The organism is Leifsonia sp. NPDC058230, assembly GCF_042882245.1.
In the GTDB taxonomy this organism is placed as follows: domain Bacteria; phylum Actinomycetota; class Actinomycetes; order Actinomycetales; family Microbacteriaceae; genus Leifsonia.
This window is the reverse complement of record NZ_JBHVWM010000001.1, coordinates 166362-218949: the sequence shown is the minus strand read 5'-3', so window position 1 is coordinate 218949 and position 52588 is coordinate 166362. Positions and strand designations below refer to the sequence as shown.

Annotated in this window: 66 protein-coding genes (2 of these 66 only partly in view); 42 read left to right on the top strand and 24 right to left on the bottom strand. The window is 69.0% G+C overall.

The annotated features are described in order from the left end of the window. The 4 genes in view from ACFVV0_RS01165 to flgN are tightly spaced (at most 14 nt apart) and all read right to left on the bottom strand, a layout consistent with a single transcriptional unit that may run on beyond the window. Positions 1–225, bottom strand: partial view of a flagellar assembly protein FliW gene (locus tag ACFVV0_RS01165; protein ID WP_387057230.1) — the 5' portion only. 156 nt of this gene lie to the left of the window's left edge; only the first 225 of its 381 coding nucleotides appear in the window; it begins with the start codon at positions 223–225; its stop codon lies beyond the left edge, outside the window. Next, the gene (gene flgL, locus ACFVV0_RS01160) at positions 222–1094 is read right to left on the bottom strand and encodes a flagellar hook-associated protein FlgL (RefSeq protein ID WP_387057228.1); all 873 of its coding nucleotides are present in this window, start codon (positions 1092–1094) and stop codon (positions 222–224) included. Before flgL ends, ACFVV0_RS01165 begins: the two co-directional genes overlap by 4 nt. A 14-nt stretch (positions 1095–1108) precedes the next feature. After that, positions 1109–2533, bottom strand: coding sequence for a flagellar hook-associated protein FlgK (gene flgK, locus ACFVV0_RS01155; protein ID WP_387057226.1), 1425 nt, complete (start codon positions 2531–2533; stop codon positions 1109–1111). A gap of 10 nt (positions 2534–2543) precedes the next feature. Beyond that, complete coding sequence (gene flgN, locus ACFVV0_RS01150) at positions 2544–3035, bottom strand: flagellar export chaperone FlgN (RefSeq protein WP_387059404.1); 492 nt, start codon at positions 3033–3035, stop codon at positions 2544–2546. A gap of 392 nt (positions 3036–3427) precedes the next feature. Here flgN and ACFVV0_RS01145 point away from each other — a divergent pair, with 392 nt between their 5' ends. From ACFVV0_RS01145 to ACFVV0_RS01065, 17 genes are all read left to right on the top strand, one after another. Beyond that, entirely contained in the window at positions 3428–4243 is an 816-nt protein-coding gene (locus ACFVV0_RS01145; protein WP_387057224.1) for a sigma-70 family RNA polymerase sigma factor, read from the top strand. 90 nt (positions 4244–4333) lie between these two features. Further along, positions 4334–5167, top strand: coding sequence for a flagellin (locus ACFVV0_RS01140; RefSeq protein ID WP_387057222.1), 834 nt, complete (start codon positions 4334–4336; stop codon positions 5165–5167). Positions 5168–5254: 87 nt separating this feature from the next. After that, positions 5255–6640: a flagellar filament capping protein FliD gene (fliD, locus tag ACFVV0_RS01135; RefSeq protein ID WP_387057220.1), complete on the top strand. Its 1386-nt coding sequence runs from the start codon at positions 5255–5257 to the stop codon at positions 6638–6640. Next, entirely contained in the window at positions 6637–7095 is a 459-nt protein-coding gene (gene fliS, locus ACFVV0_RS01130) for a flagellar export chaperone FliS (protein ID WP_387057218.1), read from the top strand. Before fliD ends, fliS begins: the two co-directional genes overlap by 4 nt. Continuing rightward, a complete protein-coding gene (locus ACFVV0_RS01125) occupies positions 7076–7402 on the top strand; it encodes a hypothetical protein (protein ID WP_387057216.1) in 327 nt (108 codons plus the stop codon). Before fliS ends, ACFVV0_RS01125 begins: the two co-directional genes overlap by 20 nt. A gap of 404 nt (positions 7403–7806) precedes the next feature. Beyond that, positions 7807–8148, top strand: coding sequence for a flagellar basal body rod protein FlgB (locus tag ACFVV0_RS01120; protein WP_387057214.1), 342 nt, complete (start codon positions 7807–7809; stop codon positions 8146–8148). Then, on the top strand, positions 8148–8540 hold the full coding sequence (locus ACFVV0_RS01115; RefSeq protein WP_387057212.1) for a flagellar basal body rod protein FlgC: 393 nt from the start codon (positions 8148–8150) through the stop codon (positions 8538–8540). Before ACFVV0_RS01120 ends, ACFVV0_RS01115 begins: the two co-directional genes overlap by 1 nt. Beyond that, positions 8540–8845, top strand: coding sequence for a flagellar hook-basal body complex protein FliE (gene fliE / locus ACFVV0_RS01110; RefSeq protein ID WP_387057210.1), 306 nt, complete (start codon positions 8540–8542; stop codon positions 8843–8845). Before ACFVV0_RS01115 ends, fliE begins: the two co-directional genes overlap by 1 nt. Then, on the top strand, positions 8845–10443 hold the full coding sequence (gene fliF, locus ACFVV0_RS01105) for a flagellar basal-body MS-ring/collar protein FliF (protein ID WP_387057208.1): 1599 nt from the start codon (positions 8845–8847) through the stop codon (positions 10441–10443). Before fliE ends, fliF begins: the two co-directional genes overlap by 1 nt. Then, a complete protein-coding gene (fliG, locus tag ACFVV0_RS01100; protein ID WP_387057206.1) occupies positions 10440–11456 on the top strand; it encodes a flagellar motor switch protein FliG in 1017 nt (338 codons plus the stop codon). Before fliF ends, fliG begins: the two co-directional genes overlap by 4 nt. Then, positions 11446–12042, top strand: a complete 597-nt coding sequence (locus tag ACFVV0_RS01095; RefSeq protein WP_387057204.1) for a FliH/SctL family protein — start codon at positions 11446–11448, stop codon at positions 12040–12042. Before fliG ends, ACFVV0_RS01095 begins: the two co-directional genes overlap by 11 nt. Further along, on the top strand, positions 12039–13379 hold the full coding sequence (locus ACFVV0_RS01090; RefSeq protein WP_387057202.1) for a FliI/YscN family ATPase: 1341 nt from the start codon (positions 12039–12041) through the stop codon (positions 13377–13379). Before ACFVV0_RS01095 ends, ACFVV0_RS01090 begins: the two co-directional genes overlap by 4 nt. After that, positions 13379–13813, top strand: coding sequence for a hypothetical protein (locus tag ACFVV0_RS01085; RefSeq protein WP_387057200.1), 435 nt, complete (start codon positions 13379–13381; stop codon positions 13811–13813). Before ACFVV0_RS01090 ends, ACFVV0_RS01085 begins: the two co-directional genes overlap by 1 nt. After that, positions 13810–14484 carry a C40 family peptidase gene (locus ACFVV0_RS01080; protein ID WP_387057198.1) on the top strand — a complete coding sequence of 225 codons (675 nt, stop codon included), beginning with the start codon at positions 13810–13812 and terminating at the stop codon, positions 14482–14484. The genes ACFVV0_RS01085 and ACFVV0_RS01080 overlap by 4 nt, the downstream gene beginning before the upstream one ends. Beyond that, positions 14481–16004 carry a flagellar hook-length control protein FliK gene (locus ACFVV0_RS01075; protein ID WP_387057196.1) on the top strand — a complete coding sequence of 508 codons (1524 nt, stop codon included), beginning with the start codon at positions 14481–14483 and terminating at the stop codon, positions 16002–16004. The genes ACFVV0_RS01080 and ACFVV0_RS01075 overlap by 4 nt, the downstream gene beginning before the upstream one ends. A gap of 19 nt (positions 16005–16023) precedes the next feature. Next, on the top strand, positions 16024–16473 hold the full coding sequence (locus ACFVV0_RS01070; protein WP_387057194.1) for a flagellar hook assembly protein FlgD: 450 nt from the start codon (positions 16024–16026) through the stop codon (positions 16471–16473). A 22-nt stretch (positions 16474–16495) separates the two neighbouring features. Next, complete coding sequence (locus ACFVV0_RS01065; protein ID WP_387057192.1) at positions 16496–17665, top strand: flagellar hook protein FlgE; 1170 nt, start codon at positions 16496–16498, stop codon at positions 17663–17665. Positions 17666–17767: 102 nt separating this feature from the next. Here the strand turns inward: ACFVV0_RS01065 and ACFVV0_RS01060 are convergent, their stop codons facing one another. Next, positions 17768–18412: a hypothetical protein gene (locus ACFVV0_RS01060; protein WP_387057190.1), complete on the bottom strand. Its 645-nt coding sequence runs from the start codon at positions 18410–18412 to the stop codon at positions 17768–17770. A 74-nt stretch (positions 18413–18486) separates the two neighbouring features. Between ACFVV0_RS01060 and ACFVV0_RS01055 the strand changes: the two genes are divergently transcribed. Beyond that, positions 18487–18924: a DUF1801 domain-containing protein gene (locus ACFVV0_RS01055; RefSeq protein WP_387057188.1), complete on the top strand. Its 438-nt coding sequence runs from the start codon at positions 18487–18489 to the stop codon at positions 18922–18924. A 3-nt stretch (positions 18925–18927) separates the two neighbouring features. Here the strand turns inward: ACFVV0_RS01055 and ACFVV0_RS01050 are convergent, their stop codons facing one another. Then, entirely contained in the window at positions 18928–19500 is a 573-nt protein-coding gene (locus tag ACFVV0_RS01050) for a TetR/AcrR family transcriptional regulator (protein ID WP_387057186.1), read from the bottom strand. Positions 19501–19643: 143 nt separating this feature from the next. Between ACFVV0_RS01050 and ACFVV0_RS01045 the strand changes: the two genes are divergently transcribed. Continuing rightward, positions 19644–21110: an MFS transporter gene (locus ACFVV0_RS01045; RefSeq protein ID WP_387057184.1), complete on the top strand. Its 1467-nt coding sequence runs from the start codon at positions 19644–19646 to the stop codon at positions 21108–21110. Here the strand turns inward: ACFVV0_RS01045 and ACFVV0_RS01040 are convergent. After that, entirely contained in the window at positions 21107–21757 is a 651-nt protein-coding gene (locus ACFVV0_RS01040) for a GntR family transcriptional regulator (protein ID WP_387057182.1), read from the bottom strand. The genes ACFVV0_RS01045 and ACFVV0_RS01040 overlap by 4 nt on opposite strands. A 95-nt stretch (positions 21758–21852) precedes the next feature. Beyond that, positions 21853–22641 (bottom strand): MBL fold metallo-hydrolase, encoded by a 789-nt coding sequence (locus tag ACFVV0_RS01035; protein ID WP_387057180.1) that lies wholly within the window; start codon positions 22639–22641, stop codon positions 21853–21855. 43 nt (positions 22642–22684) lie between these two features. Between ACFVV0_RS01035 and ACFVV0_RS01030 the strand changes: the two genes are divergently transcribed. Beyond that, positions 22685–23434, top strand: coding sequence for an ABC transporter permease (locus tag ACFVV0_RS01030; protein ID WP_387057178.1), 750 nt, complete (start codon positions 22685–22687; stop codon positions 23432–23434). Here ACFVV0_RS01030 and ACFVV0_RS01025 read toward each other — a convergent pair. From ACFVV0_RS01025 to ACFVV0_RS01015, 3 genes are read right to left on the bottom strand one after another with little or no spacing between them, the layout of a single operon-like run. Further along, on the bottom strand, positions 23431–24252 hold the full coding sequence (locus tag ACFVV0_RS01025; protein ID WP_387057176.1) for a flagellar motor protein MotB: 822 nt from the start codon (positions 24250–24252) through the stop codon (positions 23431–23433). The two genes, ACFVV0_RS01030 and ACFVV0_RS01025, sit on opposite strands and share 4 nt — an antisense overlap. 2 nt (positions 24253–24254) lie before the next feature. Continuing rightward, positions 24255–25067, bottom strand: a complete 813-nt coding sequence (locus ACFVV0_RS01020; protein WP_387057174.1) for a motility protein A — start codon at positions 25065–25067, stop codon at positions 24255–24257. Continuing rightward, positions 25068–25424 (bottom strand): flagellar FlbD family protein, encoded by a 357-nt coding sequence (locus ACFVV0_RS01015; RefSeq protein WP_387057173.1) that lies wholly within the window; start codon positions 25422–25424, stop codon positions 25068–25070. Positions 25425–25570: 146 nt separating this feature from the next. Between ACFVV0_RS01015 and ACFVV0_RS01010 the strand changes: the two genes are divergently transcribed. The 12 genes from ACFVV0_RS01010 to ACFVV0_RS00955 all read left to right on the top strand — a co-directional run bounded on the left by ACFVV0_RS01010 (position 25571) and on the right by ACFVV0_RS00955 (position 34794). Further along, positions 25571–26452: a flagellar motor switch protein FliM gene (locus tag ACFVV0_RS01010; protein WP_387057171.1), complete on the top strand. Its 882-nt coding sequence runs from the start codon at positions 25571–25573 to the stop codon at positions 26450–26452. 1 nt (position 26453) lies between these two features. Next, a complete protein-coding gene (gene fliN / locus ACFVV0_RS01005) occupies positions 26454–27167 on the top strand; it encodes a flagellar motor switch protein FliN (RefSeq protein WP_387057169.1) in 714 nt (237 codons plus the stop codon). 8 nt (positions 27168–27175) lie between these two features. After that, positions 27176–27670, top strand: a complete 495-nt coding sequence (fliO, locus tag ACFVV0_RS01000; protein WP_387057167.1) for a flagellar biosynthetic protein FliO — start codon at positions 27176–27178, stop codon at positions 27668–27670. Positions 27671–27681: 11 nt separating this feature from the next. Beyond that, positions 27682–28536 (top strand): flagellar type III secretion system pore protein FliP, encoded by an 855-nt coding sequence (gene fliP / locus ACFVV0_RS00995; RefSeq protein ID WP_387059401.1) that lies wholly within the window; start codon positions 27682–27684, stop codon positions 28534–28536. After that, positions 28536–28811, top strand: a complete 276-nt coding sequence (locus ACFVV0_RS00990; RefSeq protein ID WP_387057165.1) for a flagellar biosynthetic protein FliQ — start codon at positions 28536–28538, stop codon at positions 28809–28811. The genes fliP and ACFVV0_RS00990 overlap by 1 nt, the downstream gene beginning before the upstream one ends. After that, positions 28811–29572, top strand: a complete 762-nt coding sequence (locus tag ACFVV0_RS00985) for a flagellar biosynthetic protein FliR (RefSeq protein WP_387057163.1) — start codon at positions 28811–28813, stop codon at positions 29570–29572. The genes ACFVV0_RS00990 and ACFVV0_RS00985 overlap by 1 nt, the downstream gene beginning before the upstream one ends. Further along, complete coding sequence (locus ACFVV0_RS00980) at positions 29569–30723, top strand: flagellar biosynthesis protein FlhB (protein WP_387057161.1); 1155 nt, start codon at positions 29569–29571, stop codon at positions 30721–30723. Before ACFVV0_RS00985 ends, ACFVV0_RS00980 begins: the two co-directional genes overlap by 4 nt. After that, positions 30720–32768, top strand: a complete 2049-nt coding sequence (locus tag ACFVV0_RS00975) for a flagellar biosynthesis protein FlhA (RefSeq protein ID WP_387057159.1) — start codon at positions 30720–30722, stop codon at positions 32766–32768. Before ACFVV0_RS00980 ends, ACFVV0_RS00975 begins: the two co-directional genes overlap by 4 nt. Positions 32769–32847: 79 nt before the next feature. Continuing rightward, on the top strand, positions 32848–33573 hold the full coding sequence (locus ACFVV0_RS00970; protein WP_387057157.1) for a hypothetical protein: 726 nt from the start codon (positions 32848–32850) through the stop codon (positions 33571–33573). Between the two features lie 4 nt (positions 33574–33577). After that, positions 33578–33811, top strand: coding sequence for a carbon storage regulator CsrA (gene csrA, locus ACFVV0_RS00965; RefSeq protein ID WP_387057155.1), 234 nt, complete (start codon positions 33578–33580; stop codon positions 33809–33811). Positions 33812–33863: 52 nt separating this feature from the next. After that, a complete protein-coding gene (locus ACFVV0_RS00960; protein ID WP_387057153.1) occupies positions 33864–34451 on the top strand; it encodes a cysteine hydrolase family protein in 588 nt (195 codons plus the stop codon). 133 nt (positions 34452–34584) lie between these two features. Next, positions 34585–34794 carry a hypothetical protein gene (locus ACFVV0_RS00955; protein WP_387057151.1) on the top strand — a complete coding sequence of 70 codons (210 nt, stop codon included), beginning with the start codon at positions 34585–34587 and terminating at the stop codon, positions 34792–34794. Positions 34795–34813: 19 nt separating this feature from the next. Here the strand turns inward: ACFVV0_RS00955 and ACFVV0_RS00950 are convergent, their stop codons facing one another. Continuing rightward, the gene (locus ACFVV0_RS00950; RefSeq protein ID WP_387057149.1) at positions 34814–35080 is read right to left on the bottom strand and encodes a hypothetical protein; all 267 of its coding nucleotides are present in this window, start codon (positions 35078–35080) and stop codon (positions 34814–34816) included. Between the two features lie 185 nt (positions 35081–35265). Here ACFVV0_RS00950 and ACFVV0_RS00945 point away from each other — a divergent pair, with 185 nt between their 5' ends. The 4 genes from ACFVV0_RS00945 to ACFVV0_RS00930 all read left to right on the top strand — a co-directional run bounded on the left by ACFVV0_RS00945 (position 35266) and on the right by ACFVV0_RS00930 (position 40940). Beyond that, positions 35266–37974, top strand: a complete 2709-nt coding sequence (locus ACFVV0_RS00945; RefSeq protein ID WP_387057147.1) for a hypothetical protein — start codon at positions 35266–35268, stop codon at positions 37972–37974. An 81-nt stretch (positions 37975–38055) separates the two neighbouring features. Beyond that, positions 38056–40317 (top strand): glycoside hydrolase family 3 C-terminal domain-containing protein, encoded by a 2262-nt coding sequence (locus tag ACFVV0_RS00940; RefSeq protein ID WP_387057145.1) that lies wholly within the window; start codon positions 38056–38058, stop codon positions 40315–40317. Between the two features lie 163 nt (positions 40318–40480). Then, entirely contained in the window at positions 40481–40681 is a 201-nt protein-coding gene (locus ACFVV0_RS00935) for a hypothetical protein (protein WP_387057143.1), read from the top strand. A gap of 13 nt (positions 40682–40694) precedes the next feature. Continuing rightward, positions 40695–40940 carry a hypothetical protein gene (locus ACFVV0_RS00930; protein ID WP_387057141.1) on the top strand — a complete coding sequence of 82 codons (246 nt, stop codon included), beginning with the start codon at positions 40695–40697 and terminating at the stop codon, positions 40938–40940. 7 nt (positions 40941–40947) lie between these two features. Here ACFVV0_RS00930 and ACFVV0_RS00925 read toward each other — a convergent pair whose 3' ends face one another. Together ACFVV0_RS00925 and ACFVV0_RS00920 are read right to left on the bottom strand one after the other, a co-directional pair. Continuing rightward, a complete protein-coding gene (locus ACFVV0_RS00925; protein ID WP_387057139.1) occupies positions 40948–41151 on the bottom strand; it encodes a hypothetical protein in 204 nt (67 codons plus the stop codon). 55 nt (positions 41152–41206) lie between these two features. Then, on the bottom strand, positions 41207–41506 hold the full coding sequence (locus tag ACFVV0_RS00920) for a hypothetical protein (RefSeq protein WP_387057137.1): 300 nt from the start codon (positions 41504–41506) through the stop codon (positions 41207–41209). 105 nt (positions 41507–41611) lie between these two features. Here ACFVV0_RS00920 and ACFVV0_RS00915 point away from each other — a divergent pair, with 105 nt between their 5' ends. Next, positions 41612–41980 carry a cupin domain-containing protein gene (locus ACFVV0_RS00915; protein WP_387057135.1) on the top strand — a complete coding sequence of 123 codons (369 nt, stop codon included), beginning with the start codon at positions 41612–41614 and terminating at the stop codon, positions 41978–41980. A gap of 8 nt (positions 41981–41988) precedes the next feature. On the opposite strand, the gene ACFVV0_RS00910 is transcribed toward ACFVV0_RS00915, so the two are convergent. Both ACFVV0_RS00910 and ACFVV0_RS00905 read right to left on the bottom strand, forming a co-directional pair. Continuing rightward, on the bottom strand, positions 41989–42738 hold the full coding sequence (locus tag ACFVV0_RS00910) for an SDR family NAD(P)-dependent oxidoreductase (RefSeq protein ID WP_387057133.1): 750 nt from the start codon (positions 42736–42738) through the stop codon (positions 41989–41991). 24 nt (positions 42739–42762) lie between these two features. Beyond that, a complete protein-coding gene (locus tag ACFVV0_RS00905; RefSeq protein ID WP_387057131.1) occupies positions 42763–43464 on the bottom strand; it encodes a hypothetical protein in 702 nt (233 codons plus the stop codon). A 242-nt stretch (positions 43465–43706) separates the two neighbouring features. On the opposite strand from ACFVV0_RS00905, the gene ACFVV0_RS00900 reads away from it, so the two are divergent. Further along, on the top strand, positions 43707–44024 hold the full coding sequence (locus ACFVV0_RS00900) for a hypothetical protein (RefSeq protein ID WP_387057129.1): 318 nt from the start codon (positions 43707–43709) through the stop codon (positions 44022–44024). Between the two features lie 40 nt (positions 44025–44064). Next, complete coding sequence (locus ACFVV0_RS00895) at positions 44065–44385, top strand: hypothetical protein (RefSeq protein WP_387057127.1); 321 nt, start codon at positions 44065–44067, stop codon at positions 44383–44385. A gap of 21 nt (positions 44386–44406) precedes the next feature. Here the strand turns inward: ACFVV0_RS00895 and ACFVV0_RS00890 are convergent, their stop codons facing one another. The 8 genes from ACFVV0_RS00890 to ACFVV0_RS00855 form a co-directional block, all read right to left on the bottom strand. Beyond that, positions 44407–45285 carry a hypothetical protein gene (locus ACFVV0_RS00890; protein ID WP_387057125.1) on the bottom strand — a complete coding sequence of 293 codons (879 nt, stop codon included), beginning with the start codon at positions 45283–45285 and terminating at the stop codon, positions 44407–44409. Between the two features lie 40 nt (positions 45286–45325). Further along, positions 45326–45589 carry a Rho termination factor N-terminal domain-containing protein gene (locus ACFVV0_RS00885; protein ID WP_387057123.1) on the bottom strand — a complete coding sequence of 88 codons (264 nt, stop codon included), beginning with the start codon at positions 45587–45589 and terminating at the stop codon, positions 45326–45328. 105 nt (positions 45590–45694) lie between these two features. After that, positions 45695–45859, bottom strand: a complete 165-nt coding sequence (locus ACFVV0_RS00880; RefSeq protein WP_271177576.1) for a hypothetical protein — start codon at positions 45857–45859, stop codon at positions 45695–45697. Between the two features lie 134 nt (positions 45860–45993). Beyond that, a complete protein-coding gene (locus tag ACFVV0_RS00875) occupies positions 45994–46734 on the bottom strand; it encodes a hypothetical protein (protein WP_387057121.1) in 741 nt (246 codons plus the stop codon). A gap of 33 nt (positions 46735–46767) precedes the next feature. Further along, positions 46768–48303: an FAD-dependent oxidoreductase gene (locus tag ACFVV0_RS00870; protein ID WP_387057119.1), complete on the bottom strand. Its 1536-nt coding sequence runs from the start codon at positions 48301–48303 to the stop codon at positions 46768–46770. Positions 48304–48312: 9 nt separating this feature from the next. Next, complete coding sequence (locus ACFVV0_RS00865) at positions 48313–48585, bottom strand: hypothetical protein (protein WP_387057117.1); 273 nt, start codon at positions 48583–48585, stop codon at positions 48313–48315. A gap of 88 nt (positions 48586–48673) precedes the next feature. Next, positions 48674–49009 (bottom strand): hypothetical protein, encoded by a 336-nt coding sequence (locus tag ACFVV0_RS00860; protein WP_387057115.1) that lies wholly within the window; start codon positions 49007–49009, stop codon positions 48674–48676. 31 nt (positions 49010–49040) lie between these two features. Then, positions 49041–51038 carry a collagen binding domain-containing protein gene (locus ACFVV0_RS00855; protein ID WP_387057113.1) on the bottom strand — a complete coding sequence of 666 codons (1998 nt, stop codon included), beginning with the start codon at positions 51036–51038 and terminating at the stop codon, positions 49041–49043. A 79-nt stretch (positions 51039–51117) separates the two neighbouring features. On the opposite strand from ACFVV0_RS00855, the gene ACFVV0_RS00850 reads away from it, so the two are divergent. The 3 genes from ACFVV0_RS00850 to ACFVV0_RS00840 form a co-directional block, all read left to right on the top strand. Further along, on the top strand, positions 51118–51906 hold the full coding sequence (locus tag ACFVV0_RS00850) for a putative protein N(5)-glutamine methyltransferase (RefSeq protein ID WP_387057111.1): 789 nt from the start codon (positions 51118–51120) through the stop codon (positions 51904–51906). A 9-nt stretch (positions 51907–51915) separates the two neighbouring features. Then, positions 51916–52296 carry a hypothetical protein gene (locus tag ACFVV0_RS00845; protein WP_387057109.1) on the top strand — a complete coding sequence of 127 codons (381 nt, stop codon included), beginning with the start codon at positions 51916–51918 and terminating at the stop codon, positions 52294–52296. A gap of 89 nt (positions 52297–52385) precedes the next feature. Beyond that, positions 52386–52588, top strand: the 5' portion of a protein-coding gene (locus ACFVV0_RS00840) for an AEC family transporter (RefSeq protein ID WP_387057107.1). 721 nt of this gene lie beyond the right edge of the window; the window shows 203 of its 924 coding nt (coding positions 1–203); it begins with the start codon at positions 52386–52388; the stop codon falls past the right edge of the window.

The window sequence follows — 52588 nt, the reverse complement described above, 5'->3', positions numbered from 1 at the left end:
CACCTCGTCGGCGCTCGAGACTCCGAGCTCGGCGGCGCTCGCATCCGGGACCTCGGGGGAGTAGCCCGGCAGGTGCAGAGCCGCGTCGATCGCGAAGATGCGGATCTCCGGGCGCTCGGACGACTGGATCGTGTAGAGCCCGGAGGCACCGGCGACCGCCTCGAGGTCGAACTCGCGCAACGGCTCCAGGCCGGGAGGCGGGGTGACGAAGTCGAGAGCGGTCATCGGAGGAAGTCCATCAGGGTCGGCTGCAGGACGCGGGCGGTGACGGCGATCGCGGTCTGGTAGTTCACGTCCTGCGTCTTGAGGTCGAGGATCACCTTGCTGAGGTCGACGTCTTCGATGCTCGACCGCTGCGCCTCGAGCGAGTTGGTGCTGATGGCGATGGTGTCCTTCGCCTTGTCGATGCGGGTCTGTCGCCCACCGATCTCCGCGTGCTCTCCCACGATTGCCTTCATCCGATCGTCGATCTGCCCGAGCCGCGGCCCCACGTTGACGCCCGTGCGCAGGTCGTTCACGGTGTTGTCGATGAGGGCGAAGACCGAGGCCGCGCCGGTGCCGAACGCCGCCGCGCCGTCGGCATCCACCCGCACGGTGGTGTCGGGGCCGATTCTTCGCTCGACTGTACTCCCGGCGACGCCGGTGTAGCTGTAGTCCGGCTGGAAGGCGACGCCGGCATTCGAGTTGCCGGCGAAGACGTTGCGTCCGAGGTAGCTGGTGTTCGCGAGCGAGAGCAGGCTCTTCTTGAGCCCGTCGAGCTCGGTCGCGATCGCCTCCTTGGCCTCGGGGGACATGGCTCCGTCGTTGGCGCCCTGCACGGTCAGGTCGCGAACGCGCCCCATGATGCTCTCGACGGACGACAGGGTGGAGTCGGCGGTGGCGAGCCACGCGTCGCCGCTGTCCACGTTGCGCGAGTACTGCGCGGTGGCGCTCTGGTCGGCGCGGACGCTGAGGGCGCTCGCGGTGGCGGTCGGGTCGTCCGACGGCTTGGTGATCAGCCGCCTGCTGGTGGCCTGATCGTAGAGCACGGCCTGCCGTTGCAGGTTCGCCTGCAGGTTGTGCTGCGCGTTGAGCGCCTGGGTTGCGTTGGTCACGCGAGTGAACACGGTTACCTCCCGACCAATCCGGTGTGGTTGATGAGCACATCGAGGGATTCGTCGACGGCGGTCATGACGCGGGCGGCGCCTTGGTATGCGTGCTGGAACGCCAGCAGGTTCATGTTCTCCTCGTCGAGGTCGACGGAGGAGTTCGACAGCTGCGCGTTGACCGCTCCCGATGAGGCGAGGTCGGCGAGCGCGGACTGCTGCTGCTCGGTCTTGCTGGCCACGCCGATGCGCACGACGAAGTCGGCCCACTGCTTGTCGACCGCGTTCGGGCCGGATCCGAGCTGGGAGATCGCGTCTGCGATGCTGCCCTCGCTGCCGCCGGCACCTGGCGCGCCCGTCGCGACCTCGCCGACCCCGGTGGGGACGACGGAGAGGCCGAGGGCCGCCGGCTGAGCGGGGTCGATGGCGAAGAAGTCCAGGCCGGTCGCGCCGGTCGGGGTCGCGCCGGTGCGGTGCACATCGTTGACGCGCTGGGCGAGGGAGACCGCGAAGGCGTTGTAGCTGGCGGCCGCCTCGGCCAGGACGCCGCCGGTTCCGGTGGCGTCTGCCGGCGCGAGGGTGGAGATCGCTCCGGCGATCGTGCCGCCCTCCATGGCGATGGCCGCACCGGGGCGGTGTGCCCATTCGAGTCGCACGGGATCTCCGGTGGCGTCGCTCATCCGCCGCGCGCCGGCCGCCTGCACCGCGTTGAACGTCGTTCCCGAGACGATCGCGTTGCCGCCGATGAGCACGTCGACCGTGCCGTCGGCAGCGGGGCGCACGACTCCGCCCGAGAGGTTCGCGATCTGGGTCGTGAGAAGGTCTCTGCGGTCCATCAGCTCGTTGGCGGAGCCTCCGGCGAGGAGGGTCGAGCGGATGCGGCCGTTCAGGTCCGCGACCTCGCTCGCCGCATCGTTCAGGTCGTTGACCATGCCGTCGACGTTGGTGCGCAGAGCGGACCACTGGTCGTCGACCGCCCGATAGCCTGCCTGGATCTGCGTGACGAGCGTCGCGGACTGGCCGAGCAGCACGCCGACGGGGGCCGATTCGCCCGCCTGGTTCGACACATCCGCCCACGACGACCAGAACTTCTGCAGCTGCGAGGAGAGACCGTTGGTGCCCGGCTCGTTCAGCGAGTTCTCGAGGGTGGCGAGTGCATCGGCTCGCGCGCCGGAGTAGCCGGACAGGGCCGTGGTGGAGCGGACCCGCGCATCCAGGGCGGCACTGTCGAGTCGCTGGATGCCGTCGACGCTCACGCCCTGGCCGGGCCGCACGCCTCCGGTGAACAGTCCCGCCGAGTTGAGGGCGGGCACGCCCGAGGTCGTCACCCGCTGGCGGGTGTACCCGGCGGTTCCCGCATTCGCGATGTTCTGACCGACGACGTCGAGGCCGGTCTTGGCCGCGACGAGTCCGGTGTACGCGGTGTTGAGGCCGCTGAAGGTGCTCATCCGATCGGTCCTACGCTTCCGTGTCGAAGAACCGGGCCCCGGATGAGCCGGGGCGGTTCTCCCCGCTCGCGCCGTAGATCCCGGGGTCGCCACCGCCGGCGAGGCCGCTGAGCGTCTCCTGCGTCGATCGTGCCGCCTCGCGCAGCAGTCGCTCGTTGGTGTCGCGCACATCGGTGATCTGGGCCGTGAGCTCGGTCATCGCCGTCAGATGCGAGGCGAAGATGTCGGTCCAGATGCCCTCCGGGGCGGCGGCTGCGAGTTCGCGCAGCGAGGAGTCGGGGCTGATCCCCCACTGCTCGGCGAGGGTGGCCACCTCGACGGTGCGGGCGAGCCCGACGGCGCGCATCCGCTCCATCACCTGCTCGACTTCGCGGGTGGCGTGGGAGATCCAGCGCGACTTGCCGGCGGTGAGCAGCAGCTGCTCCTCCTCCAGCTTGAAGAGCAGCAGCTCCAGCAGTTCGCGTTCTTTCCACAGTTGTGCGGACAGCTCGCTCGCGGCCATGTCGCTCCCCACTACCTCGTCAGTCGAAGTGCGCACCTGGTCCCCTCAGTCTCTCGGCGAGCGGACCGCTCGCCGTCGAGTACAACAATCGGCACCATTGGGCTCGATGTTAGGGGCGGCGACCCGGGAAATCCCTGAACTCCGTATCGCTTTTCTCATACGCGCACCTAGCCCGCTTACTGGGGGTAGGGGCAGCCCCGTAGTGGGGGCATGCAATACAAGTATTCGAAGCACCTGGATTGTTACCGTGAACACCGAGAAAGATTCCTAGCACTTGCCCGGCACCCGAACCCTCGCCGGGCAAATCTCAAGCACTGTCCGAGCACCACCCGCGTATCGTCACCCGCGACACGTGAGTGTGCTCGGCGAACTCAGGACTAGGGGTCGCCCGCGTGAACCGCACAGAACGCAACACGCTCGTCGTCGAGAACCTGCCGCTCGTCGGCTATCTGGTCTCCGACCTCTGCGCCCGCGCGACGCACTTTTCGCGCGACGACCTGGCATCCGCCGGGGCCGTGGCGCTCGTGACCGCGGCGAACGCCTACGACCCGACGCTCGGCATCCCCTTCGGCGCCTACGCCCGCACCCGCATCGTCGGTGCCTTCGCCGACGAGATGCGCGCCAGCGACTGGGCCACCCGGTCGGCACGCAAGCGCATCAAGGAGACGATGGCGGTGCAGGAGAGCCTCACCGCCGGACTGGGCCGCACGCCGACGGTCGACGAGATCGCCAACGCTCTGGGCGTCGATCGCGAAACGGCCGTCGCAGCCCTGTCGGACGCATCCCGCACCGTCACCACCCTCGACGAGTTCACCGAGGTCTTCCTCGTGTCGGAGGCCGTCTCCCCCGAGGATGCGCTGCTCGCCGGCGAACAGACCGCCTACGTGCGCGCCGCGGTCGAAGCCCTGCCCGAGCGGATGCGCTCCATCGTGCAGGCGATCTACTTCGACGACCGCACGGTCACCGAGATCGCCGAAGAGCTCGGGATCACCCACTCCGCCGTCTCGCAGCAGCGCTCGGAGGCCATCCGCCTCATGCGCGAGGGCATGGCCACCCACTACGCCGACGAGGGCGACCCCGCGGTCATCGAGGCCAAGACCTCGCAGGCCCGTCGCAGCGCCTACCTCGCCCGGCTCGCACAGCACGCGGTCTCGAACGTGGCCCGGCTGTCGCCGCACCCGACATCGTCTGCTCGAAACGCATCCTGAATCTTCTAACGATCGCTGGAAAGCGGTCGATAGATCACCATGTCGCCCACGGATGGGCGGCGAAGAACCCAATCATGGAGGAAAGCAATCATGGGTATGCAGATCAACACCAACATCGCGGCCAACAACGCCTACCGCAACCTGAACAACACGCAGAACGACCTCTCGAAGTCGCTCGAGAAGCTGTCCAGCGGCCTCCGCATCAACCGTGCGGCGGACGACGCGGCCGGTCTGGCCATCTCGGAGGGCCTGAAGTCGCAGGTCGGTGGCCTCACGGTCGCCTCCCGCAACGCTCAGGACGGCATCAGCGTCGTGCAGACCGCTGAAGGTGCGCTCACCGAGGTGCACTCGATCCTGCAGCGCATGCGCGACCTTGCTGTTCAGGCCGGTAACGACTCGAACAACGCGGACTCGCGCACCGACATCCAGACCGAGGTCACCCAGCTGACGGACGAGCTCACCCGCATCTCGGGCAGCACGAACTTCAACGGAATCAACCTGCTCGACGGCTCCAACGCGACGCTCACCTTCCAGGTGGGTGCCGGCAGCACGGCGGCCAACGACCAGATCGGCGTCGACCTGTCGAGCGCTGACATCTCCGCTGTCGTCAGCGCGCTTCCGGCCGCGGGCTACGCCGACGCCGCCACGGCGCTCACCACGATCGCGACCCTGGACACCCAGATCCAGGCCGTCTCGACCGCGCGCGCCACGCTCGGTGCCGTTCAGAACCGCTTCGAGTCGGCGGTTCGCAGCCTGAACGTCTCGAAGGAGAACCTGTCGGCCGCTTCGTCGCGGATCACCGACACCGACATGGCCGAGGAGATGGTGAAGTACACCCGCTCCAACATCCTGTCGCAGGCAGGCACCGCGATGCTCGCTCAGGCCAACCAGTCCGGCCAGGGCGTTCTGCAGCTGCTCCGCTAGCAGGCTGGCGGCCGGGATGCGCACCCCAAAAGCATCCCGGCCGCCCACCATCGACACGCACCACCGCACTGAGGGAGGGACCACCGCATGGGCATGGCCGTCGACGGACTCATCAGCGGACTCGACACGACGTCGCTGATCAACAGCCTGATGCAGGCGGAAGCGATTCCGCAGACCCTGCTGAAGAACAAGGTCAGCGACTCGACCACCTACATCAGCGCGATGCAGGCTCTCAATACCAAGATCGCCGCACTCGCCGACCTCGCGACGACGACGTCGAAGCCGGCAGGCGTCGACCTGCACACGGCGACCAGCAGCTCCACGAGCGTGGTCGCGACGGCGACGACCGGCGCGACCGACGGCACCCTCGACTTCACGGTCGACAAGCTGGCCCAGGCACAGGTGACCGTGAGCGCCCCGCTCACCCAGTGGCCGGATCAGCCACCCGTGCTCACCTTCGTCGCCGCCGACGGCACCACGACCCAGGTCACCGCCGCCAGTTCGTCGCTCGCCGACGTGGCCGCAGCGATCAACAAGGCGGGCGTCGGCGTCAGCGCCACCCGCGTCTCCGCCGGTCTCGACCCGTCGACCGGCCAGCAGCAGTACCGGCTGCAGCTCAGCTCGACCACGACCGGCGCCGCCGGTTCTTTCACCGCGTACCGCGGAACACCGGCCCAGGTCACGGCCGGCACGGCCACCGACCTCCTGAGTGAGCCGGGCGCCGCGCAGGTGCGGGCGGCCCAGGACGCCCAGGTCACGCTCTGGGCGGGAACGGGCGCCGCCCAGACGGTCACCTCCTCGACCAACACCTTCGCCGACCTCCTTCCGGGCGTCTCGCTGACCGTCAGTGCGGCATCCAGCGCCCCGGTCACCCTCACGGTCGCACGAAGCGACAGCGCGATCTCGGATGTGGCGAACTCCCTCGTCAGCGGCCTGAACGACATCTTCACGTACATCAACCAGAAGAACGCCGTGACCACGTCGACCGACACGGCCGGCGGCACCGTGGTCAGCTCCGGACCCTTCACGGGCGACTCGACCGTTCGCGACGCGACGCAGAAGCTCGCGTCGGCGGTCTCGACACCGATCAACGGTCTCTCGCCATCGACCTACGGCATCAGCATGACCAGCGACGGCCAGATCACCTTCGACAAGGACAAGTTCGCGGCGGCACTCGCGGCCGACCCCGAGAAGGCCAAGGCGGCGCTTCAGACGGTCGCCTCGCGGGTCGCAGACGCAGCCAACGTGGTCAGCGACAAGTACGACGGCACCATCACCAGCAAGATCGCCGGCGAGCAGTCGACGGTCAAGGGCCTCAACAACCAGATCACCGACTGGGACACCCGCCTGGCTGACCGCCGTTCGACGCTCGAGAAGACGTACGCCAACCTCGAGGTGCAGCTCCAGCAGCTTCAGTCGCAGTCGTCCTGGCTGACCGGGCAGCTCGCCGGCCTCTCGACGAGTTCGTCATGACCCTCATGAACGGCGCCGTCGCGAAGCTCTCGGCGTACAACCGCGACGCCGTGCTCTCGGCCTCGCCCGTGCGCCTGCTCACCATGCTCTACGACCGCCTGGTGCTCGACCTCTCGCGTGCCGAGACCGGGCTCAGCGAGCAGGACTGGGCGGTCGCAGCCGAGAATCTGCGTCACGCCGACCGGATCGTCGACGAGCTCTCGTCCTCGCTCAGGCTCGACGCGTGGGACGGCGCCGACGGTCTGCTGCAGCTCTACATCTATGTGTCGGGGCTCATCGTCACCGGCAACATCGATCGTGACGTCGACAAGGTGCGCGAAGCCCGCATCCTGATCGAGCCGCTCTGCGAGACCTGGCACGAGGCCGCGGCGCTCCTGCCGGCCGCCGGCTCACGCGGCGCGTACGCGATGTCGGGTTCACCGAGCGGGGAGGCCCGTGATCTTGGAATCGCGTGAACTGTGGGCGGAGGACGCCGACACCGACGTCGTTCGCGACTGGCATGACGCCCTCGGCCGGGTCGAGCTCGACCTGCAGCGTGCGGTCGCCCAGATCGACCCCGTGCCGTGGCGTCCGCCGATCGCGCTCGGGCCGATTCCGCCGGAGCTGGTGGAGCGTGCGGCTCGGCTGCTGGAGGCTCAGTTGCACACGATCCGCTACCTCGAGGATGTGCGGCAGACCACTGCGAAGCACCTCGCCGCCGTGCGCTCGGTGCCGCCGGCGGAGCCCGGTGCGCATCCGGTCTACTTCGACTTGATCGGCTGAGTTCTCCTCACCCGCTCCACCTGTGGATAACGCTGTGCACAAGCGGTGGATGAGCGATGCAAATGTGTGGAGGACACGCGCGGGATGTCCGGATGCGGACGGGCGTGTCGGTAAGGAAACCCGCTCTCATCAGCGGTTCTACGGCGCCAACGCGACATTCGAAGCTTTCTTCGAAATGACAGCGGTGTAATTCACCAGGTGTAAGAAGCTGTGGATGAAACTGTGGGGAAGACCCCGCACTGTGAGCCGCGAGCACGCGCAGTACATCCCCGCCACAGAGGGATTTCGGCCGACCCCTAACCATCGCGGCGACGGTGCCGATAGCAGTCAATGAGCACGGATCGCTCGCCGAACTGGCCATGGATGGGCCGAAGCCAATTGACGACTTCCGATGAGGTGTCCACGTGCTCGAATCCGTGACCAGCGCGGCGCTCGCCAGCGCCCTCGACGGGCTCGCCGCCCGCCAGCGCGCGATCGCCAACAACATCGCCAACGTCAACACCCCCGGCTACACGGCCGAACGGGTGTCGTTCGAGGATGCCCTCGCACGGTCGGTCGCAGACGGCGACGGCCATGCTTCCGCCACCACGGCACGCTCACTCGAGCCGACCCGTCTCGATGGCAACAACGTGAACCTCGACACCGAGACCCTGTCCAATGTGGACACCGTGCTGCGCTTCCAGTTCGCCTCGCAGGCGGCCGGCGGCGAGTTCACGGCGATCCGCGCGGCCCTGAGGACGAACTGATGACCTTCGACGCGATCGGCATCGCCGGCACGGGCCTGACCCTGCACCGCAAGTGGCTCGACGCCATCTCCGACAACCTGGCCAACATCAACACGGCCAAGCCCACCGACGGCGCCGCCTTTCAGGCGCGATACATCGTCGCCCAGGAGGGGGAGGGCGTGACCGGCGCCTACGTGGCCGGAGCCGCATACGGCAGCGCCGAGGGCCGCATGGTCTATGAGCCCGACAATCCCGTCGCCGACGAGAAAGGGTATGTGCGGTATCCCGACATCGACCTCTCGTCGCAGATGGGTGCGCTCATCATGGCCCAGCGCGGCTATCAGGCGAACGCGGCGGTCGTCGACCGCGCCAAAGAGACCTACCAGGCAGCCCTCGAGATCGGACGCAGCTGATGCCCATTCCCGCCATCGGAGCAGTCGGCGCCGTCGACACCACCGGCGCCCTCTCGGCCGCCTCGGGTGCCACGGCGACCGGGGGAGCCTCGTTCGGCGACGCCCTCACCGGCGCCGTCGACAACCTGCAGCAGTTGCAGTCGACCTCCAATGAACTCGCCATCCAGGCGGTCACCGGCAATCTCGACGACATTCACAACGCCACCCTGGCGTCGTCGCGCGCCCAGGTCACCCTCGAGCTCGTCGCCGGCGTTCGCAACAAGGCCGTCGACGCGTTCAACGAGATCATGAGGATGCAGGCCTGATGCCTCAGCAGGTCACGAGCTTCTTCCGGCGGATCGGCGAGACGATCCGCGGGTTCTCGTTCGCGCAGCGCACGATCGCCATCATCGGCGTCGCCGTCGTCGCGCTCGGGATCACGGGACTGACGATGTGGGCGGCCCAGCCCTCGTACACCCCGCTCTTCTCCGGCCTGCAGGCGACGGATGCGTCGAGCATCGTCGACCAGCTCAAGACCGACGGCGTCTCGTACCAGCTCGCCGACGGCGGGGCCACGATCCTTGTTCCGCAGGAGAAGGTCTACGACGAGCGGCTCAAGGCGGCATCCGCCGGGCTCCCGTCGTCGAGCACGGGCGGATACTCGCTGCTCGACAAGATGGGCGTCACCTCGTCGGAGTTCCAGCAGTCGGTCACGTACAAGCGGGCGATGGAGGGCGAGCTCGCGGCGACGATCGGCGCCATGAAGGGCGTGAAGACCGCATCCGTGCGCCTGGCGATCCCCGAGGACACGGTCTTCGTGTCGGAGAAGAAGGACCCGACCGCCTCCGTCTTCGTCGAGACCCAGAACGGTGTGACGCTGAACGACGACCAGGTGCAGGCGATCGTGCACCTCACCAGTGCGGCGATCACGGGCATGCAGCCGACCGACGTCGCGGTGATCGACGCATCCGGAACCGTGCTGAGCGCAGTCGGCACCGGAGCGGTGGGCGGCGCGGACAAGCAGGCCAGCGACTACGAGTCGCGGGTGCGCAACGCGGTGCAGGCGATGCTCGACAAGGTCGTCGGCCCGGGCAATGCCACCGTCGTGGTGGCGGCCGACCTCAGCAAGGAGTCGGCGCAGCGCACCGAGGAGACGTTCTCGACCCCGACCGATGCTCCCTCGCTGAGCGAGACCACCAACAAGGAGACGTACACGGGCACGGGCGGTTCGGCCGCCGGCGTGCTCGGACCGGACAACATCGCCGTGCCGAACGGAACGGACGGGAACGGAACGTTCAACTCGGAGTCGTCGACGAAGGACAACGCGGTCGACAAGGTCACCGAGCAGCGCACGATTCCGGCCGGAGCGATCAACCGCCAGACGGTGTCGGTGGCGCTGAACAAGGATGCGATGGACGGCGTGAGCGCCACCGAGATCCGCAACCTCGTCAACGCGGCGGCCGGCATCGACGTGAAGCGGGGAGACTCGGTCAGCGTCGAGACGGTCAACTTCTCCCAGGCCAGCGCCACAGAGGCGGAGAAGGCGCTGCAGGCGACGAGGGATGCCGCCGCGGCCGACCAGCTCAGCGGCATCATCCGCACCTCTGTCATTGCAGGCGCCATCGTGGCAGCAGTGATCATCATCTTCGCGCTGTTCCGCCGGGGCCGCAGGCGGTCCGCCGAGCAGGCGGAGCTCGCCGCCGAGACAGACTCCCTGGAGTTCGGCGCGGTTCCGTTCCCGTCGCTCGACCAGGCCGCCCCGACGGTGCCGATGCAGCTCGACCCGGTGCCCGAGGCGCCTGCGCCGGCCGCCGAACTCGAGACCGACCGCCGCCGTGCCGAGATCGAGGCCCTGGCCGAGCGGGATCCGCAGAAGACGGCTGAGTTCCTCCGCAGTCTCATGGAGGATCGGCAGACGGTATGAGCGACCTAAAGACCCCGCTGACCGGCGCCCAGAAGGCGGCGATCGTGCTGATGAACATGGATCAGCAGCGCGCCGCCCAGGTGATGAAGCAGTTCTCGGAGACGGAGGCCGACGAGATCACTGCGGAGATCCTGCGGCTGCGCCGCGTCGATCCCGCGATCGCCGAGAAGGCGATGAGCGAGTTCCACGACATCACGGTGCGCGGCGGCATGACGACCCGCGGCGGTCGCGACATCGCGGTCGGTCTGCTGGAGGCATCCTTCGGCGCGGAGAAGGCCGTCGGCGTGATGAATCGCGTGGCATCGACGATGGCCGGCAAGCAGTTCGAGTTCCTCGACGCGGTGGAGCCCGGCCAGATCCAGATGCTGGTGGCGGGGGAGTTGCCGCAGACGATCGCGCTCATCCTCGCGCACCTGCGAGCCGACCATGCGTCGCGGGTGCTCGCCGGACTCGACGAGGAACTGCGAACCGAGGTCGCCCACGCGATCGCGACGATGGGCAGCGCCAGCCCCGATGCCGTGCGCGTCGTCGCAGACACTCTGAAGCAGCGGGCCAGCGCCGTCGTCTCGTCGCGGGAGACGGATGTGGTCGGCGGCGTGCAGCCGCTGGTCGAGATCATCAACCGGGCCGACGCGAGCATGGAGAAGGCGCTGCTCGAAGCACTCGAACGTCGCAACCCGGAACTCGCCGAAGAGGTGCGGTCGCGCATGCTCACGTTCGCCGACATCGTCAAGCTCGAGGCGCGTGACGTGCAGCAGGTGCTGCGGGGGATCGACGCGGCGCTGCTCGCCGTGGCCATGAAGGGCGCGAGCGACCCGGTCACCGAGATCATCAGGAACAACCTGTCGGAGCGCAACCGGGAGATCCTGGACGACGAGATCCGCGTGCTCGGGCCGGTGCGCCTGTCGCAGGTCGAGGATGCGCGGGCCGAGATCGTTCGCGCCATCCGCGATCTCGAGGCCGAGGGAACCATCACTGTTCAGCGCACCGACGAGGACACTTATGTCGACTGACGTCGTGTTCGAGCGGGTGCCGCTCCCCGTTCTCGCCGAGACGGAGCAGTCGCAGGCCGCCTCGGAGACCGCGCGCTCCCGCGGCTTCGCGGCAGGGTACGCCGACGGCCTGCGCGCTGCCGCGCTCGAGCAGGCGGCCTGGGCCGACGCCGCCGAGGCGGAGCGCGTGCTCGAGAGCGAGGCGGCGGCCGTGCGTGTCGCGCACGTCGCCGCGACGCTGCGTACAGCAGCAGTGGACCTGACCGAGTGCACGGTCCCGGTGCTCGCCGAGGCCGAACAGGCTCTGCTCGCGGCCGCGTTCGAACTGGCCGAAGCCGTGATCGGCAGCGCGCAGAGCGACAGGCTGGCCGCCGCCCGAGCGGCGGTCGCCCGAGTGCTCGACAGCGAGGTCGCGGGCGAGGTCGGGGTCGTGAGGCTCAGCCCCGGTGACCTCGAGGTGCTCGCCCCGCTGGTCTCCGACGGCGAAGTGCGCTTCGTCGGAGATCCCGCACTGGCGCCCGGCGACGCGATCGGCGAGCTGCCGGACGGCTGGCTGGATGCGCGCATCCGCACCGCCCTCGACCGAGCCCGCGAGGCCCTCGCATGAACGCCGCGACGACCGGGTCCGCCGAGACGACGTTCGCCGCGCGCGTCGCGGCGGCGTCTGCGGCCGCGCGGCCCGAACGCGTCGGCCGTGTGGCGAGCGTGGTCGGCTTGGGTGCCGAGGTGACCGGGATCGACGCCGCGATGGGCGACCTCGTCACGATCGGAGAGAACCCCGGCGTGCACGCGGAGGTCGTCGCGACGACGCAGGACCGCATCCGGTGCATGCCCTTCGGCCGGCTCACCGGCATCGCGGCGGGCGCGCCCGCACGGGCAGTTCGCACGCCCATGCTGGTTCCGACCGGTCGAGGGATGCTCGGCCGCGTCATCGACGCGCTCGGCCGTCCCGTCGACGGCAAAGGCCCGATCGAGGCGGACACCTTCGTCTCGCTCGACCATCGAGCGCCCGAGGCGATGCGCCGCGCACGAATCGTCACGCCGCTCGGCCTCGGCGTGCGTGTGCTCGACACGATGGTGACCGTCGGCCGCGGGCAACGGCTCGGGCTCTTCGCCGGGTCGGGCGTGGGGAAATCGTCGCTGCTGTCGATGATCGCCCGCGGCACGGAGGCGGAGGTCTCGGTGATCGCGCTGGTGGGGGAGCGCGGGCGCGAAGTGCGCGAGTTCCTCGAGGACGACCTCGGACCCGAGGGCCTCGCGCGCTCGATCGTCGTGGTTGCGACCTCCGACGAGCCGGCGATCATGCGGCTGCGTGCGGCCTTCGTCGCAACCCGGATCGCCGAGTCGTTCCGCGATCAGGGCGCTCACGCGATGCTGATGATGGACTCCCTCACCCGCGTCGCCATGGCGCAGCGCGAGATCGGTCTCTCGGTCGGGGAGCCTCCGGCCACGCGCGGCTATCCGCCGTCGACGTTCTCCCTCCTCGCACAGCTGCTCGAGCGCGCCGGCACGGGGGTGACCGGGTCGATCACGGGCATGTACACGGTGCTCGTCGACGGCGACGACCACAACGAGCCGATCGCCGACGCCGCCCGGTCCATCCTCGACGGGCACGTGGTGATGGATCGGCGGCTCGCAGTCGTCGGGCACTTCCCCTCGGTCGACGTGCTCGGCTCGATCTCACGGCTGGCCTCGCGGGTGACCACCCCGCACCAGCGCGCTGCGGCGGTGGCCCTGCGCAGCATCCTCGCCGCCAAGATCGCCGCGCAGGACCTGCTCGACGTCGGCGCGTACAAGCCGGGCAGCAATCCGAAGGTGGATGCGGCGGTCGCGCACGAAGACGCCATCAACGCCTTCCTGCGCCAGAATCTCGGCGATCCCGCGAACACGGCGGAAGCCTGGGCCCGCCTGGACGTTCTCGTCGCCAAGCTCGGAGGTGTCTGATGGCTCGAGCCTTTCCGCTGGCCGGACTGCTGCGGTTGCGCCAGATCGAGAAGGACCACGCGGCGAGCGACCTGGCCGCCGCCAATGCGCTGCGCCGCGATGTCGGCGAACGGCAGGCGCGCGCGATCGCGGCGCTGCACAATGTCTCGCTCGAGGCCACCGACGCGAGCTCGCTGTTCGCGGTCGCCGCGGCACGTGCATCCAGTCGCAGCATGCTGGCCGACCTGGCTGCATTGACGGAGCGCGCCGAGAGCGAAGCCGAGCAGGCTCAGGCAGCGTTCAGCGCCGCGAAGGCGCGAGCCGTCGGCCTGGAGAAGCTCGAGACCCGGCATGTCGCCGGTGTCACCGCCCACGACCTCACCACCGAGCAGGCCGCCATCGACGAGGTCGCCACGGGCGCCTGGGTGCGCGAGCGGGAAGGGAGCGAAGGATGACGATCACGGATGCGCTCAGCCGGATCGCGCAGATCCAGTCGACTCTGGTGCAGCTCGAGAACCCGACCAAGGTCGCCTCGTCGGGCAGTGCGACCTCCTCCGCATCGTCGGCGTCCTCGGCGGACTCGGCGACCGACTTCGCGGATGCGCTCGCCGGAGTCCTCGGCACGTCTGACCCGGGCGCCACGCTCGGCGGCGGAACCGTGACCGGGGCCGACGTGGTCGCCGACGCGAAGAAGTACCTGGGAGTGCCGTACGTGTTCGGCGGCACCACGTCGAGCGGTCTCGACTGCTCGGGACTGGTGCAGCGGGTCTACAAGGACCTCGGGATCGACGTTCCCCGCCTGGTCTCCGGGCAGGCCAAGCTCGGCACCGAGGTGCCGTCCCTCGCTCAGGCGCAGCCCGGTGACCTCATCGTGACGGGCGGCGGGGAGCACATCCTCATCTACGCGGGCGACCACAAGGTGATCCACGCACCGCGCCCGGGCAAGGACGTGCGACTGGTGGAGGCGTACATGGACGACTCGCAGATCGACACCATCCGCCGGGTGGTGCCGCAGGCGTCGACCGCGACCGCGGCTTCGGGAGTCAGCGGAACGGGGTTCTCGACGTCGCAAGCCGCCGCACTGCAGGCGTTGTTCCAGTCGATGCTGTCGGGAGCCTCGCTGTGAGCCCCGTCGTGTCGGCGCCGACCGCGTCCCCGGCGACTCCGGGACCGTCGAGCTCGGGCGCCCGCAAGGCCGGGAGCGCGGATGCGTTCGGCCAGTTTCTCAAGGGGGCGACCGAGTCCACCGGCCCGACGGCGGGCGACAAGCGCAGACCGGCCGTGAAGGATGCGCACCGCGAGTCGGCTCAGCACGAAGCCGCATCCGGTGCCGCGCCCGGTGGGCCTGCGCCCGCGGATGCCGCTCGGCAACAAGACGCGCCCGCGGCAACCTCGAGTGGGACGGATGCGTCTGCGGCGAGCAACCCGACGCCGCCCGCTGCGGCGGGCGGGCAGGCGGTCGCAGACGCTCAGGTGGCTGCTGGCGTCGGTGTCGGTGCGACGACGGCGACCGCGCTCGCCGCATCCCTCATCGAGCCGACCGGCGCTGCCGCGACCTCGCCTGCTGCGGCCGGGCAGGGTTCGCAGGCGACCGCTTCTGCGACCGGCGTCGCCGTGGCCGAGGCGCAACCGCCGGCCGCGACGGCGACCGCTGGTCCCATCCCTAGTGCGGTGCCTGCTCCGCCGGCGAGCCCGGCCGCGACCAGTGCTGCACCGGCGCCGTCCAGTGTCTCCGCGGCTTCGGCTGCTCCGACCGTGCCCTCCGCTTCCTCGCCGGTCGCAGTCGCGGCGGCCGCTGCGCCGGCGACTCCACGGACCGCGGCGACGAGCGCCCCCGCGGCACCGTCCGCCGAGCCCACCGACGGCGGTTCGTCACCGCTCGCTGCGTCGACCGGACGTTCGGCGTCGGCGGGTGTGACGGCGGGAAGCGCGTCGGGCGGGCAGGATGCCGGCCAGAGTTCGAAAGGCGGAGGCGAGAGCCGCGCCGCGTCCGTGGTGCCGGCCGTGACGGCTTCGGCACCCTTCGCCGCTGCTTCGGCTGCCGATCCCGCGTCGTCGGCCTCGCGCCCCGAGCCGGCGGTCCCGGCCGCTGCGCCCGCGCCCGCGCCTGCCGCGGTGACCCCGGCATCGACGGTCACGACGCTGCAGCCGGTGGTGCCCGCATCCCCGGCCAGCGCATCCGCAACCGCGACCGCACCGGCGAACGCCGCGCCCGACCTGCCCGCACAGCTCGCGCGCCCCGTGTTCACGCTCGCATCGTCCGGCCGTGGTGAGCACGTGATGACCGTGCACATCACGCCGGAGGCGCTCGGGCCGGTGACGGTTCGCGCGCACGTCGGCGCCGAAGGAGTGCGCGTCGAACTGTTCGCCCCGACGGACGGGGGGAGGGATGCACTGCGCTCGATCCTGCCCGACCTCCGGCGCGACCTGTCCGGCGCCGGCCTCAGCGCGTCGCTCGACCTCTCCTCGCAGAACCAGCCGTCGCCCAACGGCGACGAGCGCCCAGCCTGGCTGTCGAACGGCCAGCAGAACGCGAGCGGGGACCGTTCCGGGAGCGCGCCGCGCGCATCCGCCGACCCCGACCATACCCAGCCGCGCGCACCGCGCCCGGGTGAACCCGTCCACACCATCGACCTCGTCGTCTAGGCGACAGAAAGGAGCCACCGTGGCCGTCGATCCCGTCACCGGAGCCAGCAGCGACACCCCGTCAGTCAGTGGCATCTACACGACCCAGCCGACCCGGGTCCCGAAGCAGAGCCTCGACAGCGAAGCCTTCATGAACCTCCTGGTCACCCAGCTGCGCAACCAGGACCCGAGCTCGCCCATGGACACCAACCAGATGATCGCGCAGACCACGCAGCTGGCGATGATGGAGAAGCTGACCAACATGGACAGCACCAACCAGGAGAACTTCGCCCTGCAGATGCGCATGGCGGCGGCCAACCTCGTCGGCCACACCGTGAACTACATCGACAAGGACGGCGCCACGAAGAGCGGCCTCGCCTCGTCCGTCTCCTACGAGGGCTCGGTTCCCGTCGTCACCGTCGGCGACCAGAAGATCCCCCTCGACTCGATCTCCGGAGTGGTCAGCCCCACCCCGGCTCCCACCGTCTGACCCACCACAGAAAGGCAGCATCATGCTCCGTTCGCTCTACTCCGGAATCTCCGGTCTCCGCTCGCACCAGACCATGCTCGACGTCACGGGCAACAACATCGCCAACGTCAACACGACCGGCTTCAAGGCGGGTGCCGTGCAGTTCGAGGACACCCTCTCCCAGCTCGTGAGGGGCGCCGGCGGACCGGGCGCCCAGGCGGGTGGCACGAACCCGGCGCAGATCGGCCTCGGTGTGCTCGTGGCCGGCATCGCGACCAACTTCACTCAGGGTGCGGCGCAGGCGACGGGTCGCCCGACCGACATGATGATCAACGGCGACGGATTCTTCGTCGTCAACGTCGGCGGCCAGACCCAGTACACCCGCGCCGGATCCTTCGACCCGGATGCCGACGGCCGCCTCGTCGGCCCCGGTGGCGCCATCCTCCAGGGCTGGAACGCGGTGAACGGTGTCGTGCAGCAGGGCGGAGGCCTCAGCGACGTGACCATCCCGCTGCAGGCCGTCGCCCCCGCATCCGCCACCACCGGCGGCACTGTCTCGGGCAACCTTCCCTCGACCGCTGCCGTCGGTGACCAGCTCGTGCGCGACATCAAGGTCTACGACGCGAACGGCGCCGAACGCAACCTCACACTGACCTTCACCCGCACCGCCGGGGGCTGGGATGTCGCCGGCACCGACGGCACCGCCAACGGCACCACCGCGCTCGCGTTCACCAACGGCGTGCTCACCACCGGCGGCACGCTCGCGGTGGGCGGCGTGACCGTCGACCTCAGCACTGTCACCGGATTCGCGGACCTCACCACGGTCGCGTTCAAGGACCAGAACGGCCGCAAGGCGGGCACGCTCGAGTCGTTCACCCTCGACAAGGACGGAACGATCGTCGGCCTCTTCTCCAACGGAGACCGTCAGTCGGTCGGCCGGATCGCCCTGGCCACCTTCGTCAACCCGGGCGGCCTGGAGAAGGCGGGCGGGTCCACGTACCTCGCCACCGTCAACTCGGGCAACGCAGAACTCGGCGGCCCGGGCGAGGACGGCCTCGGCAACCTGCAGGCCGGCTCGCTCGAGATGTCGAACGTCGACCTGTCGCAGGAGTTCACCAACCTGATCGTCGCCCAGCGCGGCTTCCAGGCGAACGCCCGCATCATCACCACCTCCGACGAGGTGCTGCAGGAGCTGACGAACCTCAAGCGCTAATCCGCTGCGACGAGGGGTCGCAACACGCCGTCCACGGATACCGCGACACGGCGCGTTGCGACCCCTCGTCGCGTGATCGGCTCCGCGAGGCCCACGGGACCGTCACGTGCGGGGATTCGGCAGGTCGAGGTTCCAGTGGCGGAAGACCGTCAGCAGCCATTCGCTGTCGTCGCCTCCGGGGCGGTCGGCGGGACCCCGAGTGACGTAGAAGCGCGAGACCACGCGCTGCGATCCCTCCGCGTCGCCGTAGAGCACGTCGACCGCGAACCCCTCGCGCCGCGCGCCATCGACGGCGCGCTGGTAGGCGGTCGACTGGGTGTCCCGGACGGCGACCTGGCAGAATCCGGCATCATTGCTCGGCACGTAGATGTCGCGGGTGAGGCGGTGGAACTGGTCGGCCGGCGTGATCGGTGCGGTGGGGCTCTCGGGCAGGTACCAGCCGTGCAGGACCGCGACACCGGTGCCCGCGTTGCGCACGGACAAGACCAGATACACCACGTCCTTCGTGATCTCGAGCGCGGCGCGTCCACCGTGCACGGTCAGCCACTTGCCCTCGACGAAGCGAACCTTCTGGGGTGCGTCCGACCAATTGGAGGACAACAGGATGGGCCGCAGCCCCTCCAGGAGGGCGCGCTCGGCCAGCCGCGCGGAACGGTTCGCCGAGCGGGTGGAGGTGAACGTCGCGATGGCGAGCACAGTGGTCCCGACGGCGGTGCCGAGTTCGGCGATGAGTGCCCAATCGATCATGGGGGACATTCAACGCCCTTGCGGGCAGCGAGCGGTAGGGCGCGAGATCGCGCATGCGCGCCCATACTTGGTTCATGAGCATCGACGCCGAGGTTCAGCGACTTCTCGATACGGTGACGTCGCCCATCCGGCGCCGCGATGCAGAGACCCTGATGTCGCTCTTCGCCGCAGTGACAGGTGAGCCCCCGCGGGTCTGGTACGGAACGAGCATCGGATTCGGCCAGTACCACTACTCGTATCCCAGCGGTCGGGAGGGTGACGCCGGAGCCGCCGGATTCGCGCCTCGAAAGGCCGCCACCACCATCTACCTCCCCGACGGCGTGGGCGACCACGCCGAGCTTCTCAGCCGGCTCGGCAGACACACCACCGGTGCCGTCTGTCTCTACATCACGAACCTCGACAACATCGACCTGGGCGTGCTCGAGCAGATCATCGACCGTTCCTATCGCGCGGTCACGGCCGGAACGCTCTACGTCCGTCGGTCGCCCGGCAGCGCCTCCAGCGCCGGCTGAGGGCTACGCGCGGGCGCGGAGCCCGTCGATCGCGAGTTCGACGACCTTGGTGCGCTGGGCGTCGTCTTCGAAGGCGACCCCGGCGATGCCGGAGACCATACGCACGACATCGTCGATCGCGACGTCGTTCCGTACCACGCCTGCGCGCTGCGCGCGGTCGAGCAGGGGCGCGCCGCCGGTGTAGATGGCGGTGCGGCAGCTGAGCAGTACGGGGGAGTCCTTGTTGAGTCCGTCGAGCAGGGCGTGCTTGGTGCCGATGTAGCTGACGAAACGGAGCAGCCAGGTGTTGAGCGCCTGCCACGGTTCGAGGGACTCGGCGTCGCGTGCGGCGCGCACCACGGATTCGACCTCATCCACGTAGACGGCCTCGATCAGGGCGTCGCGGGTCGGGAAGTTGCGGTAGAGCGTGCCGATGCCGACGCCGGCGCGGCGCGCGATGTCTTCGAGGGATGCGCTGGTGCCGTCGGCCCCGAAGGCCTCACGTGCTGCGGCGAGCAGCGCGTCGAAGTTGCGGCGCGCGTCGGCGCGCTGGGGGCGGTGCGCGATGAGCTGGATGTCGGGGTCGGTCGTGGTCATTCTGCGGTCCTTTGACGAAAAGACTTGCAAACCGGAGGGTACCTCCGCTAATCTATTAACCGGAGGGCACCTCCGATCGGAGCCTCCCTCCAATTATAGCCGAAATCTGCTCGGCAAACCCCTCGAGAACGGAAAGACCCTCAATGTCTCGATCCCATCCCACCCGCACGTTCGCCATCCTGGCGCTCAGTGTGGGCTCATTCGCCACCCTGCAATCGCTCGTCGTGCCCGTGCTGCCCGTGATCCAGCGCGATCTCGGCACCACCACATCCGGGGCCACCTGGACCATGACCGCCTGGCTGATCTCCGCGGCCGTCGCGACGCCCCTTCTCGGCCGGGTGGGCGACATGGTCGGCAAACGCCGCATCTTCGTGCTGGCCCTGCTCGCAGTGGCGCTCGGTTCGATCATCGCCGCCCTGGCCCCGAACATCGGTGTGCTCATCGGCGCCCGCGTCATCCAAGGCGTCGGCGGAGCGATGTTCCCGCTCGCGTTCGGCATCGTACGCGACGCCTTCCCCCCGCACCGCCTGCCCTCGTCGATCGGTGCACTCGCTTCGGTCATCGCCATCGGCAGCGGCCTCGGCACGGTTCTCGCCGGTCCACTGGCGGATGTGCTCGGCTGGCGAGGCCTGTTCCTGGTGCCGGTCGTGTTCACGCTCACCGCGGCCGTGCTGGCCCGGGCGTTCATCCCGGAGTCGGAGACACGGGCGGTGGGCGGCGTGAACCCGTGGGCGGCCATCCTGCTCTCGGGCTGGCTCGTCGCCCTGCTCCTCCCGCTCAGCACCGGCAGCCAGTGGGGCTGGGGATCGCCGCTCGTGGTCGGGCTGCTCATCGCCGCCGGACTGCTCCTCGCGGGTTGGATCGTCGTCGAACTGCGTTCGCGCCAGCCTCTCGTGGACATGCGGATGATGCGCCTCCCCGGCGTCTGGGCGATGAACGCGGCCGCCGTCTTCATCGGGGCATCGATGTTCGCAGTGTTCTCGTTCTTCCCGCGGTTCGTCCAGATCCCGACGTCGACCGGTTTCGGGCTCGGTGCATCCGTCTCCGAGTCAGGCATGCTGATGCTGCCGATGCTCGTGACGATGGCGGTGACCGGATTCCTCAGCGGCCCTCTCGCGCGCTTCGTCGGCTTCCGCTCGCAGGTGATCATCGCGAGCTCGATCATCGCGGTGTCGAGCGTGGCGATCGGACTCTGGCACGCGACGCTCCTCGAGGTCTCTCTCGAGGCCGGTGTGTTCGGCATCGGACTCGGCTTGGTCTACGCGGCGATCTCCAGCGTGGTGGTTCAGAGCGTCCCGCCGACGCAGACAGGTGTCGCCAGCGGCATGAACACGAACCTCCGCACGGTGGGGTCGGCGATCGGTGCGGCCGTGATGACCGCCCTGGTCACGGGCTCGACCGGTGCTGACGGCCTGGCCGCCGAATCCGGTTACACCGATGGATTCGTGACGGCAGGCATCCTGGCGCTGGGGGCCGTTGCTGTGACGGTGCTCTCGGTCGTTCTGGTCCGGGTGCCCCGCAAGGCCGAGGACGTCATCACCACCGCCGAGTCCCCGTTCGCCGAAAGCGAGGTCGAGGTCGAGCTGGAGGCGACGCCGGCCCTTCGTTAGGCGGCGGACTCGGACATGCCGAAGTCGACGAGCAGCTGTCTCGTCGACTTCTGCGTGTCGGCGAGATCGTTGCGCTGCAGCGCAGCGACGAGGCGTCCGAGGGATGCCCTGGTCGCCTCATCGTCGGCCGGAGCCGGGAGCGCGCCCAGTTTGAACACGAGGGTGGGCCCGAACGTCTCGAGGACCGCCGTCATGAACGGGTTCCCCGTCTCCTGTCCGAGGGCTATGAAGCCGTTCAGGAAGTGAATCCAGAACGTCTGCGCGCCGGCGCCTCCTGAGAGCGCGCCGTCGGCGGATCTCAGATGCGCGAACGTCCTGCTCGCCCGCGAAACCGGGCCGGCCGTGGAGATGACGCCACAGAGGATCGCCTCCATGGCGATGGCCGCATCGGGGGCTTCCGCGGCTGTCTGCGTGGTGACTCTCGTGAATCGCTGCGGGTGAAGCTCGATCAATCCGGTGAGGCCCAACTGGTCAATCGCGTGGCGGAGGGGTGTGCGGGACACCCCGAGCCAGTCTTGAAGCTCACCGTCGTCGAGCCGCTCGCCTGGGCGGAGGTGGCCGCCGAGGATCGCATCCCGAAGCCGGACCAGCACCAAGTCTTTCAAGAGCACCCGCGGGGCCTCGCGTTTCGTGGGCGGAACCGGCATTGTCGCTTCCTCTCGCGCAGGACCTACCCCCCCTAGGTAAGACAACGCAGTGCCGCTTTCATCACGCCGAACCGGCAAATCGGGTTCGGGAGGCGCTAGAGAGTCGCGCTCTCGCCCGGCTGCAGAAGTACCAGACGCTCGCCGACGCCTTCCCGCTCGAAGGCCTCGGCGAGCGTCTGCGGTCCCTGCGTGAAGTGCGCCCAGCCCTCGGTGTGAACGGGAACGACCGCCCGCGCGTCGAGGATCGTCGTCGCGCGCGCGGCAAGTCTGCTGGTGAGCGTGAGGTACGCATCGAGCCGGGCGGTGCGCGCGGCACCGGCGAACAGGAGCGCGAGATCGATCGGCCCCGCGTTCAGCTCCACCTCTTCGACGACGCGCAGGGAGGCGTTGTCCCCGCTGACGTAGATCGTGGGGAGGCCCTCGCCCGAGAGCACGAACCCGACCACCGGGCCGGACGAGGCGTCGGCGCCGTCGGGACCGTGCTGCGCAGGAACCACCGAGATGCGCATCCGGGAGCCGTCGGGCCGATCGACGTCCAGGTGGTGCCACGGCTCGAGACCGACCGTCGTCGCGCCCAGGCGTTCGGCCGCTGCGGTGGTCGAGACCACCAACGGCACCGTCGGCAGCAGGGCGCGCCCGGCATGATCCAGGTTGTCCGGATGCTGGTCGTGCGACAGCAGCACGACATCCACCGGGCCCAGCTCGCCGGGGGTCGCGGCCGGCCCGACGTTCTTGACCAGCACGCGCGGGCCGCTGGGATACTCGCCCGGCGCATCGAAGGTGGGGTCGGTCAGGACGCGCAGGCCGCCCACCTCGATCACCGCGGTCGGGCCTCCGATGAGGCGGATGCGGACGGATTCTGTCGGCTGCGGGTCGGTCGTCACACAGTCGATCCTGTCACCATCGCCGCGCGAATAGGCTCGGCGTATGCCGATCCTCAGCGAACTTGGCCCGACGATCATCGGCGTGCTGCTCCTCGCAGCGCTGTCGACCGTCGTCCTCGCGGCCTACCGGGTGCCGCACCGCTGGGCGCCGCTCCTGGCCATCCTGCGGGGAGCCCTGCAGCTCGCCGCGATCAGCCTCATCCTCTCCGGCGTGATCACGAGCCCGGTCTGGGTCGCGCTCGCCCTCGTCGTGATGTTCGGCGTGGCTGCCGGCACCGCGACCCATCGGGTCGGCTGGTCGCGCGATCACGCTCTGATGATGGGGTCGGCGATGGCCCTGGGAATCGCTGTGACGCTCACGATCGTCTTCGTCAGCGGGGCGATCGAGTTCTCCCCGCGGTACGTGCTGGCCATCGGCGGCATCGTCATCGGCAACTCGATGAGCATCGCGACACTCGCAGGCCGCCGGTTCACCGAAGCGGTCAACGACCACTGGGATGAGGTGGAGGGATGGCTGGCGCTGGGCGCGACGCCGCGGATGTCGACACTCGAGCTGACGCGGAGCGCGATCTACGGCGCCCTCATCCCATCGGTCGACCAGACGAAGACGACCGGTCTGGTGACCTTGCCGGGCGCGTTCGTCGGCGCGATCTTCGGCGGCGTCTCCCCCCTCGAGGCGGGACGCTTCCAGATCGTCGTGCTGGCCGCGATCATGGCCGCGGGCTCGATCACCGCCGTCGTCGTCGCAGGGTGGCTCGCGCCGGTGCGGCAACGCCCGGCGCGGCTGGCCTAGCCCGAGGCCGTCCCGGCCGGAGCGGGGGTCGCGAGGGCCTGGGGGATGAGCGCGCGAACCTTGTCGGGCTGGTTCGACAGCACCACGACATCCACCCGCCGGTTGGCCGCGAGCTCCTGGTCGGAGGAGCCGGTGGCAGTGGCCAGGGGCCTCGCGGACCCGTAGCTGACCGCGGCGATCCGCTCCTGCGGAAAGGTGTCGACCTCGACCAGGTGGCGCAGCACGCTCGTGGCGCGACCGGCGGAGAGCTCCCAGTTGGTCGGATACGGTGCGCCCGGCTGGCGGAAGTCGGCGTGGCCCTCCACCGACACCTGGTACGGGGTGGGGGCGAGGATGGGCCCGATGTCGCTGAGCACCACGGTCGCCGCCGCACTCAGCTCCGCGCGGTTCGATGCGAAGAACGTCTCGTTGCCCACGAGGCCGATGGTCAGGCCGCGCTCGTCGATCTTCATCGTCACCGCATCCTGCAGACCGTCTTTCCCCAGAGCGGCGAGGATGCGGTCCCGCAGCTCCTTCAGGTTGTCCGCCTCGATCTGAGCGAGAGACAGATCCGTGTTCTTGCCCGTGTCGTCGACCTGCGCCGGCGGGACGATCACGCCGCTAGCGGTGTCGATCTTCTCCGACTTGACCTGCCCGAACCCTGTGGCGAGCGAATCCTTCAGCTCGGCGAACTTCTTCTGGTCGACGGTCGACATCGCGAAGAGCACGATGAACATGCACATGAGCACAGTGACCATGTCCATGTACGAGGCCATCCAGCGCTCGTCGTTCTCGTGCTCCTCGTCCGGCTCATGCCGGCGGCGCCGTCGGGCGTTCATCGCTAGGCGGCTTCCTTGAGCTTGGCGTCCTTGCCCTTGTCGGCCTTCGCCTTCTCGTTCTTGGCAGCGGTGCCGGCCGGGATCATCGCCCGGAGCCGTTCGCCGAGGAGGCGCGGCTGGCTTCCCGCCTGCACGGCGAGCACGCCCTCCATCAGCAGCGTCATCCGCTCGATCTCGAGGTCGGCCAGCCGGCGCAGACGCGAGCCGATCGGCAGCCACAGGAAGTTGGCCGACAGCAGACCCCAGAGGGTTGCCACGAAGGCGCTCGCGATCATCGGTCCGAGCTCGGCCGGCTCCGCCAGGTTCTCGAGCACGTGGGTGAGCGAGACGACGGTTCCGATGATGCCGATGGTGGGCGCGTATCCGCCCATGCTCGAGAAGAACTTGGCGGCGACGCGGTCGCTCTTGGAGCGGGTGGCGATCTCGTCCTCGAGCAGCACGCGGAGTTCATCCCCATCGGTGCCGTCGGCGATGTTCTGGAGGGCGCGCTTGAGGAACGGGTCGTCGACCGCGTCGGCCTCCTGCTCCATCGCGAGCAGTCCGCTGGACCGCGCCTTCTCCGCCAGGCCGACGACCTGCTCGATGACCTGCTCGGGGGGCTGCACCTTGCCGCGGAACGCGCCCGGAAGCGCTTTGATGGCGACGAAGAAGTCCTTCAGCGTTCCGCTGGCGATACCGACGGCGATGGTCGCACCGAACACCAGGATCATCGGTGCCGGCAGCAGCAGGGAGCTCAGGTGCGCACCCTCCAGCGACACCATCGCGAAGACGGATCCGAACGCGAGGAGGATGCCGATTATCGTTGCGGGATCCATCTATTTCTTCCTTGCTCGGAGCGGAACGGCCCGGATCGGGTCGGTGCGCGGCTGCGCGGTCTCCCCGGGGTCGCCGTTCCCGTATGTGTCGTCGTCCGACTCGGCCGGCGGCACGAGGCCCAGCTGGGGTGATCCGTTCGGGCGGGTCGGGCCGGCCATCGGAAGGTCGTGGGCGAGCGCGATCACTCGGGCCCGGTAGGCGGCGATCTTCTCGATCACCTCTGCCATGCTCTCGGTGACGATGAATTTCGCTCCGTCGACCATCACGAGGGTGGTGTCCGGGCTGGCATGGATGCGCTCGATGAGGTCAGGGTTGACCGCAAACTGGCTCTCGTTCAGCCTTGTGACGACGATCATGGCGCGAATCCTGGTCTCGGCTCCGGGTGAGCCGTCACAGGAGCACTATCGGCTGCACCCTCTTCCCCGTAAGTCTGCGCACATTCCTCGATCGCGTTGGACTCGAACGCCTAACGGGAAGGGGGCGGCGGCCGATAGTCGCGTCCGTGACCATCCTGCAAGCCGACTCCAACGCTCTCGCGGCACTGGTGTACGACTTCCGCCGGCCGACGACACTGGCCCGCGAGCACTCCCGCGTGCTCGAGCTCGCATTCGAGACGTTCGCCAGGCAGTGGGCCACCCAGCTCACCGCCAAGGTGCGCGTGCTCAGCCAGGTGACCTGCGAAGCCGTCGCGATGCAGACCTACGACGAGTACGCGGCGTCCCTGCCGCCCACGACCTCGATGGTCCTGTGCGAACTCGACGGTGTCGCGCCGAAGGGTGTCATCCAGTTTCCGACGACGGCCGCGCTCTCCTGGGTGAACGCGATGCTCGGTGGACAGGGGACGCCGACGACCGAGGAGCGCACGTTCACGCAGATCGAGCACGCCCTCGTGCGGCGCCTGATGGACGACGCGCTCGAGGATCTGCGCTACTCGCTCGGCTCGCTGCTGGTCACTCCCATCGCGGTCGACGCGATCCAGTACAACTCGCAGTTCGCCCAGGCCGCGGCCACCGCCGAGCTGATGATCGTCGCCGGCTTCAACCTGCGCGTCGGCGAGAACGCCACCACGGCGACGCTCGCCCTTCCGGCATCCGTGCTGCTTCCGCAGCTCGGCGAGACCAACCCCACCAGCAGCACCGAGAACGCGCGCGAACTGATCGACGCGCAGCTGGCGCACGTGCCGGTCGAGGTCTCCCTGCGGCTGGCGCCGGCACGGGTTCGGCCCAGTGTCGTGCTGGGACTGGCGGTGGGCGACCTGCTGCCGATCCCGCATCCGCAGCACCGCCCGTTCGACCTCGCGGTCGGCGGACACCCCGTCGGCGAAGCGGCGCTCGGTACGAGCGGCTCGCGTCTCGCCTGCGTGATCGTGAGAACAGAGGACTGACATGAGTATGACCACCGACGCCCGTACCGACACGGCCACCCTCGCGCTCGCCGCGGCGCGCGCGCTGACCGGAGTGCTGCCGACCGGCACGTCCCTCACCCCGCGCCTGCACACCACCGGCGGATTCGCCGGAGCCACCGGGAACGCCGTTGTCGCGACCTTCGTCGGTGCCGTCTCGGCCGATCTGGCCGTGGTGCTTCCGGATGTGCCCGAGCTGGTCGACGAGGCCGCCGAGGCCTCGCCGGTCGTGGCGGTTCAGGATGTGCTCCAGCCGGCACTCGAGGCCGCCAGCGACACGTTCGGTGCCGGCGTGCTGGACGACGCTCGCGTCGAAGACGCCTCCGACCTCTTCGAAGACCGCGAGACCGTGGTCTTCGAGCTGGCCGGACCGACGGGGATCGCGGGCTGGTTCGCTGTGCGCATCCGCCAGAGTGCCGCCGATGCGCGCTCGGTCGGATCGTACGCAGGCAAGCTCGGCCGCATCAGCAATGTCGAGATGGCGTTGACGGTCGAGATCGGCCGCACCCGGATGCCCGTGCGCGAGGTGCTCGCGATGGAGCCCGGTGCCGTGATCGAGCTCGACCGGTCGGCCGGATCGCCCGCGGACGTGCTGCTCAACGGCCGCCTGATCGCCCACGGCGAGATCGTGGTCGTCGACCAGGACTACGCGGTGCGCATCACCAAGATCCTCGACGCAGCAGAAGATCTGGACTGATCCGAGCCGTGGACACCGTTTTCATCGCCCTTCGGGTACTCGTCGTACTCGGGGTCATCGTCGCGCTGCTCTGGTATGTGCAGCGCCGTCTGACCAAGGGCAAGAGCGGCCGTGCGCGCCGCGGGAACGCGGTGACCGTGGTGGGCCGGCAGGGCGTCGGCTCGAAGGCGTCGGTGGTCGTCGTGGACGTGGACGGCACCCGTTTCGTCCTCGGCGTGACCGAGCGCGCGGTCAACGTGCTGCACTCGGGGGACCGTCCCATCGACCTCGAAGCAGAGGTCACCCAGCTGAACCCGGTGCGAAAGACGTTCGCGAAACCGATCGAACCCAGTGAGAAGGATGCCCGGACGCAGGATGCGTCGAAGGGTGAACAACCTAGGCAGGATGCCGAATATCTGAATGCGCAGCAACGCGCATCCGTTTTCGACGAGGCCCTCAAGGGCTCGATCCTGTCACCGGCAACGTGGAGACAGGCGAGCTCGGCGGTGCGGCCGAAGCGGTGAGGGCCAGCGCGGTGACGGCCCAGGCCGGCCGTCTCATCCGCTCCCCGCGTTTCGCAGTCGCGATCCTCCTCGGAGTGATCGCCGCCATCGCTCTGGTGCTCGTCTCGTCCAACGTCGTGCACGCCGCGCAGCTGCCGATGGTCCCCGAGCCCGTCCCCACGCCGACCGGCCCCGCTGGCCCCGGCGGCGGTGGAACCGGCGGACTCACCATCGACATCAACGGCCCGAACGGAACGCCGTCGGCGGCGATCCTCACCCTCCTCGGGATCACGCTCCTCTCGGTGGCGCCCGCGCTGTTGCTGATGATGTCGTCGTTCACGAAGATCTTCGTGGTGCTCGCCCTGACGCGTAACGCGCTCGCGCTCCCGTCCATCCCGCCGAACCAGGTGCTCGCCGGCCTCGCCCTGTTCCTCAGCCTGTTCATCATGAGCCCGGTGCTCGTCGACATCAACAACCACGCGGTGCAGCCGTACCTCGACGGTCACATCGACTTCACCGCTGCGGTGCACGCGGCCGAGATGCCCCTGCGCGGGTTCATGCTCAAGCACGTGCGGGAGGAGGACATCGCGCTGATGACGCGTGCTGCCGGGCAGGCCAACCCGGCGAGCCCGGCTGTCGTACCGATGCTGACGCTCGTCCCCGCGTTCATGATCTCGGAGCTGCGGGCCGCGTTCATCATCGGTTTCGTGATCTTCGTGCCGTTCCTCGTGATCGACATGGTGGTCTCTGCGGCCCTGATGTCGATGGGCATGATGATGCTTCCGCCCGTCATGATCTCGCTGCCGTTCAAGATCCTGCTGTTCATCCTGGTCGACGGGTGGGGTCTCATCATCACGTCCCTGATCACGAGCTATCGGAGCGGCTGATGAACACCAACGCTGTTCTCGACATCGCGATGCAGGGACTCTTGATCACGGCGAAGCTGGCCGCGCCCATCGTCGTCACGGCCCTGGTCGTCGGCTTCGCGATCTCCCTGGTGCAGTCGATCACCCAGATCCAGGAGGTCACACTTTCGTTCGTGCCCAAGGCGGCAGCGGTCGGAGTGGCGATGCTGATCTGCGGTCACTGGATGATCTCCGAGATGATCACGTTCACGCACGTGCTCTTCGAGCAGATCCCGATCCTCCTCGGCAGCAGCTGATGAACATCCCCATCGACCTGGCCTCGATCGAGGCGATCGCGCTGGCGTCGCTGCGCATGGTCGCGTTCATCGTGATCGCTCCGCCGTTCTCGTACAACGGCATCCCGCTGCAGATCAAAGGGATGCTCGCGATCGGGCTCGGTGTCGCCGTCGCGCCCCGCGTCTCGGTCGGCTACCAGTCGGGTGACATCGGGGTGTTCTTCCTCGACCTGCTGAAGGAGCTCGCCGTGGGGGCGACGCTCGGGTTCCTGGTGTTCCTCGTGTTCGCGGCGATCCAGTCGGCGGGCAGCCTGGTCGACCTCTTCGGCGGCTTTCAGCTGGCGCAGGCGTTCGATCCGCAGTCGATGATCAACGGCGCTCAGTTCACCCGGATGTTCCAGATGACCGCCCTCGCGCTGCTCTTCGCATCCGGTGGCTATCAGCTGATCATCGGCGGCCTTGTGCGCTCGTACGACGCGATCCCACTCGCCGCCGGCATCGACCTCGCCGATCCGGTGAAAGAGATGGTCAACGGCGTCACGCAGATGTTCCTCTCGTCGGTGCAGATCGCCGGGCCGCTCATTGTGGTGCTCTTCCTCGCGGATGTCGGACTCGGTCTGCTCACCCGCGTCGCGCCCGCGCTCAATGCGTTCTCGCTCGGTTTCCCGCTGAAGATCATGCTCACCGTCGTGCTCGCCGCCATCGTGTTCGTCGCCCTCCCCGGCGTCGTCGACGGCCTCACGAACACCGCGGTCAAGACCATCATGGGGGTGGGCGGATGAGCGACGCACAGGAGCGCACCGAGCAGGCGACCGAGAAGCGGATGAAGGAGGCCCGCTCCAAGGGCCGCCTCGGCAAGTCGACGGACCTCACCGCGTGGATCGGTGTCGGGGCCGCCGCGATCATGCTCCCCTTCACGATCGACCTCGGCAGCAAAGCCGGTGTCGAGCAGGTGTTCTCGATCAAGACGATCATCGAGAACCCCGACCCGGCCGCAGCGCTGGAGATGCTCGGCGACGGACTCGCCAGCATCCTCGCCACGATCGGTCCGCTGCTCGTGGTGACCGCGCTCGCCGTGATCGCGGGCGCGGCCGTGCAGGGCGGCATCCACTTCAAGAAGTTCGAGGGCAAGTACGAGCAGTTCAACCTCGTGCAGGGGGCCGGGAGGGTGTTCGGGTTCCGGGCACTGTGGGAGGGGGCCAAGACGCTCCTGAAGTCCAGCGTCGTGGCGATCGGCCTCTACCTCGTCATCCAGGGCCTGATGCCGGTGCTGCTCATGGCGGGGAGCCTGTCGCTCAGCTCGCTGCTGGCCGCCGTGACGAGCGGTGCCACCGGACTGCTGCAGGCCGCCGTCGGCGCCGGCCTCGTGCTCGCGGGGCTCGACGTGCTCGTTGTCATGCGGCGCAACCGCAAGCAGACCCGAATGACCAAACGCGAGATCCGCGACGAGAACAAGAACTCCGACGGCGATCCGCTCGTGAAGTCCCAGCGGCGGTCGCGGCAGCTCGCCATGAGCCGCAACCGCATGATCGGCGCGATCGGGGGTTCGGATGTCGTGCTGGTCAACCCCACGCACATCGCGATCGCGATCAAGTACGAACCGGGCAGATCTGCGCCGCGCGTGGTGGCGAAGGGGGCGGGCAACATCGCTCTGCGCATCCGTGAGAAGGCCGAGGAGGAACGCGTGCCGATCGTGAAGGATATCCCGCTCGCCCGCGCACTGCACAGCAGTTGCCAGTTGGGCGACGAGATCCCCGTCGAGCTCTACAACTCCGTCGCGCGTGTGCTCGCCTTCGTCATGGCGCTGAAGGCTCGCGGCTCCGCCCACGGCTTCCACACCATGACCACACCCGCGGCGGCCACGACGGCCCCCGCTCCGGCGCCGACCGCCGCCGGCCTCAGTTCGCCCGCTCTCGCAGGAGGTACGCGATGAAATCGACCACCGCCAAAGTCACCGTGCCGATCGGGGTCGTCGGCATCATCATGCTGCTCGTCGTGCCGGTGCCGGCCTGGGTGCTCGACGCCCTCATCATCGTCAACATCATGCTGGCGCTCGTGATCCTGCTCACCACGATGTTCGTCAAGAAGCCGCTCGACTTCTCCGTGTTTCCGTCGCTGCTGCTCGTGGCGACCCTGTTCCGTCTCGGTCTCAACGTTGCGTCGACCCGTCTCGTGCTGGGCGACGGCTATGCGGGTCAGGTCATCCAGGCCTTCGGGCACGTGGCCGTCGGCGGCTCGATCATCATCGGGGCGGTGGTGTTCCTCATCCTGGTCGTCATCCAGTTCATCGTCGTGACCAAGGGTGCGGAACGCGTGGCGGAGGTGGGTGCCCGCTTCACCCTCGACGCCATGCCGGGCAAGCAGATGGCGATCGACGCCGACCTCAACGCCGGGCTCATCACCGAGGACCAGGCGCGCGCACGGCGGGCGGAGGTGTCGGCGGAAGCGGACTTCTACGGCGCGATGGACGGCGCCTCCAAGTTCGTGAAGGGGGATGCGATCGCGGGCATCCTCATCATCGTCATCAACGTGGTCGGCGGCATCGCGATCGGCATGATCCAGCGCGGAATGGAGATCGGGGACGCGGTCGACCACTACACCCTGCTGACCATCGGCGACGGGCTCGTCACGCAGATCCCGGCGCTGCTCATGGCCGTCTCGACCGGCATGATCGTCACGCGCTCCAACGCCGAGAGCGACATCGGAACCACGGCGAGCGGGCAGCTGAGCCAATCGCGCAATGCCCTCACGATCGCCGGATGCGCGGCCATCGTCCTGGCGCTCATCCCCGGGATGCCGCCGATCCCGTTCGTCATCGTCGGGGCGGTGCTCATCCTGGGTGCCCAGAGGCTGAAGACGTCCCAGGCCGCGGCAGCCAAAGCGGCAGCGGCGAAGAACGCGGTCGCGAACGCCGGCCGAGCCGACAGCTCCGACGATCTGCTCGAGCAGATGCGCGTCCACGCGCTCGAGATCACCCTCTCGCCCGACCTGGTCGACATCGTGAGCGGGTCGTCGGACGACCTGCTCGCCCGGGTGCGCGCCCTGCGCCGAAAGATCGCCCTCGATCTGGGCATCATCGTTCCGCCGGTGCGCACACGCGACAGCGCAGACCTGCCGCCGTCGACCTATGTGATCAAGATCGCGGGTATCGAGGCAGGCCGAGGTCAGGCGCCGTCGGGCCGGGTGCTCGCACTCGGCGACATGCTCGACGGTCTCCCCGGGACACCGACCGTCGAGCCGGTGTTCGGGCTGGAAGCCAAGTGGATCCCGAGCGAGATGCGGCACAGCGCCGAGCTCAACGGTGCGACGGTGATCGACCGGGTCTCGGTGCTGATCACGCACCTGTCGTCGATCATCACGTCGAACGCGGCGCGACTGCTGACCCGCGAGGACGTGCGCCAGCTCACCGAGGGCGTCAAGCAGGTGAACCCGTCCGCGGTGGACGAACTCATCCCGAATCTGCTCACTCTCGCCGAGGTGCAACGCGTATTGCAGGGGATGCTCGTCGAGCAGGTCGCGATCAACGACCTGCCGCGCATCCTGGAGGCCCTCGCCCTGCGCGCGAAGGTGTCGAACGACCCGGAGGGCCTCATCGAGGCGGCCCGTGCATCCCTCGGCCCGGCGATCGTGGCCCCGCACCTCGACGGTGAGACGCTGCGGGTCATCATGATCGACCCCGGGCTGGAGCAGGGGATGCTCGAGGGCCTGCGCCCGTCGGAATCCGGCACCCAGATCGTGATCGACCCCAACCGCCTGGAGGCCGTGCTGAGTTCCCTGAGGCAGACGGCCGCGACCCTGGACGAAGCGGGCGTCAGTGCGGTACTGGTCTGTGCGCCCGCGTTGCGTCCGGCCGTGCGTCGATTGGTCGCGGGGCAGCTGAACGGGCTCGCCGTACTCTCGTACCAGGAGGTCACCGCCGTGCAGACCGCGATCGAGACCGTCGGGGTGGTGCGGGTTGCGGAACCGATCGCGGCCTGAGTGGTTCGGGGTCGCGCGCGGAGTGGACCCGGACGGCGCCCCCGGCGCTGACGCGTCCGCCGAGGCGGTGCTGCCTGCCGTGTCGACCAGCAGCCTCGCGTTCCAGGCGATCCTCGACGACCTCGTGCGCACGGTCGGGGAGGCCGAAGCCCTCGTGCCCTCGAGCGTGCCGGAGGCGGAGGCCGGACCGAACACGGGGCCGGAGGCGGAGGCACTCCCGGGCAATCGCGATCCGCAGGAGGGGGGTCGCAACACGCCGCACCAGGATTTCCGGGACGACGTGTTGCGCCCCCTCATCCTGCCGGCGGTGCAGCGACCGCCCCGGGCGCCCGCGCTCCTGCGCGGCCGCGGAGACCTCACGCTGGTGGTCGGGCTGGGCGCCGACGCGGTCGCGGCCGCCCGGATGCTCGCCGAGGCGATCGGTGACGCCGAGGTGCGGCCGGGTGGATGCGCGCGAGCGGCCGCCCCGCGCGTCGACGACCGGCGCGGAGCGCTGCGGGCCCGCGCCGACGGGGTGCGGCGGGAGCGCACGATCGTGGCCGCGTTCGGGATCGCGCGGGGCGCATCCGAGATCCCCGAGCTGGCCGAGAGCCTCGCCGGAATCGAGCCCGACCAGGTGTGGCTGGCCGTCGACGCCTCCCGCAAGGTGGACGACACGGCCGCGTGGGTCAAGGCCGTCGACGCGATCCTCGGGGCGGACGGCCTGACGGTGACCAACGCAGCCCTCACCGCCACTCCCGATTCGGTGCGCGAACTCGGCTTGCCGATCGGTTGGGTCGATGGAACACCGGCCGGGATAGGCTGAGCAGATGCTGGTATTGACGCGGAAGGTCGGGGAGCGCGTGCTCATCGGCGACGACATCGTCGTGACGATCCTGGACTCCCGCGGCGACGGCATCCGCATCGGGATCGACGCCCCCCGCGGAGTGCGCATCCAGCGCGACGAGGTCATCAAGGCGATCACCGAGGCCAACCAGGAGGCCAGCGAATCCGCGGCCACCGACGACGCCGAAGCCCTCATCAAGAAGTCGCTCGGCCTTTAGGGCTGCCCCGCACACTCAGCAAACACCCGCGAAAGCGGATTAGTTTACGTATGTGAACGATCTGCAACTGAACCCCGCCACCACCGCCCTCCTCCTGATGGACCTCCAGGCCGGCATCGTCGAGTCGCATCCCGATTCCGACGCCTTTCTAGCCGGACTGCGCCGGGCCAGGGAGTCCGCCCGAAGCGCCGGCCTCACCGTCGGCTACGTGCGTGTCGCGCTCACGGCCGAGGACGCGGCCAAAGCGCCGGCGACCAACCCCAACTTCGCCGCGGCCGCCGCATCCGGTCGCCTCGACGACACGCAGCCCGCTACGCAGATCGACGCGCGCATCGCGCCTGCGGCGGGCGAGATCGTCGTTCGCAAGTCCCGCGTCGGCGCCTTCAGCACCACCGATCTGCGCGAGCAGCTGGTCGCCCGCGGCGTCGACACCCTCGTTCTCGCCGGAATCGCGACCAGCGGCGTCGTGCTGTCGACGGTCCGGGATGCGTCCGACCGCGATTTCCGCCTCGTCGTGCTCGAGGACGGCTGCTTCGACCGCGACGACGAGGTGCATCGCGTGCTCACCGAGAAGGTCTTTCCGCGCCAGGCGCAGGTCGTCACGATCGACGAGTTCGTGAGCGCGCTCGGCGCCTTGTAGTCCGCGGCGCGCCCGAGAACCCCGGTCCGACGGCGGACCGGCAGACTATGGCTGCAGCTCGTCTTCGGGCGACGGGGTTCACAGAGCGGTTCGTGAGGATTACCGTCGCTGGAGAGAAACCGGAGGAGACCACATGCGTCCCAAGACCATCTTCATCATCCTGATCGCCCTCACGGCGTACGTTCTGGGCACCCGCGCCGGCCGGGAGAGGTATGAGCAGATGAAGAATGCCGTCACCTCGTTCTGGAACGACCCGACGGTGAAAAAGGCACGCAAAGACGCCTACAACGAGGCTCTGAAGGCGCGAAAGGCCGTGCAGAAGCAGGCCAAGCAGTTCCGCTGACCGGCGCCGGCCGGCGATGCTACGGGCGGTCGCGCTCGGTGTAGTCGCCCTGCTCTTCTTCGGTCGAGACCTCCTGGGTCTCGTCCGTGTCGATGTAGCTGCCCTCGGTCTCCGATTCGGGGCCGGGGAACTCAGCTGATTCGGTGTACTGGCCGTGCACGGTACGCACCTCGGGACCTTCGTCGTCCGATTCGGTGTACGTGCCCTCGAGGTTTTCGCGCTCGACGCCGCCGGGGTCGACGCCGTTCCGGTCGCGCTCGTCGCCGGCCTGCTCTTCGTAGCTCATCCTGGCTCCTTCTGGCTTCTCCATCGACGGGCCGCGGATCGCGCTCACCGTCGGGCGTGAGGCGACTCTACGCCCCGGGATGCGGTCGGGCTAGACGGTCTCGATGCACGTCCGTGCAGTCCCGCGCCCTCAACAGGGACAGCACGGTAGGCGAGGAATGCTCACGCGGAGTAGTGTGCGGCCTCATGGCGAACTCGGAGAACGAGGAGCCGCGGATTCTGGAGTTGCGCATCCACGGCATCAAGAACACGCCGCCGTCCGAGATGCTCGGGGTTCCGGCGGCCGAGCTGAAGCTCGACCAGGGTGACGACGAGGGCGGGTTCTGGGTCTCGACCGCGGAACCGGGCGACCCGGCCGATCCGGCGACCCCGCCGCCGGGCGTCCGCCGCGAGGCGTACTCGTGGGGCGCGATGGCACGCTCCGACGGAGGGGCCCTCTTCGTGATCGGCCAGTTCTTCGTGCAGGTCGCGTGGCTGCTGCTCCTGCCGTTCGGGCTCGCGAACACGGCGTATTGGGCGCGCGAGGTGCCGGTGCAGAAGGGCAGCAACGAGTGGCGGGCGGGCCGCGGAGCATCCTCGTTGCGGGTGTTCGCCCTGGGGCTGACACTGCTCTACGTCTGCGCTCTCGCGTCGGTGAGCCTCGACCTGGTCGGCTCGCAGTGCCTCGGCGGAAAGCCGTGCCCCGCCCTGCCGACGGGGCTGACCGCGTTCTTCGAGTCGGTGGCACCCGACCGCGGCCCGCGTCTGGCGATCTTGTCGCTGGTCCCGATCGTCGGTGTCGTCGTCCTCTTCCTCGTCTCGCACCATGCGCGGATGCGGTACGAGGCCGGCATCTTCCAGACCGTCAAGGCGATGCGGGAGCACGGTGGCAGCCGCCGCCGCCCGTTGGCGGCCGATGGGTTCTGGGACCAGGCCCGGGTGGGCGCGCCCACCGAGTGGCTGCACCTCGCGGCCGCGTTCCTGCTCACCGCCCTGCTCATCGGCTGGGATCGCGTGTTCGCGGGAACGCCCGGCTGCGGCGATCTCGACAGCTTCTTCACTCCGGCCAACGGATGCGTCGATCTGGCCTCGGGGCCGCTCGGCTCCAGCCTCCTTCCCGCACTCGGGATGCTCGCGGCCGCTGCTGGGCTCGTGGTCGTCGTCATCCGCATCGCGGCGGCCGCCGATACCGTGCCCACAGGTGACGACGACGAGTCGCGAGAGCTCCAGGTGCGGCGGAAGCAGCACATCCGGGAACAGTTCGCCGGCTGGACGCTCTTCGTCGCCGTCGTGGTGTTCGGCTTCACCGCCTTCGTGGTGGCCGGAGCGGGCGACTACCATGAGGCCACCGGCGAACGGCAGTTCCTCGGGCTGGTCGCTGCTCCGTCCATCCTGCTCGGTGCGATGCTCGCGATCGCCTTGTCCGCGCTCGGCTGGCGCCGTCGCATCCCGCGCGGGCTGTCGATCGTGCTCGTCGTCGTCGCTGGGCTGTCCCTGCTGGTGGCCGTGACGCAGCGGCAGAACAGCATCCTGTGGATCACCGGGCTCTCGATCGCCGGCGCTGCCACCCTCGCTCTGCTGCTGCTGATCGTCTTCGTGCCGATCGTGCGGCGCGAGACCTACCGTTACCAGGGCTGGCGCGGTACCGGTCCCGGTGTGCTGATGCTGCTGTCGCTCGGCGGGGCGATGATCCTCTCGACCCTGCTGGTGCTCGGTGTGGAGACCTGGCTCGAGACCGGCGCCGCGGCGTCCGGGGAGGCGGCAGCGGCCTCGTTCGGCAAGCTCACGCCACCGCCGGCCTTCCGTGATTTCGGCGTGATCATCCCGGTGCTCGCCCTGCTCCTGCTGTTGCTGGTCGCTGTGGTCGTGTTCCTCCGGATGATCCGGGTGCCGCAGCTGACGACGCCGGAGACCGGCGGTGGGCGACCGTTGCGCTACCCTCTCAGCGAGTACAAGGACGGGCGCGTCCCGTTCGTCAGCGACGCGAGCAAGCTCTCGATGAAGATGCTGCGCGCGCGGCGATTCGCGGCCATGTTCCACCGGGGGGAGCCCATCCTCGGCTTCCTCGCGATTCTGCTTGCCGTCGGATTCGTCTTCGCGCTCACGGTGCACATCGATGTGGAGCTCTGGCGCAACTACCAGGCTCTCGTCGTGAGCGTGCTCGGCGGCATCGCGGTCTTCGCCATCGTGGCGGTCGCGACGAATGCGCTCACGAAGAAGGAACGTCCGCTCGGCGTGATGTGGGACCTGATCTGCTTTCTTCCGCGAGCCGGACACCCGTTCGGCCCTCCCTGCTATGCAGAGCGCGTCGTTCCGGAACTGCGGCAGCGGATGCTCAACTGGCTCGGTCCGGACGGGCTCGACGCTCAGAACGGGCGCAAGGTCGTCCTGAGCGCGCACAGTCTGGGTGCCGTGCTGGCCGTCGCATGCCTGTTCACCCTTCAGCCGGACACGAGGGTCGCCATCAGGAACGTGGGACTTCTCACGTACGGCACCCAGCTGCGCGTGTACTTCGGGCGCTTCTGGCCCGAGCTCTTCGGGCCCGGCCCGCTCGGCACCCGGCCCCAGACGGGCCCGTCGCTGTGGCGGGCCGATCCGTGGTTCCGCCAGGTGGTCGAGGACCATCGCGAGCCGGATGACGCCGTTGCAGCCCGGGCGCGCGTGGCCACCGACGCCGAGGACCCGACACTGCGGGGTCTCCTCACGCAGCCGGATGGCACGGTCGCCTGGTACAACCTCTGGCGCCGAACCGACTATCTGGGCTTTCCCGACCACAGTCACCGCACGAATGAAATCGACGGAGGAGCCGACGAGTTCGGGCCGCCGGAGTATCTCGTGCAGATCGCGACGCATCCGAACTACCAGGCGTCGGCCCAGTACGTCTCGAACCTGGAGCGGATGATCCGGCTGCTCTGACCGTGCTCAGAATCGCCCAGTCAATCGAAAACCGAGTGTTGTAAGGTATCCCCGTATTCGGGACCGTATCGAAGGAGAATCATGGTCGACCGCCTGCCCCGCGCGTCAGCGCTCACCACCGAAGAGAAGGCTGCACTCACCAGCGGCAAGAGTTTCTGGGAATCGGAGGGGGTCGACCGGGTCGGCATCCCGTCGATCTACCTCACCGATGGCCCGCACGGCGTGCGCAAGCAGCGGGAGGGCGGCGACCATCTCGGGATCGGCGACAGCGTTCCGGCCACCTGCTTTCCGCCGGCAGTCGCCCTCGGCTCGTCGTGGGACGCCGACCTGCTCGAACGCGTCGGCCAGGCGCTCGGCGAAGAGGCGCAGACGGAGAAGGTCGGTGTGCTGCTCGGCCCGGGGATCAATATCAAGCGCACGCCGTTGTGCGGCCGCAACTTCGAGTACCTGTCGGAGGACCCCATCCTGAGCGGACGGCTCGGCGCGGCACTGGTCGACGGTCTGCAGTCGAAGGGTGTCGGGGCCTCGCTCAAGCACTTCGCCGCCAACAACCAGGAGACCGATCGGATGCGCGTGAGCGCCGACGTCGACGAGCGCCCGTTGCGCGAGATCTACTTGCGCGGCTTCCAGCACGTCGTGCAGCACGCCGCCCCCTGGACGGTCATGTGCTCGTACAACCGCATCAACGGCGTCTACGCGAGCGAGGACCCGTGGCTGCTCACGAGCGTGCTTCGCGACGAGTGGGGTTTCGACGGCGTCGTCGTGTCCGACTGGGGCGCCGTGAACAACCGGGTGGCGGCGCTGGTCGCCGGCCTCGACCTCGAGATGCCCTCGAGCAACGGTGTCACGGATGCGCAGCTCGTCGCCGCCGTGAATGACGGCTCCCTCGACGAGGCGGTTCTCGACACCGCCGCCGACCGCGTCATCGACCTGGTTCAGAAGGTCGTGGACAACGCCGACGAGAACGCCGACTACGACCGCGACGCCCACCACGCTCTGGCACGCGAGGTCGCCGCCCGCAGCATCGTGCTCCTCAAGAACGACGGCGTGCTCCCGCTCGCTCCTGACGCCGGCCGCACCATCGCCGTGGTCGGCGAGTTCGCCCGCACCCCGCGCTACCAGGGCGCCGGCAGCTCGCAGATCGTGCCGACGCGCCTCGACAACGCGCTCGACGAGCTGCGCGCGCTCGCCGGGGACGCGACCGTGACGTTCACCCCCGGCTACGCGCTCGGTGCGGATGCGCCGGCCGACGCCTCCGCGCTGGTCGCCGAAGCCGCCGCCGCCGCGCAGGACGCCGACGATGTACTGGTGTTCCTCGGACTGCCGGCTGAGGACGAGTCCGAGGGCTTCGACCGCGATCACCTCGAGCTGCCGAAAGCCCAGACCGAGCTGCTGGATGCGGTGCTCGCCGCGAACTCCCGTGTGACCGTCGTCCTCTCCAACGGCGGCGTCGTGCGGGTCTCCGGATGGTCGGACCGCGCGGCGGCGATCGTCGAGGGCTGGCTGCTCGGCCAGGCCGGAGGCGGCGCGGTGGCCGATGTGCTCTTCGGGGTCGTCAACCCGTCCGGTCGTCTGGCGGAGAGCATCCCGCTGCGCATCGAGGACACTCCCGCCTTCCTCAACTTCCCCGGCGAGAACGGGCACGTCCGCTACGGCGAGGGACTGTTCGTCGGCTACCGCGACTACGACGCCCGGGATGTCGCGGTGAGCTTCCCGTTCGGTCACGGCCTCTCGTACACGACGTTCGAGCTCTCCGGCCTGTCGGTCACCGGCTCGGCCGAGGGCATCGACGTCGAGCTCACGGTGACGAACGCCGGGGATCGGGACGGCCGCGAGGTCGTGCAGGTCTACGTCTCCGTGCCCGGGTCCAGCGTGACGCGCCCGGTTCGCGAGCTGAAGGGCTTTGCGAACGTGGCGGTGGCCGCGGGTTCTGCGGACGTCGTGAGCATCCGCATCCCCAGTGAGGATCTCGCCTACTTCGACACGGCCGCGGCTGCGTGGGTCGTGGAGGCCGGCGACTACCAGGTCACGGTCGGCGCATCCTCCCGCGACCTGCGCGGCTCCGCGATCGTGGCCCTCCAGGGCGACGCCGGTCTTCCGGTGCTGACTGCCGATTCGACGCTGGGCGAGTGGCTCAAGCACCCGGTCGGCGGGCAGATGCTGATGGGCGCGCTTGCGCAGGCGGGCGACCAGGGGGTGGGCGCGATGCTCGCGGACCCGTCGCTCATGCGCATGGCCGAATCGATGCCGCTCAGTCGCGTCGCCGCCTTCCCAGGCAGCCCCGTGACCTCGGATCAGCTCGACCAGCTCGTCGCGGCGGCCAACTCCCCCCTCCCCGCCTAGCGCTCCCGCACCCCACCCCACACGCCGCACCCCACCCGCCGAGTCCTCACAAATTCGCCCGAAAACGGCCGAGTCCACGGAAAGTTCGTGGACTCGGCCGTTACTTCGTGAGGGTTCGGCGCGACCCCTTGCGAGAGCGAGGGGTTGGGCGTTGGTTGAGGGTATGAGCGATCCGAAGAACGAACCGATTGACGATTTCGACGAGACCAACGGCTTGGTGGAGGGTCTCGACGGGGACGACGGAGGTGTCATCGATCACGATCCCCACGACGGCGTGATCTTCGAGGCCCTCCGCGACCTCGACGATCCGATCACCGATGAGGATTCCGCCGAGACGCCGTACAGCGAAGAGGGACGACCTTAGGAAGGAGCCGGCCATGTCCGACAACCGTGGACTGCCGAACGTCAACTCCGAGGGCGTGCCCGAGGAGGACATTCCCGAGCGATTCGAGGAGAGCGATCGGGATGCGCAGGCGGCCGAGCCCGCCGAGACCGAATCGGGCCAGTCGGAAGACGCCGCATCGACCGACGACGATGCCGCCGAGCCGCCGCCCGCCGACTTCGATCCGGCGCAGCACCCCTCCAACCCCGATCTCGTCGACAACGTCGATCCGCCGGAGTGATCCCGGGTCAGGGATGCGGTGCTCGTGATCCGAACATCCACCCGGCGCCCACGACCAGCCCGGCCGCACAGAGCGCGATCCCGGTGACGAGCACCGCGGATCCGCTGCCGCCGGCCCGCGGCAACACGAGTCCGGCGATGACGGTGAGTGCGCCGATATTGAGCAGCAGGGCGGCTACCCAGCCCAGGGCCGTCCTCAGCGTCGGTCTCACGCTCGTATCGTATCCGCCGTCGCTTCTTCGCCGATGAGCGCGAGCGCCCGGGCTGCTAGGCCTCGCCCTGATTGCCGGAGGTCGCGGGCGACGGTTCCAGCGCCTCGTTGATGATCGCGGCGACGAGCATCTTCCAGTCGGAGCCCTCGTGGAGCGTCTCCAGATGGCCCGGCGGGATCGCGCCGAAGACCGGCTCGTGCTCCTCGCCCTCCGGGGCGACGCGCACCAGAACTCCGAGTTCGGCGTGCGACTCGTCGAGTACGACCCACCGCCCGGCCGCCTGTTTCTCTACGTGGAAGATGCGCGACCGGTAAGGGAAACGCACGCTGGACATCTCGAGCTCGCTGGCGGACATCGGTGACCCCTCTCATTGGTGCCTCAGGGAGCATCCAACGCCCGCGCGCCGCGCGGCGCAAGTGTTTTCTTGAGGACGGCTCAGGTGTCGTCCTAGGTTTGTGGCATGACCCATGTGCACAATCTCGACGCCGCACTCGCCACGATCACCGAGCATTGGCAGCCGCACCGGCTCGCCAGCGTCAACGACTACGACGTGAAAGTCGTGAAATTGCTCGGCGAATTCATCTGGCACACGCATCCGGACACCGACGAACTGTTCCTGGTGCTCTCAGGCCGGCTGACGATCCAGCTCCGCGACGGCGACGTGCAGCTCGGACCGGGCGACGTATTCGTCGTTCCGCGCGGGGTCGAGCACTGCCCGAAGGCCGACGAGGAGGTGTCGGCGGTGCTGATCGAGCCGAAGGGCACCGTCAACACGGGGGACGCACCAGGCGATCGCACGTCGCCATTGCGCGAGTTGCCGGCCGACTGACCCCGGTCTCAGAGCCCGCCCGAGACGCGGATGGTCGTTCCCGTCGCGTAGGCCGCGTCGTCGGAGAGCAGCCAGGCGACTGCGCCGGCGATCTCCTCCGGATGCCCGCCCCGGCCCAGCGGAACGGTCGGCGCGACCACGTCGGGACGGTTCGGTTCAGGATGGAAGTCGGTCCAGATCGTTCCGGGTGAGACACCGTTCACCCGGATCCCGAGCGACGCGACCTCTTTCGAGAGACCGACCGTGACCGCATCCACGCCCGCCTTGGCCGCCGCATAGTGCACGTAGCGGCCGGGGCTCCCGAGGTACGCGGATGCGGACGAGATGTTCACGATGGCGCCGCCCGCCCCGCTCGCGGTCATCGCACGAACGGCGTGCTTCGCACAGATCAGTACCCCGACCAGGTCGATGTCGATGTCACGCCGGATCGCGGAGATGTCCGCCTCGGCCAGCGGACCGAACGCACTCGCCGACCCCGCGTTGTTGACCAGGCCGGTGACCGGCCCGAGCTCTCCTGCCGCCGCGAACATCCGCTCGACCTGCTGCTCGTCGGTCGTGTCGGCCGCGATCGTGATCGCGCGGCGGCCGCGCGCCCGCACGTCGGCAGCGACGGCCTCCGCGGCCTCGGCATCGCTGCGGTAGCCGACGACGATGTCGTGGCCCTCTGCCGCCAGTCGCCGGCAGATCGCAGCCCCGATCCCGCGGCTCCCACCGGTCACGACCGTCACCCCTGCTGTCTCGCTCACTGCTTTCCGCATCCCGCCACCCTATCCAGCCGCTCGTCAGCCGATCAGCGAGACCGCACGCGCGATCACCAGCGCGAGCAGCACGAAGCCGCCGAACGATTCGAGCGACATCAGGAGTTTCGCGCGGTGGCTCAGCGGCATTGTGTCGGTCGGACTGAACGCCATCGAGTTCGACAGCGAGAAGTAGAAGTAGTCGATGTAGTTCGGCATCCAGTCCGACTTCTGGCTGGAGCCCTTGGCGACCTCGTCGATCGCGTCGTGGTCTTCGTCCTGCGGAAAGCGGAAGTCGGCCAGCGGCAGCTCGCTCCGGGGAACACTCACGCGAGAGACCGCCCCTCCGCGGTCGAGGACCCAGTAGACGATGGCGAACGCGATCACGTTGGTGACCCAGACCTGGAGAGAGGCGAGCAGGAGCTCCGAGCCGTTGCCGTGCTTGTTCAGCAGACGCACCACGGTCTCGACGAGCGCCACCTGGTTGGCGATCAGGATGAGGAACGCCAGGCCGATCTCGATCCGACGGGACCACCTCGACTGGCGGGTGAGGCGGTGCGGGTTGTACACGACCAGCACGATGAGCAGCAGCAGGCATATGCCGACGACGGCATATCGCTCGAACGCGGGGATGATGCTCGGAAGTGCGGCGTAGAGACCCAGAGCGAACACGGTCGCGATGAGGGGCGGCCAGCGGTGCTCGGGCTCGGCGTTGCGTGAGCGCCGGGCGTCCGTGGTTTTGCTCATGGCTGAGACGCTACTCCAGCCGAATCGCATCTCCCGTGCGCAGCGCGGCCACCGGCCGGGGTTGGTGGCCGGCGGCCGCTGACACAGCACGGTACGCACGCGTGGACCCGATTCGAGGGGATTGTCGCGGCCGGCACCTGGGTGTACCAGGTTGCGGTGCGCGCTACCGGATGCGCGCATCCGGTGTCAATCCCCCAGACGCGATAGGTGCAGAGTGCGCTTCGTACGGCAGTATTCAGATCATGGGAAAACTCGTTTACGGCGCAGGTCAGGAATATGACCTCGACGACCGCGTGCTGAGTCACGTCAAGCTCGCTATCGTCGCCAAACTGCGTCGCCACGAGAGCTTTCTGCTCAACTGGGATGTACCGGTCGAGCAGGGGTCCGGCCGGGTGTCGCTCTGGATCAGTCGCGAGGTGCCGCTCGCGTTTCAATTCAGCGGCAGCCGTCCTCCGGCGATCAACACGCAGTGGCTGGAGGCGCTCATGCACACGTCCCAGCGCACGGGCGGCATGGTGGTCATGAGCGAGGACGACGCCGGGGGCCATCTGCCCGGCTAGGGGCTGTGCACGCAGGCCCGCGCGGTGTGAGGATGATGCCATGGGAACTCTGATCTACGGAGCCACTCAGGTCTACCGGTTCGATGACCGTGTGCTTTCGCATCTGAAGATCGCCATCGCGTCGAAGCTGCGGATGCAGGAAGGCTTTCTCGTCAGCTGGGAGATCCCGGTCGAAGAGGGCTCGGGGCGCGTGAGCCTCTGGTTCGCGCCCGGGATCCCCGTTCAGTACCTCTTCGAGGAGACGGTCCCGCCCGCCCTCAATCGCGACTGGATCGAGGCGATGATGATCTCGGCGTCGAGTTCGCGCGGGCTGATCGTCATGCCCGAGGCCGAGATCGAGGGATACCTGCACCACGAGTGAGCGCGTGGTGGCGTGAGCGGCTCAGTGCTCTCGGGCTGCCCGCGCATCCTTCTCGGCGCTGCGAACGGCCGACTGCGCCTGCGTGATGCGGCGCCGCAGTTCGCGCTCGGCCGCCTTGGTCTCCGTGAGCTCGTCCTGGGTGCGCTCGAGCCGGCGGCTGAGTTCCTCGCGCTCCGCCTCCAGGTCGCCGCGCCGGTCCACCTCTGCGTCCAACTCGTCGTCGAGCGCGTCGGCTGTGGCTTTGGCTCGCTCGAGCGCCTTCTCGGCGGTTCGGATGCGGCGCTCCCGTTCCCGCCGATCCGCAGCCGACTCGACAGGCTCGGCGGGCGGGGCACTCGCAGAGCCGGCCCTTCCGCGCGCGCCGCCCGTGCCCCTCGTGCTCGCGTCGTCCGCCGCGGCCGAGGCTCTGCGCGGAGGCGCGGTGCCGTCGATCGGCAGGGCCACCGCATCCGACACGTCGACTTCGTCGACTCCGGTGGACTCGAGAGCGCGGGTGAGGAATCCGCTCCGCACCGCGGCTGCAGCGGATGCGTCGATCACCGCGGCCTGCAGGGTCTCTTCGATCTCGCGCTGGATCGCCGGGCTGGCGCCGCCGACACTCTTCACGGCGGTCTGCAGAAGGCGCTGCCGGTCGCCGGTGAGTGAACGGATGCTGTCGCGGTCCCGCGCGGCGAAGGCGTCGCGCATCCGGTCGCCCACCTCCAGGATGGAGTCGATCAGGTCGGGCTTCTCGCGCACGAGCGAGTTGATGGCCGCCGCCGACGCCGACGGTTTGCGAAGGGAGCGGATGTCCTTGGCCAGCGTCTTGTCGTCCGCCCGACCCGCGGCCGCGTTCCTCGACGCGGTGAACTCGGCCGGCGTGGACGAGTAGAGCTGCTCGGCGACCTCGCGCAATCCCATGCCGCGAGTGTACGACCGCCGGCCGTCGCCGTCAGCCGGGTCAGTGGTGTCGGAGCGCGTCGATCAGCTGCGACTTGTTCTTCTTCGAGTAGCCGCTGAGTCCCAGTTCCTTGGCGCGCTTCTTCAAGTCCGGCACCGTCCAGTCGTCATACGAACCGGACTCGCCGCCTTTACGCCCGACGGCGGACTTGCCCCGCGCGGCTGCGGCGTTCGAGATGCGTGCCGACTTCTCCTTCGAGTTCCCCTCTTTGCGGAGCTCCTCGTACATCTTCTGGTCTTTCAGCTGCGGCTCGCTCTGAGGCATCGCGGCTCTCCTCTCCGGTTGCAGCCAGGACGGTACGCTCCGGCCTGGAACGGCGAAACCCCCGGATCCTGGATGGATCCGGGGGTTCGATGGAACATGTCGGTGCTAGACCGAACGCCGCCCGCTGATCATGCGCACCAGCCACACGATGACGGCGAACACCAGGAGGATGATTCCCACCCAGAGCAGCCAGTTGAGGGCCTGCACGAACCCTCCGGTGAACAGGAGCACAATCGCGACGATGGCGATGATGATGAGCAGTATGTTCATTTTGCCGATTCCTGCTTTCTCTTCGACGGCCGATCCGTTGGGGATACGAAACGACCGAAGCCCAAACTAGGCCGGGAAAAGCTGGGCGTCGACTCCTTGACTACGCTGCTGCGCCGTGGTTCAGTGCAGTCCGCTCAGGCGCGCGGCGCCTTCGCTGCCTTGACGGCGGCGAAGTATGCCGATGCGGGCTTGAGCCAGATGAACACGGTGGCCACGACGGCAGCGATCACCTGTAGCGCTCCCGAGAAGAAGCCCCACGGGATGTTGACCAGCGAGAGCACCGTCAGCACCGTCAGCACGATGCGGGCCCAGTTGGCTCCGCGACGCATGAAGATTCCGAACAGCACGAACGTGGCGGCCCAGAAGATCAGGGTGACGATCGACAGCGCTGTGACACCCGCGATGGATGCGTCCGCGAGCTGCTCGATGCTCACGCCGTTGGTCCGCAGGTCCTGGGTGTTCTGCAGCTGGTCGATGATCGCCTGGCGGGTGGAGCTGACCGAGATGATGGTCACGATTCCGCTGATGACACTGAGCACGGCGGCTGCGATGTACAGCCAGAAGGCGAGGTTCACGCCCGAGGGCGGACCCGCCGGTGCAGCGACCGGTGCGGCCGGGGCCGCCGAGTATGCCGGGAAGGCGCCAGGAGCACCGGCGGCAGGCGGAGCGGGCGGAGCCGGCGGGTAGGCCGCGGGCGGTGCCTGTGGCGCGGGCGGCGCCGGCGGATAGGCCGCATCGGGCGCGGGCGGGGCCGGTGGGGTCACCGGCGGCTGGGGAGCGGCGGGAGGGACAGCCCCGGCGGCGTCAGGAGTCGGAGGAACGGCTCCGTCGGCGGCGGGTTGGTCCGGCTTGTTGTCGTCGTTGGGAATAGTCATGCCGCGACCGTACTACTGGAGGCGTGCCTAGGACTACCCTCCACGCGGGCTGCCGTCGTGATCGGTCACGGGCACCCGTGGGAGATCCTTGGTGGCCGGTCCCTCGAGGACGGAGCCGTCGGCGGCGAACCGGGAGCCGTGCAACGGGCAGTCCCAGGAGAGTTCCGCGTCGTTCCAGCGCACCACGCCGCCCAGGTGCGTGCACACCGCTGAGAGCGCACAGGTCGTCCCGTCGACGGTCGAAACGGCCACGGGTGCGCGATCGTGGCCGTGACCGACGATGCCGGTCCCCTCCGGCGGCGGTGACGCATCCTCACCGATGGCGGGTCCCTCGAACTCTGCCGCCGCCCAGCCCGTCGCGATGGCCTTTCCGACGCCCGCGTTGAATGCGGCGCCCGTGGCGATGGCGGCCGGATGCGTCACCCGGTGGTGCATCACGCGCGCCCACTCGGGTTCCTCGGTCTCGGAGATGTTGGCCGTGAGACTCAGCGCTGCCGCGACGGCGTTCGTCATGCCCCACTTGTTGTAGCCGGTGGCGAGGTAGAGACGTCCCCGTCCGCGAGGCAGCCAGCCGACGAAGGGGATCTGGTTGGCCGATCGGTAGTCCTGGGCCGCCCACCAGTGGGTGCGCTGCGCCCCGGGAAAGGCCTGCTCCGCCCAGGCGGTCAGCTCGGCCAGATGCGCCGCGGGAGACGTGGCGCGTCCGGCGATGTGACCGTTCCCGCCCGCGAGCAGCAGCTCACGCCCATCCGGTCCCGTCGCCGTGCGAAGCGACCGCGTCGACGCCTCGGCGTTGAGGTACATCCCGTGCGGAACGTCGCCCGGCACCGTGAACGCCGCGGCGTACGACCGGTGCGCCTCGGTCTTGGCGAAGTAGAGCCCACGGTCCAGGATGGGGGTCCCCGTCGCCAGCACGACGCTCTCGGCCAGCACCCTGCCCGACGTGCAGGTGATGACCGCGGGGTCGGATGCGGAGACTCCGGTGACCCGCTGGCCCTCGATGATCGCGCCGCCGAGGGTGCGCAGGTCGGCCGCGAGCGCCCGCAGCACATCCATCGGGTTCAGCTGGGCCTGATCGGGGAGACGCAGGGCGCCTTCGACGGGGAACGGCAGCCCGGTGTCGTTCTCCTGCGTGACGGCCAGCCCGGCGAGACGCGCGGCCCCGAACTCGGCGTCGAGCCGTTCGAGACCCTCGGGGGTCGTGGCGTAGGTGAACGCGTCGCGCACGTCGTAGGGGATGCCGCGCCCATCCGCGTAGTCGAGGAGCCAGCCCTTGCCGGCCGCGTTGGCGTCGACGTAGGCGGACAGCACCCGGTCGGTGGCGTTGCGGTGGACCTGCGAGAGCGTGGTGCCCTGCAGCAGGCTGACCTTGCCGGTGGTGTTTCCGGTGGTCACCGCGCCGACGTATCTGGCTTCGAGGACGCCAACCCGCATCCCGGAGCGTGCCAGCATCAGTGCGGTGGCGAGACCGGTGAGTCCGGCGCCGATGACCACGGTGTCGAACCGCGCCTCGGGCAGAAACCTGTCGGTGGGGATCGAGGCGGCTCCGTCGAGCCAGAGCGAGGTCATCGGTGATCCTTACCCGAGTGAGTCGAAATCGAACCAGAAGGCGTCGTCCTCGTCGCCTTGCCCGGTGTCGGCGGGCTCGCGCGGCAGTGTCGCGGTCTCGATGCGCACTTTGGTCTGGCTGGTCACGAACACTTCGCTGGGCGGGCGGCTGGAATGGGAGATCGAGACGAAGGCGCCGTTCGCACGACTGGCCTCCACGACTCGCTCCTTGAGGTCTTCGACCGGACCGCGGTCAACGAAGGTGAACCGCAGATCGTCGATGTAGACGTGGTACACCCGCATGTCCTCTCCCCATTGCTGTCTGCTGGCGGATAGTACGCGTGCCAGCCGAATGCACCAGTGGGGAGGAGGAATCCGTGTCCGAACCGGCTCAGAGGTAGTCGAGGTCGATCGCCTCGGTGTCCTCGGTTCCGGCCTTCACGAATCCGGCCCGGGGGGTGCCGAGAGCCGTGATGGACCGCTCGGTCTCGGCGACGAAGTCCGGGTCCTCCAGCTCGCTCGCGCCGGGGGTGTCTTCGGCGAGCATCTGGCTCGCGGGGCCGAGGAGGAGAAGGGCCGAGCCGGTCGATCCGTCGGCGACGATCACAGGGGCGTTCACCTCGGCTGCGATTCCCCGCTGTGCCAGCACTGCGGCATAGCGGACGAGGACGTCGGCGATCCGGTCACCGGTCACGAGAGTTCCGCTCGCGTAGTGGATTCGTTTCATCTACTACTCATACGGTCGAGTCGCGTGCGGGTCAAGGCCCTTGCGTTTCGGCGTGCGACGGCGTCCGCCCGCGGGCGCGAGCGACACGACGGCGCCGTGCCGAGGAGACGATGGCTGCCGCTGCCCCGGCCGAGAGGAGCATCCCGGCGGCCAGCAGAGCGGTGGACGGCTCGTCATCGGAGCCGGTGGCCGCCAATTCTCCGGTCGGAGCAGGAGCTGCTCCGGACCCCGTCCCGTTACTGGTGCCGGGGCCGACGGGTGGCGCCGGGTCGGCGATGACGGCGAAGTCTTGGTCCACGATGGCCTCACCGGCCGCAGTGATGGTCACGGTTCTGGTGAGCGCGCCCGACCCGGAGTAGCCGGCCGGCACCGTCAAGGCGACGGTGTAGGTACCAGGGGGGAGCGAGCCGAGACTGTATGCGCCCGAGGCGTTCGTCGTCAGCGTCGCGGGTGCGCCGGTGCCGGTCACCGTCAGGGTCGCGCCGGCGATCGGCGCACCCACACTGTCGGCGACCAGGCCCGACACGCTCCCCGTCCTCGCGAGGGCGAAGTCGATCCCCAACACATCCGCGGTCGCCACTGTCACGGCACGGGAGTCCACGCCTGAGACGATGTAGCCGGCCGGCGGCCCGACGCTGACGGAGTAGCCGCCGGCTGCGATCAGGGGGAACGTGTAGGTGCCGTCTGCGGCGGTGACGGTACTGACAGGAGAGCCGCCGCCGTTCGGAGTAGCCGTGACCGTGACGCCCGCGACACCGCCGCCGGACGCCGTGACCGTTCCGGAGATGCTCGGGTTCGCCGTGAGCACGAAGTCGACGTTCTCGATCGGCGTCTCCACGCCCGACACGACGCTGATCGTCTGCGGTGTCGTGGACACGGTGTATCCGGCCGGTGCCACGGGAACCGCGACCGTGTGCATGCCGACGCCGACCGTGTCGAACAGGTACGTTCCGTCGGGGCCGGTGGTGACGGCGCCCGTGCCGGGGATATCGACCGTGACGTTCGGAACGGGGTTGCCGAGGTTGTCCCTCACCGTGCCGCTGACGGCGACGGGCACGAGGTCGCGCACAGTGAAGTCCACCACCGCGTCGGTCGTCGTGAGGTCGGCGGGCTTGCTGGTCATGCCGACCGCGATCTTTCCTGCGGGAGGAGTGATCGACACCGTGTAGCCGTCGGTCGCCAGAAAGCCGGGAAACGAGTAGGCGCCTCCGCCGGCGGTCGTGGCGCTGCCGACCACCCGGCCGTTCCTGTCGGTGAGGGTGAGAGCGACGCCGTCGAGCGGGCCGCTCACCGCATCCGCCACCGTGCCGGTGATGTCACGGGCCAGCGAGGCGAACCAGGTCTGGTACACGGGCAATCCGGAGCGCTGCGTGAACACGAACGACAGCGACGAGATCGGAGCGGTCGGCTCGAACCAGCCCGCCGCGCCCGAGGTGTCGAGCGCGGCAGCGTTGCCGCTGAGGGTCGCGGTCGCAGGATTCCAGATCGCGACATCGGTCGCCGACCCCGTGCATGACGGCTTGCCGGCCACCCCTGGTGCGCAGTAGTTGAAGCCGCCGCGAAAGCCGAGCTGGTTCGCGGTGAGGGCGACTCCGTCCGGCCCGATCGCCCGGACCTGCACCTGATCCGCGTCGATGTCACCGAGCACGAACGTCCATCCGGAAGGCGGGGTCGGGGTCGTGAACGCGTAGGTCGTCGTCGACGGTGAACTCGAGTTGTCGGCTCTGGGCCGCAGGTTGAGGTAGGGCTGGTTGATGCTCGACCCGTACTTGGCCCCGACCGGCGAACCCTGCGGCAGCCAGACGGATGAGCCCGAGATCACACCCACCTGGCCGGCTCGTGAGTCGGTGGTCACGTTCGCCGTGAGGAGAGGCTTGGTGGCGACCGTGACGGTGGTGGGGATCCCGGTGGACGGCGCCCAACCGGCCCAGAGCGAGGTCGTCGCTGCGGAGGCGGAGGTCGAGAGGAAGAACGGTGCCGCGACTGCGGCGATCAGTGCGAGCAGCATGACGCGCGGTCGGAGACGCATGCGGTCAGGCTATCTCGGCACCCCTGAATGGGGAACACCTCCGTCGTGACCTGTGCGGCCCGCACTACGCTGGACACTCGTGAGCGAACCGGACCCAGACCTCGTCGCACGCCTGCGTGCGGCGGGCTGCGTCTTCGCCGAAGACGAGGCGAGGCTGCTCACCGAGGCCGCTGCGACGCCCGCCGAGCTCGAGCTCCTGGTCGCGCGGCGGGTCGAAGGCTTCCCGCTCGAACCGCTGCTCGGCTGGGCCGAGTTCTGCGGTCTCCGCATCGTCGTCGAGCCCGGAGTGTTCGTGCCGCGCCACCGCACCGAGTTCCTGGTCGAGCGCGCCGTGGCCCTGGCGGCACCGGATGCGGTGGTGCTCGACCTCTGCTGCGGTGCGGGGGCGATCGGTGCGGCCATCGCATCCCGTCTCGGTGAGGGAGCGCAGGTGTACGCCGCCGACGTGGAGCCCGCAGCCGTGCGCTGCGCCCGCGCCAACCTCGAACCGCGCGGACATGTCTACGAGGGCGATCTCTACGACGCTCTGCCGACGGAGCTGCGCGGCCGGGTCGACATCCTCGCCGTCAACGCACCGTACGTGCCCACCGACTCGATCGCGATGATGCCGCCGGAAGCACGCCTCTACGAGCCTGCCGTCGCGCTGGACGGAGGTGAGGACGGGTTGGATGTGCATCGCCGCGTCGCCGCCGGCGCGGCCGAGTGGCTCGCCCCGGGCGGCTCACTCCTCATCGAGACGAGTCGACGGCAGGCGCCCCGCACGGCCGCGCTGTTCGAAGCGGCCGGGCTGAGCACGCGGGTCGAGACCTCCGACGAGTACGAAGCGACCGTCGTCATCGCGGTGCGTCCTCTCGCACCCGGCCGGTAGGCTCGTCGCATGGCCTCAGCCCACGAATTCTTCCTCTCCAGCACGCCGGAAGCGGCCCGTGCCGTGGTCGGGCAGACGCTCACCGAACAGGGGTTCGCCGTCGAGGCGACGCCCGCCGGCGGGTTCGTCGCCAAGCGGGGGAGCGTTCCGATGACCGTGCTGTTCGGCGGGCTTTCCGGTGGCAAGCTGGCCATGACCTTCCGGGTCGAGATCATGGAGCTGCAGGGGCAGATCGTTGCGCGGCTGAGCCGCGTCACCGCTTCCGCGGTCGTCGGCGGCGGAGCGATCGGCGCAGCGAAGGCCGACACCGTGTTCAAGCAGACCGCGAACGCCCTCGGGGCAGCGCTCCAGAACGCTGGCATCCTCACGTCGTCGCGCCAGGTCGCCTGACAGCAGCGCGGGCCGCGCTCCGGCCGCAACACACGGCAATGCGCGGCAACCGACCGCGCCCGGGTGCGCGCCGCCCCTAGGCTGAGGGAATGGGCGGTGTGGTGGTCGGGTTCGCGATCATCGCGTTCGTCATCCTCGTCGGCTATCTCGCCGCACGGTTCGGCATCGGTGGACCGCACGCCCCGTTCGTGCTGAACCGCATCGCGTTCTTCATCACGAACCCGGCACTTCTCTTCGTGACGCTCGCCAAGGCCGACCTGCGCGTCGTCTTCTCGACCCAGCTCGTGGTCGC

What these genes read in the sequence shown, in the direction of transcription:
- ACFVV0_RS00950 (WP_387057149.1), bottom strand. Translation starts at nt 35,080, where the DNA reads ATGAGCTACGAAGAGCAGGCCGGCGACGAGCGCGACCGGAACGGCGTC.
- ACFVV0_RS01020 (WP_387057174.1), bottom strand. Translation starts at nt 25,067, where the DNA reads ATGGATCCCGCAACGATAATCGGCATCCTCCTCGCGTTCGGATCCGTC.
- ACFVV0_RS00930 (WP_387057141.1), top strand. Translation starts at nt 40,695, where the DNA reads ATGTCCGACAACCGTGGACTGCCGAACGTCAACTCCGAGGGCGTGCCC.
- ACFVV0_RS01050 (WP_387057186.1), bottom strand. Translation starts at nt 19,500, where the DNA reads ATGACCACGACCGACCCCGACATCCAGCTCATCGCGCACCGCCCCCAG.
- fliG (WP_387057206.1), top strand. Translation starts at nt 10,440, where the DNA reads ATGAGCGACCTAAAGACCCCGCTGACCGGCGCCCAGAAGGCGGCGATC.
- ACFVV0_RS00910 (WP_387057133.1), bottom strand. Translation starts at nt 42,738, where the DNA reads ATGCGGAAAGCAGTGAGCGAGACAGCAGGGGTGACGGTCGTGACCGGT.
- ACFVV0_RS00900 (WP_387057129.1), top strand. Translation starts at nt 43,707, where the DNA reads ATGGGAAAACTCGTTTACGGCGCAGGTCAGGAATATGACCTCGACGAC.
- flgK (WP_387057226.1), bottom strand. Translation starts at nt 2,533, where the DNA reads ATGAGCACCTTCAGCGGCCTCAACACCGCGTACACCGGACTCGTCGCG.
- fliS (WP_387057218.1), top strand. Translation starts at nt 6,637, where the DNA reads ATGACCCTCATGAACGGCGCCGTCGCGAAGCTCTCGGCGTACAACCGC.
- ACFVV0_RS01060 (WP_387057190.1), bottom strand. Translation starts at nt 18,412, where the DNA reads ATGATCGATTGGGCACTCATCGCCGAACTCGGCACCGCCGTCGGGACC.
- ACFVV0_RS01095 (WP_387057204.1), top strand. Translation starts at nt 11,446, where the DNA reads ATGTCGACTGACGTCGTGTTCGAGCGGGTGCCGCTCCCCGTTCTCGCC.
- ACFVV0_RS00985 (WP_387057163.1), top strand. Translation starts at nt 28,811, where the DNA reads ATGAACATCCCCATCGACCTGGCCTCGATCGAGGCGATCGCGCTGGCG.
- ACFVV0_RS00955 (WP_387057151.1), top strand. Translation starts at nt 34,585, where the DNA reads ATGCGTCCCAAGACCATCTTCATCATCCTGATCGCCCTCACGGCGTAC.
- ACFVV0_RS01040 (WP_387057182.1), bottom strand. Translation starts at nt 21,757, where the DNA reads ATGCCGGTTCCGCCCACGAAACGCGAGGCCCCGCGGGTGCTCTTGAAA.
- ACFVV0_RS01030 (WP_387057178.1), top strand. Translation starts at nt 22,685, where the DNA reads ATGCCGATCCTCAGCGAACTTGGCCCGACGATCATCGGCGTGCTGCTC.
- ACFVV0_RS01080 (WP_387057198.1), top strand. Translation starts at nt 13,810, where the DNA reads ATGACGATCACGGATGCGCTCAGCCGGATCGCGCAGATCCAGTCGACT.
- ACFVV0_RS01025 (WP_387057176.1), bottom strand. Translation starts at nt 24,252, where the DNA reads ATGAACGCCCGACGGCGCCGCCGGCATGAGCCGGACGAGGAGCACGAG.
- ACFVV0_RS00935 (WP_387057143.1), top strand. Translation starts at nt 40,481, where the DNA reads ATGAGCGATCCGAAGAACGAACCGATTGACGATTTCGACGAGACCAAC.
- ACFVV0_RS00975 (WP_387057159.1), top strand. Translation starts at nt 30,720, where the DNA reads ATGAAATCGACCACCGCCAAAGTCACCGTGCCGATCGGGGTCGTCGGC.
- fliD (WP_387057220.1), top strand. Translation starts at nt 5,255, where the DNA reads ATGGGCATGGCCGTCGACGGACTCATCAGCGGACTCGACACGACGTCG.
- ACFVV0_RS01140 (WP_387057222.1), top strand. Translation starts at nt 4,334, where the DNA reads ATGGGTATGCAGATCAACACCAACATCGCGGCCAACAACGCCTACCGC.
- ACFVV0_RS00880 (WP_271177576.1), bottom strand. Translation starts at nt 45,859, where the DNA reads ATGAACATACTGCTCATCATCATCGCCATCGTCGCGATTGTGCTCCTG.
- ACFVV0_RS01115 (WP_387057212.1), top strand. Translation starts at nt 8,148, where the DNA reads ATGACCTTCGACGCGATCGGCATCGCCGGCACGGGCCTGACCCTGCAC.
- ACFVV0_RS00915 (WP_387057135.1), top strand. Translation starts at nt 41,612, where the DNA reads ATGACCCATGTGCACAATCTCGACGCCGCACTCGCCACGATCACCGAG.
- ACFVV0_RS00890 (WP_387057125.1), bottom strand. Translation starts at nt 45,285, where the DNA reads ATGGGATTGCGCGAGGTCGCCGAGCAGCTCTACTCGTCCACGCCGGCC.
- ACFVV0_RS00855 (WP_387057113.1), bottom strand. Translation starts at nt 51,038, where the DNA reads ATGCGTCTCCGACCGCGCGTCATGCTGCTCGCACTGATCGCCGCAGTC.
- ACFVV0_RS01015 (WP_387057173.1), bottom strand. Translation starts at nt 25,424, where the DNA reads ATGATCGTCGTCACAAGGCTGAACGAGAGCCAGTTTGCGGTCAACCCT.
- ACFVV0_RS00845 (WP_387057109.1), top strand. Translation starts at nt 51,916, where the DNA reads ATGGCCTCAGCCCACGAATTCTTCCTCTCCAGCACGCCGGAAGCGGCC.
- ACFVV0_RS00905 (WP_387057131.1), bottom strand. Translation starts at nt 43,464, where the DNA reads ATGAGCAAAACCACGGACGCCCGGCGCTCACGCAACGCCGAGCCCGAG.
- ACFVV0_RS00875 (WP_387057121.1), bottom strand. Translation starts at nt 46,734, where the DNA reads ATGACTATTCCCAACGACGACAACAAGCCGGACCAACCCGCCGCCGAC.
- ACFVV0_RS01085 (WP_387057200.1), top strand. Translation starts at nt 13,379, where the DNA reads ATGGCTCGAGCCTTTCCGCTGGCCGGACTGCTGCGGTTGCGCCAGATC.
- ACFVV0_RS00980 (WP_387057161.1), top strand. Translation starts at nt 29,569, where the DNA reads ATGAGCGACGCACAGGAGCGCACCGAGCAGGCGACCGAGAAGCGGATG.
- ACFVV0_RS00990 (WP_387057165.1), top strand. Translation starts at nt 28,536, where the DNA reads ATGAACACCAACGCTGTTCTCGACATCGCGATGCAGGGACTCTTGATC.
- ACFVV0_RS01055 (WP_387057188.1), top strand. Translation starts at nt 18,487, where the DNA reads ATGAGCATCGACGCCGAGGTTCAGCGACTTCTCGATACGGTGACGTCG.
- ACFVV0_RS00865 (WP_387057117.1), bottom strand. Translation starts at nt 48,585, where the DNA reads ATGCGGGTGTACCACGTCTACATCGACGATCTGCGGTTCACCTTCGTT.
- ACFVV0_RS00945 (WP_387057147.1), top strand. Translation starts at nt 35,266, where the DNA reads ATGGCGAACTCGGAGAACGAGGAGCCGCGGATTCTGGAGTTGCGCATC.
- ACFVV0_RS00920 (WP_387057137.1), bottom strand. Translation starts at nt 41,506, where the DNA reads ATGTCCGCCAGCGAGCTCGAGATGTCCAGCGTGCGTTTCCCTTACCGG.
- ACFVV0_RS01065 (WP_387057192.1), top strand. Translation starts at nt 16,496, where the DNA reads ATGCTCCGTTCGCTCTACTCCGGAATCTCCGGTCTCCGCTCGCACCAG.
- ACFVV0_RS00870 (WP_387057119.1), bottom strand. Translation starts at nt 48,303, where the DNA reads ATGACCTCGCTCTGGCTCGACGGAGCCGCCTCGATCCCCACCGACAGG.
- ACFVV0_RS00940 (WP_387057145.1), top strand. Translation starts at nt 38,056, where the DNA reads ATGGTCGACCGCCTGCCCCGCGCGTCAGCGCTCACCACCGAAGAGAAG.
- csrA (WP_387057155.1), top strand. Translation starts at nt 33,578, where the DNA reads ATGCTGGTATTGACGCGGAAGGTCGGGGAGCGCGTGCTCATCGGCGAC.
- fliE (WP_387057210.1), top strand. Translation starts at nt 8,540, where the DNA reads ATGCCCATTCCCGCCATCGGAGCAGTCGGCGCCGTCGACACCACCGGC.
- fliF (WP_387057208.1), top strand. Translation starts at nt 8,845, where the DNA reads ATGCCTCAGCAGGTCACGAGCTTCTTCCGGCGGATCGGCGAGACGATC.
- ACFVV0_RS00885 (WP_387057123.1), bottom strand. Translation starts at nt 45,589, where the DNA reads ATGCCTCAGAGCGAGCCGCAGCTGAAAGACCAGAAGATGTACGAGGAG.
- ACFVV0_RS01045 (WP_387057184.1), top strand. Translation starts at nt 19,644, where the DNA reads ATGTCTCGATCCCATCCCACCCGCACGTTCGCCATCCTGGCGCTCAGT.
- fliN (WP_387057169.1), top strand. Translation starts at nt 26,454, where the DNA reads ATGAGTATGACCACCGACGCCCGTACCGACACGGCCACCCTCGCGCTC.
- ACFVV0_RS00895 (WP_387057127.1), top strand. Translation starts at nt 44,065, where the DNA reads ATGGGAACTCTGATCTACGGAGCCACTCAGGTCTACCGGTTCGATGAC.
- flgN (WP_387059404.1), bottom strand. Translation starts at nt 3,035, where the DNA reads ATGGCCGCGAGCGAGCTGTCCGCACAACTGTGGAAAGAACGCGAACTG.
- ACFVV0_RS00860 (WP_387057115.1), bottom strand. Translation starts at nt 49,009, where the DNA reads ATGAAACGAATCCACTACGCGAGCGGAACTCTCGTGACCGGTGACCGG.
- ACFVV0_RS01090 (WP_387057202.1), top strand. Translation starts at nt 12,039, where the DNA reads ATGAACGCCGCGACGACCGGGTCCGCCGAGACGACGTTCGCCGCGCGC.